This window comes from Streptomyces sp. NPDC088915 (assembly GCF_044749825.1).
Classification (GTDB): Bacteria; Actinomycetota; Actinomycetes; order Streptomycetales; family Streptomycetaceae; genus Streptomyces.
This window is the reverse complement of record NZ_JBIVIR010000024.1, coordinates 54,153-109,803: the sequence shown is the minus strand read 5'-3', so window position 1 is coordinate 109,803 and position 55,651 is coordinate 54,153. Positions and strand designations below refer to the sequence as shown.

Below are 55,651 nucleotides of genomic sequence, written 5' to 3'. Positions count from 1 at the left end.
CCCACATCGAGGGCCACGGGTACGCGGTGCGGCTGGAGTCCACCGGCCGCGCGGACGGGTACACCGACCCCAAGACCCGCGTAGTCGGCATCCAGGCCAGCGACCCCGAGGCGCACCGCGTGATCACGCTCGCCCACGAAGCCGCGCACATCGAGTGCGGCCACGTCGCAGACCTGAACGAGTACCGCCGTCACCGGGGACGCATGGAGTGCGAAGCCGAATCCGTCGCGTACATCGTCGCCGGGGTGGCCGGTCTGGACGCCGCCCTTACGTCCGTCCCGTACATCGCGAACTGGGCAGGCCAGACCGCCGAGGAGGTCCGCGAGACGCTCGCAGCCGCAAGCGCAACGGTCGTCCGCGCCGCCCGCGCGATCCTGGCCACCACCACGGCCACGCCGGATGAAGTGACGGAGACGGACGAGGCGGAGCGCGTGGTGGAGGAAGCCGCCCACGCCGCCTACCAGGAGGCGCGCGCCGAGATGATCGAGACCGCCCAGCAGCGCGAGCAGCTCCAGCCGCTCGATATCGCCACGGCACCCGCTCAGGGGTGACGCGAGGTGGGGGGAGGGGAAACCCTCCCCCCACCGGCACGGCGGGGACGCGCCGACCGGCCATCGTGGTGCGGCGGTCGACGACGGCCGCACCGCCCATTCCACCGGGCGACGGCCGCGCCCACGGTTCAGCGGCCCAGTGCGCACGCTGGGAGGCACACCGCCGGAGCGTGACCGCGTGCGCGGTGGGCGACGGCTGGCCGTGGACGGCCGGGCCGGACGCGGAACGCCGTGGTGGTGCCCGGTCGTGGGCGCCGGCCCCGCCGCTGGACGTGTGGCCGGCGCGCAGCTCCTCCCGTACGGCACCCGTCCTCCGGCCGGGTACTGGGGGCTCCTCGCCCCCAGGCCCCCCGCCAGCGCCCAGGGCGCGCTGGACCGCCCAGGTGAAAAGGCGACAGGCCCCGGGCATCGCGGGGTCATCCCGCGGCCTGCGGGTCGGTGGAGAAGGTGCGGGCGGCCGACCGCGGCGTGACCGTCGGTGGAGGGTCTCATCGTCCCTTCGGGCCGATCCGGCCGTGCGCCGCAGTCGTCGGGCGTGGCCGCCCTCCTTTTTGCGGCCCTCCGGTCGCTTCGCTCCCTGCGGGCTGCGGTCGCTTCGCTCCCTTGCGCGGGGCCCCGGGGGGCTCCTCCGGACGCCCGCCCCCCGGGGACCGGGGGACGGGCTGGAGTCCGTCGTGGCCGAGGCGGGGGCAGAGCGCCGTCGTCGTCCGCCGGCGCCGTCGTGGCGGGGGAGAGGGGCTGAGGTCGAGGAGGGCCTGGAGGAGCTGGACGCCGGAGTCCGAGTGCGGGCCGGCCGGGGGCCCGGGAGGGAAAAGCGGCTGGCAAGGAGGGGGGTCGGCGGGGGCCCGGACGCCCGCTAAAAGATCATGGAACTTCCGGGAAAAACCCTGGTCAGATGCCCTTTCCGGCTATGCGATCCGGCCCAGTGCTGGTAATATAGAGCTTGTTGGAAGGGGGTGGCACCCCGACCGGCACCACTCGAAACCCGCACCACACCGGAGGCAGACGACATGACCGCGACTGCGACGCGCACCCGCCACTTCTACAAGTGCAACTGCGACGTGGAGCCGGGGCCGCACACGGTGCCGATCCAGCGCGTGGCCGTTGAGCCCGACGCCAGCGCCAACGCCCGCCAGCTCTGCGCTGTCCTGGATGGGGTCTGGCATGACGCCAGCCTGTTCTACGGTCCCGGCGTCCGTATGGCGATCGTCTGCGAGGAGGGCGACAGGAGCGCCGCCGCCAATGCCGCCAGGTACTGGGCCGCCACCCGTGGATTCCCTGTCGAGCCGAACGACGGGTTCACCACCCTGCGTGTGGTGCCCGAGTCGTTCGCGGTGCCCGCCGATGAACGGCGACCGGTCTACCGCTACACCGCGTAAGCGGAAGGGGGCGGCGGGGGTCTTTGGACGCCCCGCCTCCCCGCCGCGCAGAACCGGGCCGTTCCTGGCCGACGAACTCACCGCACGTGATGAGAGCGGCGGCCGCGCCGACCTCCCCCCGACCGGCCCCGCCGCGCGCCCGTCCGTCCACCAGTCGGCCGCCGGGCGACGGCCGCACGTCTTGACCGCCCTCCGGCGCGCATCCCGCACTCCGGCGCCTGCCCCGGGCCAAGCCCGCAGCGGCATCCCACCTTCTCCACGACGAGGAACCCGATGAACACCACCATGTCCGAAGCCAGTTCCACCAGCCTGCGCATGGCCGTCGAGGCCGCGCGCGCGGCCGCCAAGGCCGCCGCACACACTGCCGCCCTGATCCTGATCGAGGCGGACGGCGGTCAGGGCCGCATCCACCAAGCGTGGCGAGGAGAAGGCCCCGCCGACGCCTGGTGCGTGGTCACCTCCGCGCACTTCACCGCGCACATCCTCTCCGAGTCGCACGGCGACCGCGCGCACGTCACGCTGACCGGCATCACCCCGGCCGCGTACGAGCGGATGCGGACCTGGGCCGAGGATCGTGACGACTGCGACCACGATTACGGCTGCGTCTGCCTTGAGGACCCGTGGCCCACGCTCGCCTTCCTCTCCACGTCCACCGAGGAATGCCGGATCGACTACCGCCGCGCCGACGAGGACGAGCGTGGCCGCGCCCGCCTGGCGTTCGATCGCGTCACCGTCACGCTCTTCGACGAGCCGGTGACCGTCGTGGACACCCTGCTCCGCATCGCGCGCGGCCGCCTGATGCACGGCAGTGACCGCAGCGCCCCGCCCCCCGGGGTGCTGCGGCCCGCTCCGAACTGACCAGCGCGGAGCGCGGCCGCGCCGACGGGCCCCGGCCCCGGCGCGGCCGCGCCCCACGGTGGTCACCAACCACCACGGGCGACGACCGGTCGCCCTGTGGCCGGCCCCGTGCGCCGCCACGTCCCGGTACCACCCGCCGGTGGTGCCCCACCCTGAGAGAGGACCCCATGACCGACTTGATCAAGCTGCCCCACACCGGACTTCACGTCCCCCACGACCGCTACACCCTCGCCGGCCTCCAGCAGATGACGACGCGCTGCGGCATCGCCTACAACGCCACCGTCCACGAGGGAGAGCGCTGCGTGGGCGTCATCGAGAACGAGGGCAATGGCGGGGGCACCTGGTTCTTCCCGGCCACCGCCGCCGACCACCACGCCGTTCACGAGTTCGCGGCCGCTTGCCGCATGGACGGGGAACCGCTGTCCGAGGAGGAGGTGCTGGACCACCTCATCACTGAGCACGAGACCGCCCGGGACGTCGCGAAGTGCGCGCGGCACCGCGCAAGCCTGCTCCGCGGCCTCGACGAGGACGGCCTGCCCGCCGTCATCACCTCCGTGAGCGCCCCGCCGGTCTGGCTGGACCGTGCCGACTCCCCGTTCCTGCCCCGGATCGCCCGCGGCTTGAGGGCAAGCGATCCCGACGTGGCTGTCTGGGAGTTCTGGACCGGCGACCAGTGGAAGCGGCTCAGCCTCCCCGCCGCCATCGACTGAAACCCCTGCTCAGCCCCCCTTTTTGCTAGGCGGTCCGGCTCGAAACTGGTAATATAGAGCTTGTTGGAAGGGGGTGGCACCCCGACCGGCACCACCACTCGGAACCTGGACCGGAAGGCCTGACATGCCTGCGTACATCGGTGATCTCGAAGAGTCCTGCATCGAATGCGGCGCGGACGAGGGGGAGCCCTGCGACCCCGAGTGCGAGCACTACGACGAGGAGCTCCACGACGGGTACACCCGCGAGATCGAAGCCCCCTCACAGTACGAGGAGCCGGTACCGCCCGGCTGGTAGACAGCACTCCCGCCGGGGCGGCGGATGGCACCGCCGCCCCGGCACCACTCGAAACCCGACACCACCCCAGGAGGACCCGATCCCTACCCGCTCGATGATCGAAACCCGAGTCTGCATCGACGACACGCTCGGCCCGTTCGACTGCAAGCTCGACCCGGCCAACCGGTGGAACGGCTGGCTGAGCCCCCACTTCCCGCTCGACTCCGCACGGCGGCTCTCCGCGCAGACGCTCCGCATGGCCGAGGAGTACGGCTACGACTGCACCGACACCATCCACGTGATCGAGGGCCGCGAGGACAGCCCCGACACGGTGCACATCATCGAGGGCGGCCCCAGCCGACACGGTGAAGAGGACGAGGTCCTGGCGGTCGCCGTACGCGTCAACTGGCGGCACGTCGACCGGGACGCGGGCCGCGCCGCCACGGTCACCGAGGCCACCCCGCAGGCCCGGAAGGCGGCCCGGCGACGTAAGCCCGGCGGTCGCGGAGCCCGCCGCGTGGTCATCGTCCACATCCGGTGGATGTACCTCGACGAGGGCAGCGACACGGCCGCCAGCATCGTGGCGCCCGACGACGAGGGGCTCTACTCGATCGGCGGCTGGGAGTGGACGTGGCACTTCGCGAGTTGGTGGTGCCTGTGCGGCTCCGACCAGGACTGGCACGTGCTCGACTGCCTCTGCGGCGTCACCCGGGGCCAGGCACTGGCTCTCAAGGAGGCCGCGCCCCGGGTCGGCGCGATCCTCCGCAGGGACGCCCCCGGGGCCACCGCAGCTCTCTTCGAGACCACCACCGCGCCCCGGATCGTCACGGTGGTCGACGGCGCCACCGAGCTGGACCTTGGCGAGGGCGGCCCGTACGACACGGAGACGCTCGGAGAAGCGGACGCGGTACTGCGCGCCGCGCTGGGCAGCGGCCCGATCGAAGGCGGCCCCCACTGGCTCAGGTTCGAGCCCGCCGCCCGCTGACCGCGACGCAGCCCTGATCCGGCCGGGGCGGCGGACGGCACCGCCGCCCCGGCACCACTCGAAACCCACCCGGTGGGGCGGCGAAACGCCGCCCCACGGAGAGGAGCGCGATGCCGCGCGTCACCCGCCAGCACACCGTCGCCCACCACCTGGTCCAAGGCGGCTTCACCGACCTGAAGCTCACCGAGGCCGCGCAGAAGAAGGACCGTCCCGGCCTCTACCGCGAGGACGGGTTTTCCGTCCGCAGCTACTACACGCCGGACGGCACCCTGCTCACGGTGGCCGGCGCCTACGGGCCGGACTGGGTGATGACCCGGGCCCAGATCCGTTACCGGCTCGAACGGCCCTACATCCGGTACACCGTGATCGACGACGCCCCCGGCCTGGCCGCCCACGAGCAGCTCGTCCGCTGGGCCACCGGCGAGGAGCTCCGGGTCCGCAAGCGGGCCGCGGCCGTCCGCCAGGCCCCGCTCGTCGCCCAGCTCCGGCGTCAGCAGAGCGAACAGGCCGCCGAGGACGCCGGGCAGTCCGCCCTGTTCTGAACCCCCGGGCCGGGCCCGCGCCGCACCCGGCGCCGGCCCGGCCCCCTCCGCTCCCGGTACCGACGGACGCGACCCCGTACCGGAGGAGAAGCCACAGCTAAAACCCCTGCTCACAGGCCCCATTCCACTAGGTGATCAGGTGCAAGGCTGGTAATATTGAATGCGTTGGAAGGGGATGGCACCCCGACCGGCACCACCACTCGAAACCCGTACGAACGAAAGGCGTTACCCCGTGACCGAAACCCCTGCGAAGGGTCCCATCACCATCACCCACACCCGGGCGGAGGGCACGATCCTCACCGGCTCCAGCAAGGGTGACGGCATCTTCGAGATCGTCCGGCACCACAACTTCTGGTTCTCCCGGAACGTCGACGGCCTGTTCCTCAAGCACTCCCGCGACAAGGAAGCCCAGACCTGGCGGATCAACGCGGCGGTCGACGCTCTCCGCGCGGCTGGCTGGGAGGTGACCGTCACGATCGACGAGGACACCCGGCGGTCCTTCGGCGAGGCCGAGGCCGAGCGCGAGGAACGCGCGGCGGAGCGGGCCGAGCGGTTCAACGACCGCGCGGACCGGGCCATCGCCTCGGCGGACACCCGGCGGGCGACCGCCGACCAGCTCTCGAAGCGGTTCGAGTTCGGACAGCCGATCCTGATCGGCCACCACAGCGAGGGCCGCGCCCGCCGCGACGCCGCCCGGATCGACAACAACATGCGGGCCTCCTTCAAGGACCGGGACCGCGCGGGGCACTGGTCCAACCGGGCCCAGGCGGCGGAGAACTACGCCCAGCACCGGAAAGACCCCTACCGCACGCTGCGACGCCTGGAGAAGCTGGGCGCCGACCTGCGCGCCCAGAAGCGGCACCTCGCGGCCGAGAACGCAGCGGGCCGGGACGGAGCGCGGCACGCCCGGCTCATCGAGGACATCACCGACGAGATCACCCACTGGGAGGGCATCGTCGAGAAGGCCAAGGCTGAAGGCGTGAAGGTCTGGACGCCGGACGACTTCGCCCCGGGCGACTTCGTCCGAATGCGCGGCTCCTGGCACGAGGTGATCCGCGTCAACCCCAAGACCCTGTCGATCGCGTGGAACCTGCGCCTGGCCCCGAAGCCGGTGATGACCCGGGAGGACGCCACCCCGCCCGGCTACCGCCTCGGCACCTTCACCATCGACTACACGAACGTGCGGGCCCGCTGCCCCGGCGAGGTGATGCGCGCCTATCTCGCCGACGGGAAGGTCCCCGGCACCAAGACCGCGCACGAGGCGTCCGAGCGGCTGCCGGCGAGCGCAGTCCGGGCGGCCGAGGCCGCGAAGCCGAAGGCGAAGAAGCGCAGCGACCCGAAGATCCCCAAGCGCGTCAGGGTCGAGTGCGCCCCGGACCGCACCACGGCCACCCTGACCTTCCTGACCGGCCGCAGCCAGCCGCACAAGGACTTCGAGCCGGTGACCCTCACGCCCCCGGAGGGTGAGAAGTTCGCTGAGACCATCTGGAAGAACACCCTGCGGACCGCGGCGGTCGAGTACCTGGCCGGGCGCGGCTTCCGGCTCCGGGAGTCGGGGTACGGCGGCGGGTCGATCCAGGGCGCCAGCCGTGCCATCGAGGAGATCCCGGCGGCCGACTCCGAGCCCGAAGCCGCCGAGGACGAGAAGCCGGAGGAGCAGGCCCCGGCCATCGAAGACCGGCCCGTCGCGGTGGAGACGTGCCCGATGTGCCACTCCGGCCAGTGGGACCCGCAGGCCCGCGTCTGCGGGCACTGCCACCACAACCCGACGGCGACGCCGGCACCCGCGCCGGTCCCCGCCCCGGCCGCGCAGGACTGGCGGGAAGGTATGGCCATGGTGTTCATCGTCTCGAAGAACACCCGCAGGGCGCGCAAGCGGGCCCTGTGGGCGATGACCCGGAGGGAAGCGCAAGCCGTGTGCGGGGACCCCCGCACGTCGGGCCGCTCCTACATGCTCACCTGGTCCGACCATCCCGGCGACGAGGGCACCGCCTGGGAGTGGGTGCCGGACAACGGGAGTCTCAACCCGGTCCTCGAAGACCTCGGCATCACCCCGCGCCGCGAGTGGACCGTGACCCGGGAGGCCGTGGCCACCGCCACGACGTAGCGGACACGGACGGGCCCCAGCCGCCGAAACCGGCGGCCGGAGCCCGGCAATCCGTCCAGACCCAGACCCCTCAACCCTTGGGGATCAGGCTCAGAGCTGGTAATATAGAGCTTGTTGGAAGGGGGTGGCACCCCGACCGGCACCACCACTCGAAACCCGTCACCCACCGGAGGCATCCGTGAGCACCTCGACCGAGCAGACGACCGACCGCCCCACCGGCATCGCACAGCGATTCGCCGATGTCGTGATCAACCTGTTCCGCTTCCTCGGCCCCGACCCGGCCGCCATCGTCCGCAAGGACCGCGCGAAGAACTGACCCGCCCGCCCGGGGGCGGCGGTTGGCACCGCCGCCCCCGACCCGGCTCGAAACCCGAACCCGAACGAAGGGAACCCGTGCCCACCCTCGACTCCCAGACCGCCGCCGCCGTCTTCGCCGCCGCAGCCACCAGCACCGACTGGCGGCGCACCAACCGAGGCCAGCAGGTCCGCGTGTCCCACGGCAGTGACACCTACTACGTCGAAATCGACTCCAGCGGCCGCTACTTCGCCCAGATCACCGCATGGGAAGGCTACGGCGGCACCGAGTACGTCCAGGACGCCAACGCCGACCTGGACCAGCACCGCGCCCTGGCCGCCCAGGCGAACACCCACGCCCCGTAGACCACCCCTCCGGGGGCGGCGGTTGGCACCGCCGCCCCCGACCCGGCTCGAAACCCGAACCCGAACGAGGAGGACACCACCCCATGACCCACACCGCTCCGTACATTCTCGACTCCAGCGCCCTGATCCAGGCCGTCGACGAGGCCCGCGACCGAGTCCGCCGCGCCGAGGCGCGTATGACCCGCGTCGCCTGCGCCCTGATCGCCGCATCGGTCCGGGACATCCTCACCGACTACGACCCGGACCCCGCCGCACCGTTCGACGCCGTGGCCTTCCGGCTCACGGTGAACCCGTACCGGCGGGTGGTCACCGATGGCACCTACTGGACCGCGTCCGGCGAGGAGCGCCGCATCACCGACCACCTCGACCTCTTCGGCCTGGGCGAGTGGGTCTCCGAGCTCGACGGCCACAACCGCGACGTGTGGGAGCCCCTGTGCCAGGACGACGGCAGGGAAGACGGCTTGAAGCGCTACCGGCTCGACCTCGCCCAGGCCGCCGCCCTCCCCGCCGAGATCCAGAACAGCGACCGCCTCGCCGAGATCCGCGACCGGCTGACCTCCTCGACCCGCAGGCCCTGGACCAGCGAGGAGTTCGTCTACGACCGCAACGGCGGACTCGTCAGCGCCGGTGACCCCGAGGCCGTACACACCGACTTCGTCGTCTCGGACGCCGACGGCTTCAAGGTGGCCGAGATCGCCGTCAACCACGACGGACCCGAGGACACGCAGACCCCCGAGGAGGACATCATCGCCTCCCGGGCCAACGCCGAGCTGATCGCCCGCGCGCCCGAGGACCTGGCGTTCCTGGTCGCCTACCTGACCCACGCCTGCGGAGGCGAGGACGCCGAGGCCGCCCACCTGCGCGGGTACTGCGGCCACTGCGGCGCCGCCCTCTACACCTCCGCCCTGGACCAGACCCCGGCACCGCTGGACAACACCGAGTGCCTGAGCCGCCGTCTCCCCGGCGGCCGCACCCTCCAGCTCCACCACGTCCTGCGCACCTGATCCGCCCTCCGGGGGCGGCGGTTGGCACCGCCGCCCCCGGCCCGCTCGAACCCCGACCGCACGAGGAGGAACCGTGAACGGCACCCGCTACGCGCCCGACAGCGTCCTGATCCCCACCACCCCCGGGGCCCTCCTGGAGTGGGCCGCCGCGCACATCACGCGCGTGGGGCTCTACCAGAGCCGATACAGCCTGTACTCCGGCCCCGGCCGACTGATCAACCGACGGTGCTCCGTCGGCGGCGCCGTCGACGTCGCCGCCGGCCGCGACCGCATGGCCCCCGGCCGCACGTACGACCTGGACGCCATCGGCACCGTCCTCGAAGAGGCGTACCGAGTCCTGGCCGACCACCTGAACGGCGCCCCCGTCCAGATCCCCGACGGCACCGATCCGACGCAGTGGCGCCGAAGGGTCGTGCACCTGTGGAGCCTGGCACCCGGCCGCACCGCCCAGGAGGCGGCCGCCGCGCTCCGCGAAGCGGCCGAGCTCGCCGACGCCGCGCACCGTCTGTTCTGAAGGCCCCGCCCGGGGCGGCGGTTGGCACCGCCGCCCCGGGCCCGCTCGAAACCCGAACCCATCAGGAGAAGAACCCGGCCATGCCCACCAGTACCCCGCCCGCCGCGAATCCGGCGGAGGAGAACCGCACCGTTCGATGCCCCTGCTGCGGGCTGCCCAAGCCGATCGTCTCCGGCGCCGTCGTCGACCACCGCCCCACCCGCACCGCGACCGACCACCGCCCCACCCGCACCGCGACCGACGACTGCCCCGGCAGCGGCGCCCGCCCCTGGGGGCTGACCCGCGGAGCCCTCCAGCCGAACGCGGAAGCCGACGCCCACCACCCGCCGGCCCCGCCGGAGCTCACCCCGGCACCGCCGAAACCCGAGGCCCGTGACGCGCAGGACGTCGCCGCCCGCACCATCGCCGCCATCCACGCGTCGTGCGACCAGCAGCTCAGCCTCTTCGACCGGACCGCCGCCGTCCGACCCGCAGAGCGGCCCGAGCGCCAGGCCCGGCGGCAGCGCCGCACCCCGGCGGAGCTCCTCGGCACGGATGCGAAGTGGGTGGTCGTGCACTTCCGGCCGGGCGCCAACCCGTTCGCGATCCCCGACCACCTGCTTCCCCGGCCCACCCCCGAGCAACTGGCCACCGCGCAGAAGGAGGGCGTCATCCAATTCGACCTCACCCAGCCCCGCACCGATGTGCACGAGGTCCTCGCACCGCCCGCCGTCGGCCGTCCCGTGGTGGTCATCCCGTGCAGTGCCCGCAAGAGGCTCCTGCCCGAGGGAGTCGAGGAGCTCCCCGCCGCCCACCTCTACACCGGTTCGTATTTCACGAAGTGCCTCGCGGCCGCCCAGGCCATTCCTGGCGGAAGGGTCGTCATCGTCAGCGCCGAGTACGGGCTGATCACCCCGTACACCCCGATCCGCCCGTACGAGAAGCGACTGGACCCGCGCACCGTCGACCACGCCAAACACCGCGCCCAGGCGGACACCATGGGCCGCGCCCTGCGCTACGCCCCCGAAGTGATCGCGCTCGCCGGCAAGGACTACGCCGACGCCGCGGCGGCCGTCTGGCCCCACCTCCTGCGCCCCCTTGCCGGGGCCGGCATCGGCATCCAGCTCCAGCGACTCACCCGTATCGCCGAGGCCCACGATCCGCGGGCCACCGCCCTGGCCTACGCCACCCAGACCGCCGGGCGGTAACCGGCGGCCGCGCCGACGCCCGGCAGGTCGCTCACCGCCGTACGACCGCCCGGCGTCCCGCGGGCCGCTGGCGACGGCCGCACCCGATGTCCCTCCCCCGGCGCGCGGCGATCCCTCCCCGTGCGCCGGACCCCCTCGAAGCAAGGCAACCAACTGATCTCGACGACAAGGACTGACCGATGACCGATACCGAACCGGGGGAGCCGACTCCACAGACCTGCCTCCAAGTGGCGCGCGAGGCCGGCGCCCTCGCCGCCGCCGCTGACGACCAGGCGCTGAACGCCGTGTGCCGCAGCAGCTCCGGCAACGCCGCCCGCCTGGAGAAGGTCATGCACGCGGTCCACGCGGAGGCCGTTGAAGCCGAGCGGTACGCCGTCCTGGCGGAGCAGTGGGCGGCCGATCCGGAGATGCCGGACAGGTCGCTGCGCCACTGCGCCCGCAGCGCCGTCGACCACGCCGTGCGCGCCCAGGAAGCGGCCGGGGTCGAGGCGACGGCCGCCGCGCTGCGCACCGAGCTGGAGCGCAGGCTCACGCCCGAGGAGTACGCCGAGCGGGAGAGCGAGCGGCGCCGCGCCGAGGCCGAGCAGGAGGCCATCGAGCGGACCGCCACCGGCATGGACAGCGACAACCGCCACCTGGCCCGGATGAACACCTACCTCGCCGAGAGCACGGTCCCCATGCTCGGGTGGACCGCCGGGCACGTACGCGTTCTGGATGCCGCCGAGACCGGACGCCTCTACCAGCGCGGCGGAGAGATCCGGCAGGCCGCCGAACACGGTGTGTGGAGCGGCGGCCGCCGGGTGAGCCGGGAGCGGACACAGGACCTGGGCGCTGCCGGGTTCCTCGTCGTCGGCGCGGCCGCCGACGACGCCCGCACGCTCGCGCTCACCCCGATGGGCCAGGTCGCCCTGGAGCTCGCGCGGCTGTACCCGGCGGGCCTGTACGAGAGCGACAAGGCAGCGTACGAGGCCCGCTACGCCCGCGTCGCGAAGCGGCATCGGCGCATGGACGACAAGAAGGCGGCCGCCCGTCGCCTGCCCGCCCTGGAGTACGGCGTGGTCGGTCGCTACCGACGTCCGGTGACGCTCGTCGAGCAGGAGGCCCGCGCCGAGCGCGCGGCCACCGAGCAGTGGGAGGACGAGGGCGGCTACTGCCCCGGCGTCGAGACGCCCCGCCCAGCGGCCGGCGTGTACCTGGCACCCGCCCGCGCGGCGGCGGCCCCCGTGAGCCTGCCCCCGGAGTCACCGCATGGCCAGACCCCGCGGTGGCCGTTCACCCCGGGCGCCGGCCGCACGCCGCAGAACGCTGCCGGAGCGACATCGCCGAAGCGGAACGAAGTCACCTCGGCACGGGCGCGTCCCAGGGACTGCCCGCGGAGCAGGACGACGGCCAGCGCCGCCCCCCGACGTGCTCGCGGAACGAGTGCTGGCTGGGAGCAGGAGACCTTGTTCTGACCTGCACGGCGTTCAGGGCCCGGAGGGCGCCCCCTCCGGGCCCTGAACGCTTTTCCGGCACTCGACTTCCCACGCATGGCCTAAGTGCGGTATTTTTTTCAATGTTGGTTAGGGTGGCACCTGGCCGGCATCAACCGAGCACCTCGAAACCCTTACCTACAGGAGCACCACACTCATGATCCCCAACGGCGTCACCCCTGCCGGCGACCAGACCGCAGCCGACATCTTCGGCCTCAGCGTCGGCTACTGGCAGGACACCAAGCACTGGGAGAAGATCCGCGGCCTGAAGCTGCTCAACCGCCCCGGGAGCCGGCGGCGCGTCTACTCCAAGGAGCAGCTCCTGGCCGCCCGCGCGGAGGAGGAGCGTGCCAAGGCCGTCAACGAGACGCCGCGGTACGACCTCCCTCAGGTGCCGGCCGGCGAGCACCCCGACGACTTGCTCGACCTGGAGGAGTCCCTCTACGCCCTCCCCGAGGACAAGCGCGTCACGCTGTCCACGTGGAAGACCTACCGGTACGGCACTAAGACCCGCCTTCCTGCCCCCGACTTCAACCTCGGCGGCAAAGAGGTGGACGGCGAAGTCGTCGGCGGTGAGGACTTCTGGCGCCGGCGGACCATCCTCGACTGGGCGGCCAACCGCCGTGGTCGCGGCAACCCCAAGGGACGGCCGGTCGGACGGAAGGAATCGCAGGCCCGTCCGTCGAACCCGCAGGCCGAAGAGCGCCGTAAGCGGGCCCGCCTGTTGCTCGACGAGATCCCCACCGTCCTCACCGCGAAGATGCTCGGCGAGCACCTCGGAGTGCATCCGGTCCACGCCGAGCGCATCCTGCGCGCGGCCCGTCTGGACAAGGTCAGGGAGATGCTCGACGGCAACCCGGACCTGCTCGTCGAGGAGGTGCGGGAAACCCTCGGCCTCGACGTGCACACCCACGCCAAGAAGCTGCTCTACAAGGCCCGCCAGGCCAGCGCCGACGCGCAGTGAACCCCGCCCGTCCAGCCCTGGCAGGATGAAGATCGCCGGAGCAGGACGAGCGGGGGAGCGGCAGCGTGGGCAAGGACGCCGAGCGAGCACTGGACTACGTCGCCAAACGCGGCATCCTTGTGCCGCACGGCTGCCGACTGTGGGCCCGAAGCCTCACCACGGACGGCTACGCGAAGGCTGTCGTCACCGAGGCCGGACGGGAACGGACCGTACGGGTGCACCGGTGGCTGATGGAGCAGGTGCACGGTCCGCTTCCCGTACGGGCGGTCATCGCGCACAGCTGTAACGAAACGCTGTGCGTGCACATCGATCATCTGTCGAGTGCGACCCAGCGTACGAACATGAGGCAGATGGCGGACCAGGGCCGTGCCGCCGGCCGGGCCCACCTCGGATACGCCGACACCCGCGGTTCACTGGGCCGCGCACAGGCTCTCCAGGCCGCCCTCCGCGACGGGCTCGACCTGGAGGCGCTGGCCGCCGCCATGCGGGAGGGCGAGGCACGTCCGCTCGTCCGCAAGGCGCTGGCCGGAGGGTACGACGCGAAGGCGTATCTCGCCGCGGTTCGCGCGTCCGACCCGAGCGCCGCGATGGTGCCGCTGTTCTCCGCAGAGCACGGCTTGGCCGCTCCGGCCGCCGAGGACGGCGGACAGATGTCGTTGTTCTGACCGGGCCGGTACGACCAACGCGTAGGGCCCCGGCCCGGAGACGGTTTCCTGTCTCCGGGCCGGGGCCCTACGCGCGCGTTGACGTGTCTTCAGCCCGTCGGTCCTGGCGGAAGGGTTGCGTCCTGAAGATTCTCCGGCGAACCTTCCTGAGCCGGCACCGCGGGTGATCCGCCGGGCGGCGGGAAGTCGTAGGTTTCCGCTGCCGGACTCGGCTGTGCCGCGGAGGTCTCCGTGCCTGTCTCATCGGTGGGCGGCTCTGGCGAAGCTGTCACGTCGTCCGCCGACGCGTCTGCGGTAGGAGCGGAGGCCGCCGCGGCGGCGGCGTCAGCAGGCTTTTCGGCGAGTGCCGCCACGGTCCGCTCGAACGACTTCTTCGCCGCGCGTACCTGACCGACCAACATGCCCAGCCGCTCGGAAGCCTCCTGCGCGGAAATCTCGGTGTCGAGCATCTCCACCACGAGCGCGTCGAGCTTCTGCCGCTTCTCGACCAGTTGGCTGTTCCGCTCCTGACGGAGCTTGGCGACGCGACGCTCCGTCTCCTTGTCGAAGTCGTCGATCTCCGTCTGGACCAGGATCGCTTCCTCGGCGATGCGAAGACGATCCTTCTCCTGCTCTAGGAACCGTGCAGCCTTCTGCCGTGCGGTCTCCTTCGCCAGCACGGCCATCGACTTGCGCTGTGGCTTCTCTGCCATGTGCTGCTGAACCTCCGTGTCGTGTGACTGCCCCGCTCATTCTGCCTGCTGTGGTCCAGCCCCTGTGGTCGCCCGCCCGGGTGCCCTCGGCGTGGCGGAGCCCAGGGTCGTTGTGGGACGGTGCGGCCGGAGGTGCATCTGCACTTCAGGTGACGAGCCAGGCGGATGCGAGGCCGTGGTCTGGAGCGAACCTGATGACACCGCACGTGGTCGTGCGCCGATCCTGGCGGAAGGGTGCACGGCGCGCCGTAGGCGCGAGGGTCGTTGTGGCGCTGGCCGCGTACGCCGGCGCGGTGCAGCGAGCCGTGCGGCAGCATCGCTCGTGTCGATGCCCGGTACTGATGCGGGCGGGTGCACGCGCCGCCGCACCGGCAGAGCCGGGCGGCGGCGCCGGGGTGCGGCGGGCGGGTGCACCAGCGAGGCTGGAGGTACCGCATGTGAAGGAGGCCGGGCCGATGCGGAGCAACTGCACTGTGGTCGCACCGGCATCGCCGGTGCGACCACAGTGCAGTGCACGAAGCGAGCGCATCGGTCCGACCGCCGGTAGTGCACCTGTGACGCACCACCGCGAAGGCCGCGATCGACGAGGCGCTGCGGCAGTGATACGCCACGTCATCGCGGCTCAGCACCAGACGCGTCCACAGGTGACGCGCAGATGCGCCTTTCCACAGCCATGTCCGGAGGACCTGACTATGGAAAGCCGCCAGACGAAGTCTGTGACCGTATCGCTCTCTCAGCACGCCGCCGTTCAGTCTCACCGTGATCGTCGCAAGCTCCTCCACGGCTCGACTGAACGCGCAACGCGCTTCAAGATCAATACGGTCACAGCTCTTGCATTATGAATGTACTAGGGTTTGTATTAGGCCCTAAACGGGGTCGGGCCGGGTAAGATCCACCGCATGATGACCGTCCACAAGCTGAGCGCTGGGGACGGGTATGCCTACTACATCAACGAGACCGTGAGCGCCGATCAGCAGCGCGAACGCGGTCAGGAGTTGGGCGACTACTACACCGCGAGCGGAAACCCTCCGGGCTTGTGGATGGGCTCCGGCATCGACGCCCTGGGCGTCTCGGGAACTGTGACCGAAGCCCAGATGAAGGCCTTGTACGGCGAGGGCCTCCACCCGGATGCAGACCGCATCATCGCCGAGCGCATCGCCGTCGGCGACAGCGCGAAGAAGGCGATGCGGGCGGCCAAGCTGGGCCGCAAGTACATGACCTTCGCCGACAAGAACACGCCGTTCGGGCGCCGACTCGCCGAGGAGCTGGAGACCTTCGAGCGGCTGCACCGCCGCGAACCGGACGCGAAAGAGCGCACCGAGATCCGGGGCAAGGTCGGCGCCGTGCAGTTCCGTGCAGAGCACGGGCGCGGCCCGGAGTCGAAGGAGGAGCTGGGGCGGTTCATCAAGGAACAGGAGGGCGGCAAGCAGCGCAATGCGGTCGCCGGATTCGACCTCGTCTTCCGTGCCCCCAAGTCCGTCTCCGTGCTCTGGGGCCTGGGTGACAACGACGTGCGCACGGCGGTCGAGCGGGCCCATGTGCGGGCCATGACGGAGACGCTGGAGTGGCTGGAGCAGAAGGCCACGATGACCCGCACCGGGGTCAACGGGATCGCCCAGGAAGAGGTCTCCGGCGGGCTCATCGCCACCCGCTTCCGGCACTACGACAGCCGCACGGGTGACCCCCTGCTCCACGACCACGTCGTGGTCGCCAACAAGGTGCAGGGGCGCGACGGCAAGTGGCGCTCTCTCGACGGCCAGCTCCTCTACATGCAAGGGGTCGCCGCCAGCGAGCTCTACAACCAGCGGGTGGTCGAGGAGGTCTGTAGCGAGCTGGGCCTGCGCGCCGAGGCCCGGGAGGTGACCCCCGGAAAGCGGCCTGTCATGGAGATCGCGGGCGTCGGAACGGACATGATCGAAGTCCACTCGACCCGCTCGAAGAGCATCAAAGAGCGTACGGCCGAGCTGGTCGCGGACTACCGTGAGCGGCATGGATACGAGCCGTCGAGCAAGACCCTGACGGCGCTCATGCAGCAGGCCACGCTGGAGACCCGGCCGGACAAGAAGACCGCTCGACCCCTCTCCGAACTGCGCTCCGACTGGCGCCGAGCGGCCATCGACACGTTCGGCATCGAGCGCGTCGACGGCCTGCTCGAAGCGGCCCGCCACGCTGCCGGACAGGCCCACCCCGGCCCCGAAGCCGTGGCTCACCTCGACATCGACAAGGCCGCCCGCGAGGTCCTGGACACCGTCTCGGACCACCGCAGCGTGTGGGGCCGGCGACAGGTCTTGGCCGAGGCGAGGCGATGGGTCCTCCAGGCCACCACGGGTGCCGCACCGGGCCGCGATCTGGCCGCCCGGATCACCGACCGGGCCCTCAACGGGCACACGATCGACATCACGCCGCCGGACCTGAACCCCGCCTTCAAGCCCCTCACCCGCGACGACGGAAGTAGCATCTACCGGCGCCGTGAGAGCGAGCTCTACACCAGCGCCGCCGTCCTCGCCGCCGAAGACCGCATCGTGGCGGCCGCGCGTACCCGCGTCATCCCCGCCGCCTCCGGCCAGGTCTACGACCGGATCGAAGCCGCCTACCAGGAGGCCAATCCGAACCGCCGCCTGGACGCCGGACAGCGCGCCCTCGCCCGGACCTTCGCCACCTCCGAGCAGCTCGTGGCCGCCGGGATCGGACCTGCCGGTGCGGGCAAGACGACGGCGATGAAGGTAGCCGCCGACGCGGTCCGTGCCGACGGCGGACGAGTGATCGGACTCGGCCCGTCAGCACGCGCGGCCGCCGAACTCTCCAACGGTCTGGACGCACCGGCTTTCGTCCTGCACGACTGGCTTGGTGCGCGCGAACGCGCACTGGAAGGCAAGCCGCTCCGCCCCGAGTACGCCCTGGGTGCGGGGGACCTCATCATCGTCGACGAAGCCGGGATGGCAGGCAGCAAGCGCCTGGCCGCAGTCGTCGCCGAGGCCGAACGGGCGGGCGCCGTCGTGCGCCTGATCGGCGATCCCTTCCAGCTCAGCGCCGTGGAAAGCGGCGGCGCGCTGCGCCTGCTGGCGAACGTCACCGAGGTCGTCGAGCTGGAGAGCGTGCACCGTTTCCGCACACCCGGCGAGGCGGCCGCGTCGCTCGCCCTGCGCAACGGCGAGCCCGACACCGCATGGTCCTGGTACCTGAACAACTCCCGGGTGGTCGCCGGCACCCGGGAGCAGATGATCCACCGGATCTTCGCCGACTGGCAGAGCGACATCGAGGCCGGCCGTACGGCCCTGATGATGGCCGACGACAACACCAGCGTCGCCGAACTCAACCAGCTCGCCCAGGCGTACCGGATGGGCTCCGGACAGCTCGACACGACCCACACGGTCACCATCCGCGAAGGCGCCGAAGCGCACCGAGGCGACCTGATCGTCACCCGTAAGAACGCCCGTACCAACGTGCTCCGGTCGGGGAAAGACTTCGTCAAGAACGGTGACCAGTGGCAGTTGCTCCGGGTCATGGACAACGGTGACGTCGAGGTCCGGCACACCGACCACGGCGGCCGGACCGTGCTGCCCGCCGAGTACGTTGCCAAGCACGTCGAGCTGGGCTACGCCAGTACCGGCCACCGCGGCCAGGGCGCCACCGTCGACACCGGCAGCGGTCTCCTCACCCACCGCACCGCCCGGGAATCCGCGTACGTCCAGACCACCCGCGGACGCCAGGAGAACCGTCTCTACGTCGTGCTCGATGAGGGCATGACGATGCGCGACGTCCTGGACACCATCGCCCGGAACTCGCAGGCATCCGTCTCCGCCACCGAGGCCATCCGGACCGAACAGGACCGCGCTTGGGGCATCGGCCAGTTGGCCGCCGAGTACACCGACGTGCACGCCCGCGCCCTGTCCCTGCGCTACCAGAGCATGGCCCGCGACGTCCTCGGATACGGGGCCGAGGCGATCATCGCTGAAGACGCCTGGCCCGCGGTCGAGGGCGCGCTGCGCGACGCCGAGCGGGCTGGATTCGCGCCCGAACGCCTCCTCTCCACCGCCTTCTACGAGCGGGATTTCACGGACGCCGAGGACAACGCCGCCGTACTGAGCTGGCGCATCGACAACCACGTGGCGGAGGCCCGCGACACCCTGCGCCGCCTGGAGGAGCAGGGCGTCAGCCGCCCGCTGAAGGACCTCACCGACACGCAGTTGGACAGCCTCGCGGAACGCGCCGGCGAACGCCGCGCCCAGGCCCTGGACGAGCTGCGCCGCGCGGACGCCCGGGTGGACAGCCAGCCCCGGCCGGTCGTCGTCGACGGCCTTCCCGTTCCGGCCTGGCCCGGCCGCGAGCACGGCGATCTCACCCGCCCCCAGCTCTCCCAGGCCATCGCCCAGGCCCGGCGCGACGGCCGGACGGCGAACCGAGGAGGAGACCGTGAGGAAGCCCGCGCGGCCGCACTTCGACTCGGCGCGCTGAAGGAAGAGCAGCGCCTTCGCTCCTCGATGGCCTGGCGCGACCGCGCCCGCGAGGAATGGCAGCGCGAGCCCGGTGTCGGCCACGCCCACACCGTCGGCATGAACGGCGAAACCGTCGCCGCCGAGATGCGCGCCAACCTCCACGACCAGGACGAGGCGCGCCAGAAGCTGGACCGCGCCGCAGTCGTGGACCAGCGCGTACAGGCCGAACAGCGCCTGCGCCGACTCCTGCCCGACGGCCCCGCCCCGACGCCGGACAACACCGGCCGGTTGCCGGAGTGGCTGGCCCCACGCGACGTCGAGCGCGACCAGCACGCCCCCATGGCCTGGCGGGAGCACCTGGACGCCCGCCGCCAGGTCATCGACGCCCGCCTGACGCAGACCGGCCAGGCCCTGGCCGCCGATCCGCCCGCCTGGGCCAAGCCCCTGGGGCCGGTTCCGTCGCCCGGCACCGAACTGCGCGAACAATGGGAGAGGACTGCCGCTCTCGCGGACGCGTGGAGGACTCAGCGTCAGCTGCGCGACTCCGAGAACGGCATCGGCGGCCAGCCCGTCGGCGGCCGGGACGCGGACGCCTGGCAGATCCTGCACGATCAGGTGGCCGAGGTCGGACGCCGCGCCCGCGCCACCGAGGTCGCCGCCCGCCGAGGCGACGCGCTCGCCAACACCTGGAGCACCCCGGACGCCACGACCTCCCGGGACACAAGCACCGCGCCCGTGCCCGTCGCGGTCGCCGAGGAAAGCGTCGAGCCGACGGAGACGGTCATGGAGGAAGGGGAGGACCTGACCCTCGCGCCCGAGCCGGAGCAGGCCATCGAGCCGGAAGCCGTGCCCGCCGTCGAGGAGGAGCCGGTGGAGGCGGTCCGCGAGGACGAGCAGCTTGCCGAGCCTTCCGTCCAGGCGGTCCGCGAGGACGTCGACGAAGAGGTGGCCGTGCCCGCCGTCGAGGACGAGCCGGTGGAGGCGGTCCGCGAGGACGAGCAGCTTGCCGAGCCTTCCGTCCAGGCGGTCCGCGAGGACGTCGACGAAGAGGTGGCCGTGCCCGCCATCGAGGACGAGGCAGTCGATACGGCTGCCGACATCGAGCTGCCTGTGAGCGAGAAGCGGTCCGAGGAGGTCGAGCGGCCCGAGGACACGCACATCGAGCAGCCCGCGCCGGAGCTCACTGTCCCGGAGGAGGAGCCGCAGCAGTCCGTTCCTGCGGCCGACGTGGAGGAGATCCGTACCGGCGACGACCAGGCGGCCACCGAGGGTCCGCAGCGCCGGGACGAGGAGGACCAGGAGGAAGCCGTGCCGGCCGTCTCCACGTGGGAGACACGACCGTACGGCACGCTGTCCGACTCCGCGCTCTCCGACGCCCTGGCCCAGACCGTGGAAGCGGCGGAAGCCGCCCAGGAACAGGCCACTGCCCAGGAGGCGCGGGCCGCCGAGCTCCTCGCGGCCGTCGCCCCCGGCGGGCCGGTGGAGCAGAACGTCCACGAGCGCGCGGAACGCGTCCAGGCCATCCAGGACCTGCGGGCCGCGCCGGGCCGTCTGGAGCAGCTCAGCCGCCAGGTAGAGCAGCAGCGTGACGAGGTGCGCCACATCGAGGCCCGGCTGGAGGAGAAGAGGCTGGGCCGACACACGGTGCGCGGTGCCGAGCGGCAGCAGGTGGAGACGAGCCTGAGCCGTCTGCGTACGGCGGTCGAGGACACCAGTACGGCGATCGAGAGCACCCGGCGCCAGGAGGAGGAGAGCCGCCGGGCGGCCGGCAACCCTGCTGAGCATGACCGGGTTCTTACCGACTGGGAGAAGGCGGGCGGGTCGCGGGAGGCCGTGCTGGAGCGCACCGTGGCCTCGCGTCAGCGCCGTGCGGAGAACGCCCTCGCGGAGGCCGGCGCGGCCCGGAACCGGGTGGGCCAGCTCGACGGCGCCGCCGCACAGCTCCGGCAGGAGATGAACCTGCGCGATGCCCAGCCGTACGCGCAGCGCATCGCGGAGGACGCCCAGCGCCTCCAGGTGCAGCAGCAGGCCATGGCGGCCGAGCAGCAGCGTCAACAGCAGCAGGGACCGCAGATGCCCGGACCGGACCAGGGACCGAGCCGGGGCACCCCGAAGGCGTAGCCGGACGTAGAGCGGCGCCCCACCGAACCTCGGTGGGGCGCCGCTCTACATGCAGGGGGTCGATCAGCCCTGGGCCTTGGCCGCCTCCGCGGCCCGAGCCGCCGCCACCATCCGGGACACCTCCGCCTGCGCCGGGTGGTGGGCCGGGGCCGTGAGGAACTCGGGGTCGTCGTCCATCCACTGCTCCAGGAGCTCGCCGTCGGGCTTGGGGCGCGGCGGCGGGTCCTGGTGGGTGCCGTTGGCCTGGCAGCCGGGGCTTCCCAGGTGAGGGGTGAGCGCGTGGAGCGAGGTGAGCCACTCGGCCTCGGCGCGGAGAGAGAGCTTGGCCGGGTCGCCCGCGTACGTGCGGACCCACCCCAGGAACAGAGCGGTGAGGTGCTCGATGATGTCCTCGTGCCGGTGCCAGCACTTCGCCGGCATCTTCGAGTGCAGCTTGGGGTGGGTCGTCAGAAGCCAGTCGACCCAACCGGTCAGCTCCAGCAGTCGCTTCTCGCGCTCTTCCGGCTCCATGGCCCGCCACACCCAGCGGGTAATCGGCTCCGGCTTGCTCTCCTCGCCGTTCACGGCGGCCGGGGCCGTGGCCGGCGGCACCACGGTTGTGGGATTAGACATCGGACGCCTCCAGGGCAGCCGGAGCGGACTTCGTCAACGACGGGCCCGGGGCGGGCCGCGTCAGCCACTTCATCAGGTCGTCGTCCCGCCAGGTCAGCCGCATTCTCACCTTCACCGGCGGCAGATTGCTGTACTGCGCGATGGCCGTGAACCTGGGCAACTGCATCAGCTCGTGGATCGGGGCCAGGTCCGTCTCGACCTGGGTGGTCGATGAGGAATTCTGTCCGCGCCCCGTCGACTTCGTGGTGCGCTCCACATACGTACGGCCGTAGATGCCGGAGAAGTGGCGCAGGGTCTCGGGGTCGCCGCAGCCCGGCAGAAGCATCCGCAGTCCGGAGGCGGAGAGCACGGTGTTGGCGGCGTCGTGCCCGAACCGGGTCCGTAGCTGCGACAGGTCGTGCCAGACGGTCAGCACGGTGATGCCCATGCCCCGGCCCGTGGTGAGGACGCCCGGAAGACCGGGGTAGCGCAGCATGTTGCCGGCCTCGTCGACCATGACGCCCAGGCCGGGGGAGAGGGGGACACCGGTCTTGAGGTAGCGCTGCTCGGCGCCGTGGATGATCGACGCGATGATGGCGGTCAGCAGCGGTGCGTACCGCTCGGCGTCCGAAGGGGCGGCGACCAGGCAGACGGTGGCTTTTTCATCGAGCAGCTCCTCCACCGTGAAGTCGGTGCCGGCCGCGGTGGCCCGCACCTCCTCGTCCCTGTACACCGAGGCGATCACGTTCAAAGTGAACTGGATGGAGCCGATTCCATCGTCATGGAGCGTGACCCAGGGCCGGGAATAGTCCAGGGCGACCTCGGGGTACTCCGGTTCGAGGACCGCCTTGACGTGCTCGACTGCGTCCTTGCCCAGGGCCAGCCACTCCCGGAAGGAGTTGATGCCGCCGTTCGTGATGTTGGCGGCGAGCAGCAGACCCTTGAGGATGCCCCGGGCCTGGTCGATCCAGGGGGCGGCCCGTTTGTCGTGCCCGGAGGTCGAGGCGTTGGCCAGCCACTCCGCCATCCGGTCAGCCGACTTGGGGTCCTTGGCGTAGTCGACGGGAGACCACCGGGCGGTCCTGCGGCCGGGGATTCCGGCCGGGGCGACGACGTACACCGGCCCGAGGTGGCGCCGGCTCTCGTAGATCACATCGAGGTCGGCGGCCTTGACGGTGGTCACGACCAGCGGACCCTGCCACTCGGCGGCGTTGCCGAGGACCAGGCCGGTCGTCTTCGTTGAGCCGGGGACGCCGAACACGGTCGCGGAGATGTTGGGCTCCGCGGCGAGGATCTTCTTCGTGAGCTGTCCTCGCCCGGCCGTGATCTGGTTCGGCCGGTTGACCGGGTCGGGGTCGACGGCGAGTTCCTTCTCCGTCTTCACCCCGCCCCACTGAGCGCCGCCCAGGTTCTTCTTTCCGCCGAAGGCCTTCAACAGGAGGGCCACGATGACGATCAGCAGGACCAGGAGGACGGCGACCACGAGCCAGAACGCCCAGGTGGGGGGAGCCGGTTCGTAAACCGATCCGGGTCCCTGGCTGATGGTGAGCAGGATGGTTTCGGGCAGGCTCTTGCTGGACGACGCCCACCCGCGGCCGGTCACCAGTCCGGCCACCGGCGCGGCCGTGAGCACGATCGCGCTGGCGCCGACGAGGAAGCCGACGCCGATGGCGGCCAGGAGCGTGCTGTCGTCCATGCTCTTGTCGTCGGCCACTCAGACCACCATCCTCTCGTCCGTCTCGAACAGCGCCTTCTCCGTGTGGGACAGCATCAACTGGACCGCGTGGCTGCCGCCGCCCCGGCCGACCTTCCACAACGCGCGGCCTCGCTGGCCGGCGCCCCAGCTCCCGATCAGCTCGCACTCGGCGTCGGTCAGGCCGATCGCTTCGCGCGTGATCTGGAGCGGCTTGGTGTCCTGGGCGAGCTGGATGCGGGTCTCGCAGGACGCGATCAGGTCTTTGGCGATGGCCACCGCTTCCGAGCCGGCGGCGCCGACGGACTCGAAGTCGCTCAGGCGGTGTGTGGCCAGGAGCTGGATGGTGCCGGTCGCGCGGGACAGGCGCAGGTCCGCGTCGATCTTGCGGACCATCGCGGCGCCGCCGGATCGCATCTGCCGCCACAGCTCATCGCGTACGACGATCCACGGGCGCTCGCCGGGGCGGTCGATCGCCGACTGCGCCCAGGAGGAGACACAGGTCAGGACCATCGCCACGGTCTCGTCGCCGTACTGCTCCAGGGCGGAGATGTCGACGCTCTGGATCGGGGCGTCCCAGTCCAGGCCGATCGAGGTCTGCTCGTCGAACAGGCCGCCCAGGTGGCCGGTGATCATCCCGCCGAGCGCGGAGCGCAGGGACGCCATGTGCTCCCGGGCGAGCTGGATGTCGTCGTTCCGTACGCGCAGCTCCCGTGCCATGGCCTCGCTCGGGTCGCGGAGCTTCGCGTAGACCAGGGGGAGGGTCGGCACGCTCAGGTTGCTCTGCCCGCGCAGCTCGCCGGTGACCTCGCGGACCGCGACGTCCAGGCACTCCTCCTCCTGCGGGCGGAGGTTCCGCTTCAACTGGAGCTCCAGCAGCGCCTTCAACAAGGTCAGCCGCCTGCGGTGGATCTCCTGGAGACGGGCCTGGAGCACGGCCCGGTCCCGGATCTTCTCCAGCTCGTACCCCAGGGGGCCCGCATCGAGCGGGTTGAGCCTGCCCGCCAGGCCGGGGCCGAGCCGGACCGGCTCGACTCCGAGGTGCTCGCACAGTCCCTTGTACTCGCCCTTGACGTCCCCCGCGATCAGCGTTCGGTGCCCCAGGGCCATCAGCCGGAAGCACAAGGCCTTGATGTGTGCCGACTTTCCCGAGCCCGGGATGCCGGTGATCATGACATTCGGGTTGGTGGCGAGCCCGGCCTTGACCCAGGCCGCCGGATGGGCACTGAAAGCCTGCATGGTCAGGGTGTTCCATCCCATGTAGACCCCGATGGCAGGCAACGACGCCGCGTGCAGGAAGGGATAGATCCCGCTGGCCCGCTCGGTGTCCGCCCGGAAGACCTCGGCCTTCGCGAACGAGGCGGCCCGGCCCGCGAAGGGCTGAGCCCAGCCCTTGCGCGGGGCGATCCGCATGGCCGCCTCGGGGCTCTCCAGCAGACGCGACCGGCGCAGCTCCCGCGCGGAGAGCTGCCGGGGGACCGGCACCTCCTCCATCTCGCCGAGGAAGTCCCCGAGACGGGACGCCTTCAGCTTCGTGTCGCCGTCACCACGGCGGAAGGGGAAGCTCATCAGATGCCCACCCTTCGGTCGGGCAGGCCCTGGCCGAGCGGCAGGGCGGCGACGGTGAACGCGTCGTCCTGGGCACCCCACACGCGCCGGATCTCCAGGCCGGCGGACGAGGCGTCCGCCTGGAGTTCAGCGCAGGCCGTTTCCAGTTGCTCCAGGTCGGTGACCGTGACGGCGATCAGGGCCGTGAGCCGAACGACACCGTGACCGCTGGCACGGGCCGCGTCCTGGGCGCGCGCGGTCTCCGCCTCGCGGCGCTCGTCCTCGCTTTCCGCCCGGCCGGTCTTCGCCCGCAGCTTCCGTGCCGCGTCGCGCTTGGTCTTCTCTCGGGCCAGTTCCTGCCGCGCCTTCGCCGGGCCGATCGGCTCATACACCAGGGTCAAGGACCGTCGTGCGTTGCTGCGGGGACGAAGCAGCGGCTGGAGGAAGGTGGCGTAGACCTCGGACTGCGGGAAGCCGCGGACCTGGTAGCTGACGGTCCATGCGCCGTCGTGCCGGTAGAGGCCCCAGATGGTTTCCGTCGCGGCCGGCCCGGCGAGCTCCGGGTCGACGCCCTTTGCGGCGCCCTCCCATTGCGGGTCGTCCGCCGCGGTGTTGCGGGCGGACAGCGCCAACTGCGCCTCGGGGTCGAAGGCCGTACGGATCGTCTGGGCGACGCCCCGGGGCGGCAGCCACTCGACGACCTGGAGGCCGGCGCTCGACAGCGAGCCCGCCATCGCGTTGATCTCGCGGACCAGGACGGCGGCCGCGCCGATCTGCCCGCCGCCGGCGCCCTTGACGGCGAGCCGTGCACGCGAGGCCGACAGGGTGATGGAGAGGTAGGTTTCGCGGATCGTGGCGGCCGGTCCCGCTCCTTCCATCAGTTCGTCGAGCGCTTGGACGGCGGCGGCCGGAGCGTCCGGCGAGGTGTGCCGCTCGGTCCACGAGCGCAGGGCCGCCCCGTCGTCGGGGAGGCTGCGCTGGTGGACGGAGATGCGGGTGATCGCGCCGTCCTCCTTGCACTGCGAACGCAGGAAAGCGGCCCAGCCCTTGACGCGGATGTTCTGCCTCTCCGTGTCGATCAAGGCCAAGCCGGGGAAGGTGATCCGGCATACGGCCGTGTAGGTGTTGTCGACCGGGTTGTGCATGATCCCGATCTGGCCGCCGAGCCCGTCGGACGCCTCCAGCAGGTGGAGCCGGGCGAGGCGTCCCGGCAGGTCCATCGGCTGGGTGCCGTCCTTGGTCCGCGGGGCGAAGGCCCCGGAGAAGAAGAGGTTGCGGTTCGTTGCCACTGCGATCTGATGCCTTACTGCGAGGATGATCCATTCGTCTGCCGACAGGCCGAGCACGCGGCCGTACGCGAGCAAGAGCAGTACGGCGGCCAGGGGCAGGGCGAAGAACGCCGAACCCCACGAGCGCGTGTAGATGGGAATGAGGGCGATGACCGCGGCGGCCGCGACCAGGGCGAAGCCGAGGCCGCTCAGGTTCCCCATGAAGCCGCTGCGTTCCGACTGCCATCCGCCGTAGAGGGCCGGTTCGGTGTGGGACACAGGGCATCAGCTCCCGTCGGTCGAGGTGGGCGGAGACGCGGCCGAGACCCCGCCGCTCGCGGAGTCCGATGGCCGGGGCGGTGGCGGTGCAGGCGTCTCCTGGGGGATCGGCCGCATGTCCGGCTCCGTCGGCGCCGAGGTCGCGGTGGGCGGGGGGCTCTCGCCGCCGCCCCGGGGCGGGACGACCACGTGGCGGCCGCCCTGGGCAGGTGTCCCCAGGCCCGCGTTGGCGGCGGTGTTCTGGAATGACGTCTCCGCCATGTCCTTGCCCACGGCGGCGACCTGAAGGCCGACCCCGACGACGCCGCCGGCCTTGCTCATGAAGCTGCCGCTCTTGCTGCCCTTCATGGCCTTGGACCAGAAGCCGCCTCCGCCTCCGCCGTCGGCGGAGGTGGAGTTTTCGCCCTCCAGGGCCTTGGTGTAGCTGGCTCCGCCGCCGGAGGTGCCGGCGCCGCTGAGCGCGGGCTGGTTCCCGCCGAACATGGAGCTGACGGAGCTGCCGACGCTGCTGATCATCCCGGAAGCCGTGCTGTTCCCCTCGCCGTTGCTGCTCACGACGATGAACTTCGCCAGCATGGGCCAGCTAGTACCGGCCACGATGAAGATGATCAGGCCGACGATCACGTTCCGTACGCCCTGGGCGCTCGACATCGCGGAGAACCCGATGCTGAAGACGATGACGATCGTCGGCTTCATCAAGATCAGCGCGATGAGCGCGTTCCGCGTCTTCGGCCACCAGTCCTTGGTGGAGTCGGACATGGAACCGGCGAGGGTGATCGGGGTCATCACCAGCAGGATCATGATTCCGGCCTGGCGGACCAGCATCTCGATCCACAGGGCGCCGATGGCCAGGATGCACAGGATCGAGATGATGATCACGAAGCCGACCGCCGTCGGGGCGATACCGCTGCCGGTGATCAGCGCGCCGCCCGCCGCCGTGGCGCCACCGCCGCCGACCAGGCCGGCGAAGAGCGTGCCGAGCTGCTTCTCCATCGCCTTGGACGCGTCACCGTTCGGGCTTCCGCTGTCGAACGTGTAGTTGATCAACGCCGTCGACAGGGTGTCGCTCCAGTTCAGGGCGACCTGCGTGGCGAAGAGGTACACGCCGAGGATGGCCCCGTACTTCGCGAGGCCGACGACGGCGGTGACCAGGGGCCCGCCCGACTGCGAGATGGACAGCTTCGAGAACTGTACGAGCAGCAAGAAGGTCGCGATGATCAGCGACAGTCCCGTGGTGATGCCCAGTACCGGGCCGATGCCGGTCTCCGACAGTTTGATGGTGCTGACCTCGTTGAAGGCCTCGGCGAACTGCTTCAGCACCCACACCACGGAGTGGCCGAGCATCGAAGCGGCCTCTTCGAGCGCGTTCGCCGCCATCTCGGAAATCTTGCCCGCCACCCAGTCCAGCGGAGTCTTCGCGGGCGGGGGGTACTTCGCGGCGGCTTCGGCGTTGCACTGCTGGAAGGGCTTCTTGTCCGTCTTGACGCACTTGACGAGGTAGTCGTGGTATTTCTCGTAATTGGGTGCGTTCTTGTCCGCCTTCTTCTCCCAGCGGCCGAGTTCCCGGAGCTCGAACTCGGCGGCATCCTCGGGGTCGGATGACCCTTCGCCGATGCAGACCGTCATGCCTTCGGGGAAGTCCTCGCAGTCCACGGGAGCCCGGCAGTTCAGCCGGTCCTTCTCGCTGGCTGCGTCCATGTCGCAGTATTCGCCGGTCTGCTTGTTGATGCCGATCCGCTCGCCGTGGCTCAGCTCCTTCGGATACGGCTCCGGAGGCTTGGCGCCGGCGAGGGCTATCGACGTGCTCGACGTCAGCACGATCAGGACGGCGGCCAGCAGGGTGACCAGCCGTGCGAGGTGTCTAGCCATCGGCTACCGCCCTCCAGCCCTCTGCCCACGCGTACTTGCTGGCCGGATCGTAGGTGTGGGGGTACTTCACCTTGGCCGTGTGCTTCGGGTCGGTGGTGACCTTCCAGTCGCTGTTTTCCCACTTCAAGACCAGGTTGGTGACCTCGTCCTTCAGCGGGTTGTCGTCGGCTCCCTTGTCGCGGATGGTGGCGTAGCGGTCGAAGACCATCCACACGTTGATGACGTCCCCGCTGGTGTCGAGCGAGCGGGTGAGGGCCGCCTTCACGTGGGTGCTGAAGGTGATGCCGTCGGGGGTGCCGCCGGACGGCGGCAGGCCGACGCCCTCGCGGACCTTGCGGACCTCGGTGACGCCCTGGTCGATGGTGCCGGGGGAGTCCTTGGCGGCGATGGCCGTCCACTGCTTCCGTGCGATCACGTCGTCCAGGAGGTCGAGGTCCTCCCAGTAGGAGATCGCGGCCGACGTCGCGCCGAGCGAGGAGTGCTCGAAGCCCGTGCCGATTCCTTCGGCGCTGGACTTCGCCTTGAGCCGCGGAATGCTGGGCGCGGTGGCCGGGGTGAACTCCTTGACGGCCGACGGCGCCGGGGAGCTGCTGCTGGTCGAGGAGGCGCTGGGCGATGCCTTCGGGTCCTGCTTGAGGTCGTCGTCGTTGGCGTTGAGCGTCATGACGCCGAGAATGCCGCCGGCGGTGAGAGTGGCCACGACCGCGACCCCCGCCAGGGTCAACCGCAGCCGGGCCCTTCGGGCCTTGCTGTCGTAGGCCGCCATTACTGCCCCTGGGTCATCGAGTAGAAGCCCCACACGAGGCCGGAGGTGACGCCGATGCCGATGCCGGCGATGAGCGACCAGACGATGGCGGACTTGCCCCGCGAGGCGAGCTGCGCGCGCTCGCTGTTGTGGCCGATCGCGACGCAGGCCCAGCCGGTGAGGCCGCCCAGCACCGCCAGGGAGAGGCCGATACCCGCAGTCCAGCCGAGGATCTTGCCCGTCGGGTTCTGGAGCGTGCCGGGCAGGGAGGGAGTGAAGCCGGGAATGACCGGGGTGTCAGCGGCGAGCGTGACGAGGTCGCGAGTGGTCTGGAGCATCTGGCTCATGGCGTGAGGACCCCTTCAGGAGCAGGTTGGGCAGGTCGAGCTGGAACGGATGGAGTGGACAGACCGGCCGGACTGACGGCCGGAGGCAGTGGATCGCCCCATGAGCGGTGCGCCGAGGCGAGCACGGCCGCCACCAGGGCGTCACCCGCGTCCGTCGTACGGCGGCCCAGGCGGTTGGCCTGGGCCATTCCGTAGGTGCGGATGTGCGGATCGAAGGGCACGGTGACCACGGCCGACACCTGGGACTGGAGCATCGTCGCGGCCGCCCGTACCGCCGCCGGAAGACGCCCCTCGCCCGGGGAGGTCAGGGCCACGACCGCGCGCTTGAGCGGCAGCCCTTCGGCGGACGCCGCCTTGACGGCGGTCTGGAGCGCGGCCACCCCGGGCCCGGTCGTCGGTGCGCACAGGACAGGGACCGCGAAGGGCAGCGAGCACCAGGCCGCCGTCAGGCCGGGCAGGTGCTGTGTCCGCGCGGTGACGATGTCGTGGGCCATCGGGTGGGAGGTATCGGCGACGACGGCCCGCCAGCCGCCCCCGGCCGCGAGCTGGTACCAGGCGGCCGGCTCGGTGGGCAGGGGGAGGGCACCGTGGTGCCACTCCCGGTGGTCGGTGAGCACGGCCCACTCGCCGCCCGGCCCGGTCGACCGCGAGGCGGCCGCGCGGACCTGGGCACGAGTGAACGGCTGGTCCGGAGGTACGGACGCCAGCCCCGAGCCAGGCGTGTCGGGCCAGGACGGCCACGGCGACGTCAGGCGCGGGACGGTGTCCAGCACGACGGTTCCCAGGGAGGACAGTGAACAGGCCAGTAGGCCCGAGACAGTGGAGCGGCCGCTTCCGCCGACCGAAGCCAACACCGGTACAACCAAACGGCTTTGGTCGGGCAACGTCACGGCTGCCTGTGATTTCTTAGCCAACGCTCCCCCGCATTGCAAATGTAACGATCACGGCGGTCACTGGATGTGAACACGTGTCCGGAAGTCTATGCCGGGCAGCCGCACCACTAGTGGTGCCCTTGGGGCGGACTGCCTGTCAATTCCTTTATGCGGCACCTGACTTGTCTTTGTTTGTAATCTTTAACGCCCTTTGCCCCGATCTGTTGCGCCTCGTGAGGGTGATTCCTCGGCCACCCGTCTTACTTGCTTTGGGGGTGGAAATGCGATGTGGCAGGGTGACGTTGATGCCGCTGCGGGGGGTCCGCCGGACGGGCGGACGGAGTGCTGCCGGTCCGCACCTCCCTCTGCGCGGCGCCACAGAACGGCCCACGGTGTACGCAAGGGGGAGTGGCTTGGAGGCCAAACGGGGGATCGCGCTGCTGGCTGCGGCATTCGTCGTCAGCCCGCTGGCACTGGGACTCGGCATCATCCTTCTCATCGCAGCATCCGACGATGACGACGGGGGCGGCGGCGGTGGCGACTTCGAGTTGAGCGCCGGCACGCTGCGTGTGGGAAAGGGATACGTTCCCGCCGAGTACGCGGCACTCATCGAGAAGGCCGCAGCGTCCTGCGACCAGGGCCTGCCGGCGGGAATCCTGGCCGCACAGCTTCAGGCGGAGTCGAATTTCAATCCCAAGGCGCAGTCCAAGGACCCCGTGACGGGAAAGCCGATCGCGGACGGGATAGCGCAGTTCATACCGACCACTTGGGCCTCGTCGGGAATTGACGGAAACGGCGACGGAAAAAGAGACGTTTGGGACCCCGAGGACGCTATTCCGTCCCAGGGGAAGATGATGTGCGAGCTTCTGAAGACCGCCAAGAAGCATCCGGAATACAACGGCTCCCCGATCGAGCTCGCCCTGGCCGGATACAACGCGGGATGGGGCCGGGTGCAGCAGCACAAGGGGGTCCCGCCCGCGTCCTTCGCGGAGGGCCAGACCTACAACTACGTCAAGTTCATCATGGCGGCCCAGGCCAGGCTGACCGCCCCTGACACATCCGGGGACCCCGAGATGTCGGGGGAGTGGACGAAGCCCGTCAGCGCCCCGCTGGGGACGCCCTACCACCAGTCCGGCGGCATGTGGTCCAGCGGCTACCACACGGGGATCGACTTCGCCGCCGGAGTTGGAACACCGATAAGGGCCGCCGGACCCGGGAAAGTCGTCTCGGCCTCCCGGGTCAACGCCTACGGGCGGCAGGTGATCATCCGTCACGCCGACGGCATGTACACCCAGTACGCCCACATGTCGGAGCTGAGGGTCTCGGCCGGAGACACCGTCAAGGGAGGACAGGTCATCGGCCTGTCCGGCGCCGACGGCAACGTGTCCGGTCCGCACCTGCACTTCGAGGTCCGCACCGGTCCCGACTACGGGACGGACATCGCCCCGCTGCCCTACCTGCGCAAGAAGGGCGTGAACATCTAGACCGCCGGCCATCCCCGAGCACACAGCAGACCCGAGCACCTACCCCAAGGACCCGCCGTGCACGACGATCACCAGCAGCTCCGGCCGTGGGGCGCCGTCACACCCGCTTTCTGGGAGAGCGGCCAGGCTCCCGATTCGGCTCCCGACCTGGAGGAGCCCGCGCAGCCGGTAAAGCCCGCCGTCCCCCGGCAGGTCCCGTCGGCCGAAGACGTCCAACGTTCTCCCGCCGCTCCGGCCGAGGCCGAAACGGCGGAAGGAGTCCAGGCCGAGGCTGCGCCGGCGGCGGCTGCCGGGCCCGACTCCGCCCAGCAGGCGGCCGCCGTGTCGTCGTCTCCCTCTCCCGAGGGCGGGCCGCCCACGGCCTACCAGGACCGGATCAACGCCGTCGTCGCCGCCTTCGGCCGACCCGACGACCGCGAGGGCCTGGCGGCCGCGGCCATCGAGGCCGAGAAGCTCGACCAGGAGTTCACCGCGCAGTACGGCCAGCAGCACGCCCACACCGTCCGCCTCCGCGAGATCCGCGGCTGGCTCGCCCTCCTCGCGGGCCAGCCGGCCGTGGCCGCCCGCTGGTACCTGCACACCACCGGACTCCAGATCGCCCTGTACGGCGCGGCCCACGCGGAGACCGAAGGCTCCGTACGCCGAGCCGTCCACACCTGGCAGCAGGTCAAGGACCCCGCCGAGGTCGTCCAGATCGGGAGCGATCTGGCCAAGGTTGTCTCCGCCGCGCTCGGCGAGAACAGCGACGCCGCGCGCTTCGTCCAGGCCCGTATCGCCCGGTACCAGCAGGTCCCGCAGTAGACCAGCACCGTCCACCGTGAGCCCCCGGCCCCGCCGGGGGCTCACGTGCTTCCTGGCCGGATCGGGCCCCCTCCCGTCGTCGGCGGTCCTGAGCGCTTGACGCCTGTCGGTATATGCCGACAAGATTCGTCGGTAAACACCGACAAAGTTACGGAGGGTATCTGTGGCCACGTACAGCCGTAGCTACACGGGTACGCAGTGGAAGATCGCGCAGGTCGAACTGGACCCGGAAACCTGGACTCCGGTGACGACCGTGATGGAGCCGGAGGAGCTCGCCGGTCCCAGCGTCTACTGGCCCGACGGCACCACGTCCTACATCCTCCATTTCAAGGGAGGCCCCGAAACCAGTTGGGCCGTCGCCGACGAGGCCGACAGCGCTCTGCGTGCCCTGGAGGCTCTGCGCGGGGGAGAGGAGATCACCCCGGGCGCGCTGAGCACGTACCTCTGCGACGTGCGGCGGTTGGAAACGCGCATGACCGCCCTGAAGGAGGAACTGCTGCTGTACGCCCGCGAGCCCGGTCCGAACGGCCGGGCCCGGCTTTCCTTCCGGGACATCGGCCACGAGCTGGGGCAGCACCATACCTCCGTGGCCGGACGGCACCAGCGCATCCTCGACGGCGACACCGCCCAGTGGCGCCACTGGCTGACCCAGTCAACGGAGCGCGCGGCCATGTACACCAACGGCGGCGAGCTCCCCCGCCCCCCTCGGCCGCAGCGCGAGCACGAGACCGGCGTCTACGACAGCCGAGAAAAGCCGGGGAAGGTGATGGCCCACTGCCGCTGCGGCTGGTCCGGCCCCGTCGGCACCAACATCGTGACCGCCTCGCGGCAGGGCAAAGTCCATGAAGACAACCCGGAGGCGTGAACCCCGAGGCTGCCGACTGCTTGGAGGCGTCACGGCAGCCCCGGGGGCCCTCAGTTCCGAAACGACGAAACGAGGAACACCCATGATGACCGAGCGAACCACCCCCGCGCAGGCCCTGGCCTTAACCGGTGCTCTCCTGGCGACCTGGGACGCGCTGCACCCGCTGTTCGACCAGTGGTTCCAGAGCGGTAAGGACGCGGCGAACAAGGGAGCCTGCGGGCACCACCTGGTCTACCGCGACGGCACGCGCGTCGGCGAGGAAGTCGAGGGCGACGACCGCGCGGGCGAGCCCACCATGACCGCCACCCGCCTGGGCTGGATCAGCGCGGCCCGGCACGTTGCCAGCTACACCGCAGGTCAGCTGACCGGAACGGTCCTCCTCACCCGCGTGCTCGGCTACCGCGTGCCGGCCCCGGCACTGCTTGCCGGCGCGGCGATCAACGGCCTCACGCACCTGGTGATCGACAAGCGCCAGCCGCTGCTCTGGCTGGCCGCCAAGGCGGGAAAGGGCGGGTACGTCGACCACTGCACCGTCGTGCGCCGCGTCGACCAGGACGGGGCCGCCCAGGTCGAGGCGACCGGTCCCGGTTCGGCGGCCTTCGAGCTCGACCAGTCGCTCCACCGCGCCATCGGCGCCTTCGCCGCCGTCACCACGGCCTGGCTCACCATCCGCTCGACGAAGAAGGGACGTACCCGATGACCGAGGACCTGTGGGACCTCCTGCGCTCGACACACAAGGTGCAGCGCATGGTGGAGGACCTCCGGCTCAGTGACGCTGCCGGCACCACCACCGCCGAGCAGGAACGGGAGTATTACCTGCACCGCGCTGCGCTCGCTCAGCGCCACCTCGCCGCGGCCGCCGACACCGGCAGTGACCCCGAGGAAGGACGCCAGGAGGCGGGGGAGGCCGCGCTTCTGCTGTGGAAGCACGACAGCCTCCACGGCAGCCACCGCGGCCTGCTCCCGGCGAGGCATCCGAACTGGAAGGCGTCGAACCTCGGCGACTACGTCCGCCAGGAGACGGAAGCGGCCGGCCTGGACCCCAACTGATCAGTGCCCGCACGCGGAACGCCCCCCGCCGATCGCCGGGGGCGTTCCGCGTTGTGGTGCTGGCCCGTGTCCGTCGAGGAGCGGCAGAAACGAACCCGGCCCCGGCAGGAGGATCTCCTGCCGGGGCCGGTCACGCCGAGGGCGCTCAGGTGGACGGCTCGCCCACCTCGGTCGCGAAGGCGACGAAGCTCGTCCACGCGGTGCGGCCGAACTCGAAAGTGCCGCCGTCGGGGTCCTTGGAATCCCGTACCGCCATCTTGCCGGCGGGGCCGGTGGCCAGGCGCCGGGCCTGGACGCACTGGCCACCTTGATTGTCGCTGTAGCTGGAGGTGAACCAGTCCCCGGTCTGCTGCGGGTCGGCGTCCAGGTGGGCCATGTCAGAACTCCTTGATTGCCTTGCGGATCATGCTCACGGACTCCGTATGACCCGGAGCGGCCGCTTGCAGGTCGGTGAAACTCTCGTCGTAACGATCGGTGTGGGCGGGCTTGCGCAGGACCCAGGCGTCAGCGCGGTTCTCCAGGTAGACGATCGGCCGGAACGGTGAACGGTCACCGAAGCGCAGGATGGTGAACGCGCCGTTCATGCCGGGGTGCACGCCGAGGTCGAACGGCACGACCTGCACGCGGACGTTGGGAAGGGAGGTCGCGAGGTCGGCTATGTGGCCCAACTGCTCGCGCATCACGTCGGCGCTGCCGACGCGTCGCTTGAGTACGGCCTCGTTGAGGATGGCGGTCAGCCTGAGCGGGGAGTCCTCGCGGTGCAGGGCTTCTTGGCGCGTCATCCGTACGGCTACGAGCTTGTCGATCTCGGCGGGGGTGAGCCCCTGCGTCGGGAGCGGCAGCGACCTCACGTACGCCTCGGTCTGGAGCAGGCCGGGGATGAACTCGTTCTCGTAATTGTGTACGGCGCTCGCGACGGCTTCCTGTGCCAGATAAGCCTTGAAGCCGGGGCTGATGACCGGGGCCAGCTCGCGCTTCTGCCACCAGTCCCTCTTCGTCTTGGTCACGGTGGCGTAGCCGACCAGGGTGTCGCGGTGCTCGGCATCCGCGCCGTAGATGTCGCACAGCGCCATCACGTCCGCCGGCTCCACGAGGCCGTTCTCGGCGGCTTCGAGCCGATTGATCTTCGACGGGCTGACCACCAGGCGCTTCGCGACCGCTGCGGCGGTCAGGCCCTTCGCCTCCCGTAGGCCCCGCAGCTCGATCGCCAGTTGGAGACGGCACAGCGCAGGCGCTGCCGATCCTGCCTCTTCACTCATCTCGCATCCCTTCGTCGAGCAAGGGCCAGTGTGTCGGTCGCCCTTCTGCCACGGCAAGAAATCTTCTGCGCCGACGCGATGAATTCTGCCAGTTCGTGAGCATCCGTCAGGACCACCTCTGTGTATGGGTGTTCGAGCGACAATGCTTCTCGCAGAATTCTGCGGGAAGGGTGTTCACGGTATCGAATCTGGTGGCATCCTGTGTCGAGTCAGCACAGAACGCGTCTACCTCGCGACTCCAAGTGATCTTGGTGCTGGGGCTGCCGCGTACGTACCGACCGGGAGGGACCCCGGATGTCGAAGCCCAGCCAGGTCGCCGAGCGACGGTTCGAAATTCCCGTCAGCTCCGATCTCTTACGCCAGCTCCAGGGCGCGCTGTGCATCAGGTGCGGAATCCAGGGCGGGCAACTCTTCCCTGACGGACGCGCGTTCACCACCTCCCCGGGCGGAGGCGACCCCCTCCCGTGGGACGTGCGTGCCCACGCGAAGTGCCCCGGGGGTACCCGGTGAGCGCCTCGGACATCGGCAAGGCCTGCTGTCTCGGCGCCCTGAGCGCCCGACTCCCCGCCGGCCTGCCGGGCGATGCCGTGGCCATACCGGCCCGCCTCGGCGACGGTGTGCTCCACACGCTCGAAGCTCTCCACCCCCACCTGCGTCCCGCCGTCCTGCTCGACCTGACCCGGGCACGCACGTACCTCTTCACCGAGCCCGGACAGGGGGGCGTCTGGAGTGAGGACGTCTGGACGCTCGACGCCGGTACCTGGCTCGCCAGCCCCCACCAGACGAACGGCCCCTGCGGAGACCTGAAGGTCTGGCACCACTGGCCGCAGTCCGGGGGGCGCGCACTCCCCGTTACCGACCTGCGCCGAGCGCTGCGCCTGGCCTACCCCGCCCTCCGGCGGCGCGCTGTCGGGCCCCTCGTCCAGCACCCGCAATCCCGGAGGCACCCCGTGACGTCAGTGTCTGCATCCACCGCGAACGGCCCCGACAGCCAGGTGTACGTATTCGACCGCGCTCCCACCATGCCCGCCCTCGCCCGGCGCCGAGTCCGCGCCGCCCTCACCGCCTGGCAGGTCTCCCCGAACGACATCGACACGGCGGAACAGGTGATCGCCGAGATCGCGGCGAACGCGATCGAGCACACGGAGTCCCGCCGCATCCGCCTGGAGATCGAGCGCCACCCGGACGAGATCCAGATCGCCGTACGCGACAGCGGTCCCCGGCCGCAGGCCTCCCTCACCGCGCGGACCGACTCCAACGCCGGCCTCGAAGAAGGCGGTCGCGGCTTGCTCCTGGTCCACGCCCTCGCGGCGCGATGGGGCGCTGACCCCACTTCGGGAAACGGGCTGCGGGTCTGGGCCGCCATCCGGCCGGGAGCCCCGAAGTGACCGTCGTCGACGGATACCACCCCGCTCACCTCCTCTACTTACCGGAGTCCTCGATGTCCCGCCCGCTCATGCCCGTGCCACCCGCCTACGTCCGGCGGTCGCCGGGCCCGCCGGCCGACCTGCTCGCCCGCGTGGCCCAGCGCCTCCGAGAGGTGAAGCCGCTGGACGAGATCCTGGACGACATCGGCGACGTGCTCGGGAACCAGGCACCCCCGGCCGGCGAGTGCGAAGACCTCGACCAGCGGCTGCGCGCCGACCTCATCAGGCTCGCCCAGATCGCCCTGGCCGCGAACAACCGGGACCCCGAGGTGTCCGCCCTGCTTCAGCACGCCGACCGGCTGATGGCCGAGGACCTGCCGACCGACTACCAGCCGAGGATCGGGACGCTGCGCCGGATGGCCAGCACGGCCAACGGCCTCCTGGAGCGACTCACGGAGACCGGCAGCATAAAGGAGGCCGTGTGAGCGCCCCGCGGCAAATCACCTGGAACGGATGGCACGTTCCCTTCATCGCCCCCTGGAGCCATGAAACCCCTCGGGCCGGCACGATTGTCCGAGCCTCCCGGGGAGCCGGGATCGCCTACGCCGACGAACTCGACGTCGTCGACCGCAGGAACGGCACCCTGTGGGTCCGCTGGTCGGCGCTGCGCGGCGCCGGACGGCCCCACCTGGGCGGAGTTCACCCGCTGCGCCAGCGGCAGGCGATGAGCCACATGCTGTGCCAGGTCTGCGCGGCGTCGACGTACGGCGATGCGTTCAGCCGCTGGGGCGGCCGGCATCTCTTCCTCGTGCGAGCCGATCAAGGGCAGGAGATCCGCGATGGAGAAACAACCGCGACACCGCCCATCTGCGAACCCTGCGCCGCCGAATCCGTCCGCGCCTGCCCCGAACTGGGCAAGGGCTACACGGCGGCCCTCGTCGAACGTCCTCAGCCCTGGGGAGTGGCCGGCATCCCCTACAACCCCCGCACGCTCGCGCCTGCGCCTGCGCCCAAGACCCGCGACGGCCTGACCTTCGTGAACTACGAAGACCCGCGACTGCCCTGGACCCTCGCGGCCCGCGACGTCGTGACGCTCCTCGGCTGTACCCCCGTCGACCTGGACCGCCTCGCCGCCCACGGCGTCACCGTCTAGGCCTCCCGCACCCGAACACCTCAAGGAGAGGCACCTCCATGTCGGAGACCACCGCGCATACCGCCGCTGCCCAGTTCGGCATCCCGCGCCAGACGACCGCGCCCACGGAGGGGCGGGCCGAGGCCGAGCAGCTCGCCGGCACCCCCGCCAGGTGGGAGCTGAGGAAGGACCGAGGCAGCACGACCGTGTGGAAGGTGACCGGCCCGGCGGGCCAGTGGGCCCTGAAGATCGGCCGCAGCGAGGACGCAGCCGTGGTCGCCAGGGAGTCGGGGGTTCTCCGGCACATCGCTTCCGTCCCCCCGGTGTCGTACGGCGCACGCTCCAAGAGCGGCAGGACCTCCGAGAGTGCTTGGCAGCTCACCCCCTGGCTGGACGGCCCCTCGACCTGGGACGTCTTCCGCCCGGTCCGAGACGGTGACACGGACCGGGCGCAGGCACTCGCGGCCGCCGTGGACCTGGCGACCGCTGTCGGCGCGCTGCACCAGAGCGGATGGGTGCACGGTGATGTCCAGCCCCACCACTCCATCCACGCCCGGGGCGGAGTACGGCTGATCGGCTGCTCCTGGGCCTGGCACCTGGAGCTCCCGCCCTCCTACGCCTCCCACAGCGGGCTGCTGCACCTCATGTCCCCCGAGCTGATCCGCCGCGTGGAATCCGAACAGAGGCCGATCGCGCCCAGCCAGCCGGACGAGACCTACGCCCTGGCCGCCGGCCTGTGGTGGGCGGCCACCAACTCGTGGCCGCTGGACTACACCCAGCTGGGGATCGACCCGGCCACCTTCACGGCGAAGGGACTCCGCGGAGTCCTCGTGCGCCGGTGGCCTCCGCTCGGACGGATCGTCGCGTGGCCTCGGCTGGAGGAGGTCCTGCGCTCCGTGCTCACGGCGCGGCCGAGCGAACGGCCCTCGGCGCTGCACCTGGCTCAGTGGCTCCGGTCCTTGCCCTCGTAGCCGCACGAGCCATCGAGCACGACTGAGGGGCCCGACGATCCGTCGGGCCCCTCAGTCGTGTCGAACCACTTCGTCACGCCAGCGCGGTCTCCCTCACCGCCTCGCTCGCATCAGCCGATCGCTGCTGTCCGATGGCGGGCTCGTCGTCCTCCTGGCGCTCGCGGGGTGCATCCGAGCCAGGCGTCTGCTCCGCGGCATGGTGCTGCGGCGCGGGCTCGGGAGTCGCAGCGGCCGCTTCTCGGCGGTCGCGTTCGGCCTGCGCCTCCGCCGCTACACGTCGCAGCTCCGGCAGGAGCTGCTTGACGGCCGTACGTACCGCCCCCGCCTTCATGAGGCCCTCCTGCTTCCCGTCGCTGTCGAGACCCATCCCGGCGGCCTGCCCCAGAGCCATGTTGGCCCGGTAGGCCGCCCCGTTGGCCACCTGCGAGTTGACGTCCAACACCCTCAGGTCACCGGCGAGGATCTGAGCCACCAGGGCATCCCGGAGCTGGTGACTCTTCGGCTTACTGCTGGAAGCTCCCACGGGCTGAACCGGCGTCGACCGGACAGGGGCCAGGTCCGCGGCCGGGGCGGGGGCGGGAGCAGGTGCGGGGGTGGGAGCCGGTGCGGGCACCAGCGCAGGGGCCGGCGCAGGAAGACCGATCGGCCTGGCAGCCGCACCACTGGGTTCCGCTGCGGCCGGGGGGGCCGGTACGTGCCGGGCCGGGGTGGGACGGGGCTCGTGCGGTTCGAGGGTGCCGGGCACCGTGCGGGGCGTCTCCTGCTGAGCGGGTCGGGGCTCCACTCGCGGCGGCGCCTCTACCTTGACCGGCTCCGGGCTCGCTTCTGCGACCGGCGCGGGGAGCGGGGTGCGGGAGCCGGGGGCGCGGACATACTGCAAGGTGTCGTGCAGGTCCTTGCGCCACTGCTTCCACATCTGCCGGGGGTAGCCGACGAACGGCACCCACAGCAGCAGGCTGTAGCCCCGCTCCGCGTTCTTCTTTTTCTTCTTCGGGTACTTCCCCAGGACTAGCTGCTCGACCTTCTTGAGCAGGGACTCCAGGAAGATGGCGTACACCAGGGGCGGGATGACCGCGACGAGGCGGCCACCGAGGGTAGGCGGCTCTCCGGGAGCGTGCGGGGTGTGCAGCAGGTTCATCACGGCCGAGGCCACGATGAATCCGACCAGATAGAAGCGGGTCAGCTGACTGGACCGAGCGGTCAGCGCCTCGAACAGCCGCAGCAGCGACAGGCCGAGCGCGCCGGCGTCCAGTAGGAGTGCGAAGCCCGTGGCTGCGGTCCACGAACCGCCGTTGCGGTCGAACGCGTAGGCTTTCTGCGCGCCGAAGCTGAGCCAGGCCGCGATGCCCGCGATGCAGAAGATGATGATGAAGGAGACCGAGAGGCTGATGACCGCGAGGCGTCGCCTCCAGGTCTTGCGCCGCTCCTCCGCCAGCTTCTCGCGGTCCTCCGCGGACAGCTTGTCCTGCTCGCGCGTACGGCGGGAGCGGAGGACCAGGGCCACGGTGCCGAAGACGCAGAGCGCCGCGAAGCCGATGCCGGCGGGCAGCAGGTAGTTCTCGCCCATCATCGTCGGGCACCCTTCTCCCTGTTCGCGGCCGCGACCTCGGGCGGGACGGGCCTGCGGCTGATGTCCGCCGCCTGGTGACGCATGGACACTCCGATCATCGGTTCTGGGGCTCGGGCGTCATAACCCTAGGACGCCGCACCGTCAGCCCCGGATACCGCAGCATCCTCCTCCAGTCCCGGGCGTCCCGTCGGCCTCTTTTCCGTCAGACCCCCGCCGCCCTCGGCGGTTGTTGACCCGAGTGCGGCAAGGATGTTCGTCTTGGAGGGTGGTCGTACTAAAAACCGGCGTCCGCTCCCTCCTGAATGCCCGGTTGTCGGTACCCTCCGGCCCATGACCAATTGGACTTGGAAGAACCCCCTCCCGAAGAAGGGGCGGACGATTTCGTTCGTCGGCAAGGGAGGGAGTGCGAAGTCCACCAACCTCGCGCACCTCCTGCGGTACTGGAAGGAAATGGGTATCCCCGCCGTCGCTCACGACGCCGACGACAGCGACGGCCAGGAGGAGCCCGGCTCCCTGCTCGCGTGGGCCGAGATGCTTCCCCTGGACGGCGAGGGCCTCGGCGCCCCCGTCTACCGCGCCCCGGCCGCGCCTTCGCTCAAGGCCGAAGTGGACCGGCTCCGGCCGCCGCACGGCCTGTCCCTGATCGACACCAAAGCCTGGGATCGCGGCAAGCACAACTCCCATCTCGCCGCCATCCGATCCTCGGACCTCCTCGTGCTGAGCCTCTACCCGAGCGGCATGGAGAAGTTCCGCGGCGCATCGATCCTGGGCGCGATGGACGAGGTCGAGACCATGTCCGGCCACCGGCCCCGTGTCGTCTGCCTGCTCACCCGCTTCAACTCCAGCGCGGGCGCGGCCGACGGGGTCCGTGAGGAGCTGGAGCGGGAAGGGCTGCACGTCCTCAAGTCCGACATCCCCGCGTCCGAGTCCAAAACGGGGTACGCCCAGAGCTTCGGCACGGTTCCCCGGCTGAAGGCGGACTCCGACATGCACAATCTCGCCAAGGAGCTTCTTGTGGAGGTCACCCGATGAGCGCCCAGGCGCCGGCCCGACCGAGCATGGCCGCAGGCCGGCTCCGGAAGGGCGCCCAGCCCGTGAAGACGGTGCCCGGCCTTGAGGCCGACCGTTTCACCGGCACCAACGTCATCGACCCCGCGCGCGTCATCAAGGGAACTCCCCAGGAGCAGCTAGAGCAGGTGACGGCCCTGCTCCGCGACGCCCAGGAGAGCGGAGAGGAAGCCGTCGCCGACGTCCTGGCCGTCGGTGCGGTCAACAAGGGCCTGCTCCTGGCCTACGCCAAGGAGCAGGACCTATGGCAGCACTCCGACCGCGCGAGCTTCGAGCTGTGGGGCGCCGAGGTGCTGGAGATCAGCACGAAGTACGTCCACCGGCTCGTCCGGGAGGCCGCAGCGTTGGTCAAGGTGGTGGCGCTGAACGACCGGTGTAAAAAAGTGCACCGCATCACCAGGCCCGCCCACGCCGTCGTCATCGCCGCGGTGATCGACCAGCACGGCGAGGACGCCGCCCTCGCGGTCATCCCCAAGGCGTGGGAGCTGGCGGCGGCGGAGAACCGCCGGCGCCCCACGGCGGCCCAGTTCGAGCGGGCGGCCGCAGAGCTCAAGTACCCCATCAAGCTGATCACGGACGAGAGCGACGACGCGGCGCCCGCGCTCACCGCCCCCCCTGCGGTCCTGCGGACCCAGAAGACCCTGACCCGCGCCACCGCGGCGATCGGCAGCGTCAAGGAACGGCACATCGCCGCCATGGAGCGCAAGGACGCCGACGCGGTCCGGCTCCAGGCGGAGGAAGCCCGCACCCGCCTGGCCGAGTACATCGAGACGATCGACAAGGTGTACCCGAAGAAGGTCGTCCCCGCCGCGCGCCCCGAGCTGGAAGCCGACGGGCAGCAGGGCGAGGAGCGCGTCGCCGTCGCCTGACCGCGCCGTCATGACGAAGGCCCCCGCCGTCGGCGGGGGCCTTCGTCATGACCTGAGGAAGCGGGTGGCGGCGACGTCGTCGAGTCGATCGGACCACCGGGCGGCCCCTCGGCGGAGTGAACGGGTCAACTTGACCAGGTAATCCTCCGGGGTGCCTCTCGCGTTTCCTTACGGCAGCGCCTCGGTCTCGATGTCCGGGTACAGAGCGCGTAGCCGCTCCGGATCGCCGGTGATCACCGGCCACTGCCGGGCGGCCGCCAGGTAGGCGACGTGACCGGCGGTGGTGCTTGCTTCACCGTCGATGTTCGCGCGCAGTATGCCCGCCCCCCGCGCGTCCGCCTCATCGAGCGGGGCGACGGTCAGGAGGGGGAACTGGACGATGGTCGACAGCGCGTGCGCCGCGTCGCTCTTGAGGTCGGCGTATGCGTCGGACAGGGCGGTCGCCGGGACGAGGAGCGGGATGACTCGCTGGTGCGCGACCGACAGGAGGGCCTGCATGTAGAGGCTTCCGCGGGCGGCGGCGGTCAGCGCCGTGGTGTCGAGGATGCGGCCGCCGATCACGCGGCGCTGCTCTGCCCGGCATTGACGCTGACGCCGAGAGCCTTCGCAGCCCACTCCAGGTGTTCAGCGGTGGGGCGCTCGCCGGGGAAGAGCCGCGCGAGTACGGCGTCCACCTCGGCGGCCTCCTGCTCGCGCTGGAGCAGAGACGTGATGTGCCCCGATACGCTGCTGATCTGTCCTGCGGCCTCCCGCTCCTTGAGGTGATCGAGGACCTCTTGTGGAATTGTGATCGCCGTTTTCGCCTTAGGCGGGTTCTTCGGATTGGTCATACCTGAGTCATACCACCCCGTGGCGCGCGGGGGGAGGGATTCGCGGAACTCGTTGGCTGGAGCCAGCAGAACTCGATACGCTCGTCCGCGTCGTTGGCTACAACCAACAAGAGGGGGTCCCGTTGGCGACGTACGACGTCGACATGTTCGCCGCCGAAGTCGAGCAGCTCGTCCACCAGGCCGACCAGGTCCAGGGCGCCGACCGCGTCGAGCTCCTGGCCCGCGCGGCCAGCCGCGCCATGGACCCCCTGCTCCGCATCGAGCTGCTGATGCTCGTAGCGGACGCCGCAGGCCGCGCCGCCCACGAAGCCGCCGACGCCGCCCGGCAGGGTGCAGGCAGGCCGGAGAACGCTCGGGCCACCTACGAGCAGATCGGTGCGGCGGCGGGCCTGGCCCGTGACGTCGTCTATCGGCAGCACACCCACGGGGCGGCTCTGTCCTGGCCGGCCGCGCGACGCGGAGTGCACAACGGGCGAACCGGCTCCAGCCGGAAGGCGTCACCAGCCGCGACGGAAGAACAAGGAGGGGGGACCGCATGACCGAGGACGAGATCGCGCGGGGGGTAGTACGGGGACTTCGGGCGCACGAACACCGCCGTGCGGAAGGGCAGGCCCGTTCCCTGCTCGCCGGCCTGGCCATCCTGGCGGCGGTGGCCGTCACCTTCATCGTGCTGGTGACGTACGGATGACCCAAGGCTTCGAGGTGCACCTCTTCCTCGTCAACGGTCAACCCGATCCGATCGAGTGCCCTTGCCCGCGTGCCACGTGCGGTGGCCTCGTCGAGGTGCTGGACGAGTGCGGTACGCACCGTCCGCGGTCCGGAGACGCGCCGATCATGGGCTTCCAGCAGGTTGCCCGGTGCTGCTCGGCGGAGCAGTCAGCGACGGCATAGGCCGCACGATGCGAAGGCCCGGACCGAGGAATCGGTCCGGGCCCTCACTGTTCCGGGCACGCCGGAGATCAGCCGTCTGCGTCGAGGTCGACCAGCCCGGCCGCCACGTCCAGAGCGCTCCCCGCCTCCTCTGTGGCCGCCGGGGGGCGCCCCGTCCTCTTCGCGTACGCCCGTGCCTCGCGCACGACGCCGCGCACATACACCAGGAGGTTGGCGCGCTCGGAGGCGTTGTGCCGGTCGTCCACGGCTTCGGTGAGCTGCTCCCACCAGAACTCGTCATCGTCGGGGTCGACTCGGATCTCCCCGGCCTCGTGGTGCTTCAGCAGGGCCCGCGCGACCGCGTCCAGCTCCGCGTAACGCGCTTCCCCGGCGGCGATGAACTGGGCCTCGGCGATCCGAGCCTCCATGGCCCGCCGGTCAATGAGGTGCGCGACCTGCGGCTGTCGCCGGTCGCCGGGGCGGCCGTTGACGGCGACGTACAGCCGCTTGCGGAGATTCATCGCACTTCCGGGGTTCGGTTCCCCGAGCCGGTCGAGGTACCGGAGCTTGAGGGCCATCTCCTTCCACGAGGTACCGCTGGCGCGAGCGTCGTCGATCGCAGCGAGCTGGAAGGGGTCTGCGGCGAGGCGCAGCCACTCGGCCAGCTGCATCCTCAGCACCGCCGCCTCCTGGTACGCCTCCCCCGTGAGCCGGGCGGCGTGCTCCTGGGCGAACTGGAGCACGCCGAACAGCTCGTGATCACCGGGCCAGCGCTCCAGGTACAGCTCGTCCTTGCCGGTCTCGCGGTGCAGCTCGTACAGGCGGGCGGCCAGGACGCGGGGCTGCTTCTCGGGGGCCTGCCGCGCCGGGCGCGTTTCGCGGACGGTCGGCGGCGGGGTCCTGCGAGGGCGTCGCATCGTCGTCTCGTCCCGGATCAGAGGTGCTTGGGCGCGAGGGCCAGGCGGTGGCTGTCCTCCAGGGCAGCGACGGCCTGCGGGGGGACGACGAGGATGCCGTCGAGGAGCTTGCGGGCCTTCGCGTACGCGCTCCGCCGCTCGTGCTCGCTGCCGGAACCGGTGTCCAGTGCCGTGGCGAGGAGCTTGCGGGCCTGCTCGGCAGCGCTCCGTTCGGCAGGAGGGAGCTGTCGCAGGCCGGTGCGGCGGGCATGGTCGTCCGCCGCCTGCCACGCGGTCCGCAGCTCCGCGACGGCCCGCTGGTAGCGGTCGAGGTCGTCGCCGAGCCTGGCGTCGTCCGCCGCGGCGAGGGCCTGCACCAGGGTGGCCGTCTCAGGCACGCTCACATCGCCCAAGGACGGCCGGTCCAGCCACTCCAGGACGTCGCCAAGGTAGTCCCCGTACGCGACGGCCACCGTGTCGTGCGAGCGCTCCAGGGTCTGCCGCCGGCGCCGCTTCGTGATGTGGCGCCGCCGCACGCTCCAGACCCCCCACCCGGCCAGCGCCGCCACCGCCAGGCCGCCGAGGGTCAGGGCACCCCACATCAATACGTCGACCAGGCCGCCGTCGCCGCCGGACTCGGCAGGCTCCGAAGCGGGGGAGGGCTCACGGTCCGTCCCGCCGACCAGAAGAGGGAGGAGCCCCCTCAAGACGCCGCACCCGAGGCTGAGGGCAGCTCCCCGAAGGACCAGCCCTCCGGCATTGCGGGCCACATAGGAGTTCTGCGACTGCCGCGCCAGGACGGTGCCGACACAACCGACCACGGCAGTGAGCACCCCGGCACCCACTCCGAGCCAGAGCGCCCACTCGAACCAGGTCGTGATGGTGTCGATGACTCCGAAGAGATCCTTGCTGGTGTGCACTCGCGTGTCCTTCGGGTTGGATCGGTGACGGTTTGTTCCGCGCGCCGCAGTTCTCCTGAGAAGTTGCTCTGACCTGCGGTTTATCGAATGAGCGCCCCATCCGGATGGTGGTCGCCGCCCGTAGCGTACCGCCTTCAGCGCGTTTTTTTCCTACTAGGAAATAGCATGCACATGATCAAATAGTGGATCACCAGGCTTCGCGCATAACCGGAATTATGCGCGGGTTAAATGATCTTGAAACGGATGTCAACAAAACGGTGACAACGCCTCGATGTCATCAATATGATGACGCCATGACTCAAGATTCCGACCCGTACCCCCGGGAGGCGGCCGCCCTGGAACGGCTCACCCGCCGCCACGGCGACGAGCGCTACCGCCGCCTCAACTCCCACGGCGGCCCCTACCTCACAGCCGCTCCACTGGAGGCAGTGATGCTGGTCGCCAGGGCAATGGAGGGTGATGGCGGGAACTCCGTCACCGGCCAGGACCTGGAGGATGCGATCCTGCTGCTCGACCGCGCCCGCGGCGACCTCGACCTCCACGAGCTGGAGCTGGTCGACCGCGCTCGCCTCCACCACGGTCGCACCTGGGAGCACATCGCCCAGGCCGCAGGAGGGAAAGACCGCCGCACCGCCCAGACCCGCTACAGCCGCCTGCGGGAACGCACGCCCGGCTACACGCCGCCGGTCGCCTCCCAGGAAGCCGCCGGCGCATGAGGGCCGCGAGCGACCATCCCCTCAGCGCAGTCCCGCAGGACGAGGACCCGGTACCACCGGTGGCGAACCCGGAGACGGGGGAGATCCGGCTCCTGGAAGACCGCTGCACGACCTGTGTCCTGAATCCCGCCGCGTCGGCCGCCCCTCTGCGCCCGGGACGGCGCCAGCAGCTCATCCGCGAGGCCCGGGACTGCGGCGGACAGATCGTATGCCACTCCACGATGTGGCCCGCCGTACCGGAAGACTTCCCCGCCGCCATGTGCAGGGGGTTCATCGACGCCTACGGGCTTCCCCAGGCGGCCCAGGAAGCCATCGAACTCGGAATCGGGCACATCGTGGAAGTCCCCGACCCCAAGCGGATCGGCATCGGCACACACGGAAAGGCGCAGCAGTGAGCGGACCGAAGCCGGGCCTCGGGAGCTTCGGGCGGCTGGTACTTCGTCCCGGCTACTGATCCGGTGTAAAAATTCACACCGATCCGCGAGGTCGTCGGTGGCGCGCGGTCTGCCGGTCACCGTCTGTGCTCGCGTCTATGCCGCCGTACGGAGGTCCAGGGAGAATCGCCCAAATGGGGGGGTGCGTGCGGGCCCGGAAGAGGCGGGCCGGGTGCGTGCCCTCGGAACGCGAAGCGCCGCCGACACTTTCCCTGCCGGGGGCGCTTCGCGTGGCCGGACGGACGGTCAGGGGCTGGCGATCAGCCAGAGGGCGAGGACGGCGTCCAGGTCCGGGGAGTAGCGGTAGACGATCGAGATGCCGCGTCCTCTGGTCTGCTCGGGCAGGAGGTCGATTACGTACGATTCCGAGCGCGGATCGGCATCCGGGAGGCCGCGCGCGGCGTCGGGGTCGGGCTCGTCCTCCAGGTGCTGGCGGACGAGCTCGACGGCGGCCTGCTCGGTCGCGGTCAGCTCGGCGAGAATCTTCTCCGCGCTGTCGGACAGAAAGGCTCGGGTCACTGGCCCCCCTCGGTGGCGAGCTTGCGGCGGAGCTCCGCCTCGACGTCGTCGGTGGACCGGGACAGGGCCGTCATCGCCTCCGGGGTGGAGTGCAGGGTGACGCGGCGCCGGTACGCCTGGACGATGCCGCGTACGGCTGCCGGGTCGTCGAGGTCGGCGGCCGCGAGCTCGCGCTCGAAGGCGGCGGCGTCGCCGTCGAAGCCGCCGTGGCGCAGGGCGGTGCGCAGCTCGGCGAGCGTGTGCATCGGCGGGAGGGCATGGTCGTGATGCTCGGGCTGGATAGTCACAACGTCTCCTTCGGTCGGTGCGTCGAGTGTCCTACTGGCCGCGCCCACCCCAGGGGCCCGTTGACCGGTTGAGGCTGGCCGGCGGTGCGGACGGTGAGGATCTCCTCGCGGACGGCGGCGAGGTTCTCGGCATGGAGCTGGTTGCGCTGGTGGACGATGTGGTGGCAGGCCCGCGCGACGCACCGCACCTGCGTGCCCTGGTCGATTCCACCGGGCATGGCGCGGCCGAGGAGCTGCATGGCCTTGATCTCGTCGGCGCTGAGAAGGGTCTCGTAGGGGCCTTGGGTCAGCCGGAAGAGCGCCATCCCCAGGTGCCCGTGGACGGGCGGGGGTGTCTCGTCGGGCAGGGGCCACAGGGTGGCGACGGCGGCCGCGAGGGGTTCGAGCCCGTGGGGGCCGTGCTCGCCGGCGAGCTGCTGGTAGAGGTAGCGGGCGGCGATCTCGCCGCCGAGCATCACCGCGCCGACATGCAGGGACGGGGTGCTCTCCTCGTCCCGTCGGTGGACCCGGCCGGTGGCGTGGATGACGCGCAGGAGCCGAGTCTCGTCCAGGTCCCAGAGGCCCGGTCCCCAGGTGAGGGCGATGCCGACGGCGGCGCGGTCCTGCGCGAGCATGTGCGCGGTCGGCCCGTGGTCCGGGACCGTGAAGAGCAGGCCGGTGACGCCGTCCTCGGTCCGGTTCAGCTTCGCGGCCTTCGCGTCGGCGATCTCGGCGTCCTGCGCGGTGACGCGAGCGGTCATGAGAGGGGTCACAGCGTCTCCAGGGTCGGGTTGAGCTGGTCGGCGGTGCGGGCGGTGAGGACTTCCTCGCGGACGGCGGCGAGGTCCTCGCGGCGGAAGCGGATGTGGCCGCGGGCGAAGGTCGAGCAGATCTGAGCGGCGCACCGCAGCCGCTGCTCCTGGTCGCCGCCGCCGGGCAGGGTGCGGGCGACCAGGCGCATGGCCTGGATCTCGGTGACGGTGAAGAGGCCCCGGTCCGGGCCGTTCGCCAGGCGCAGGAGCGCCATCGCGGGGTGCTGGGGGCCGTCCGGGCGCCCTTCCTCGGGCAGGGGCCACTGGAGGGCGATGACCGTCTTGAGGGGCTTGAGGAAGAAGGGGGGATACCTGCGGGCGAGCTGCTGGTAGAGGTAGCGGGCGGCGATCTCGCCGCCGAGCATGACCGTGCCGACCTGCATCAACTGCCTGACGCCGTAGGAGTGGCACCGGCCGACGGCGTGGAGGACGGGCAGGAGCCGGTCCTGGTCCGGGGCGCCGGGGTGGCGGTAGGTCAGGGTCACGCCGACGGCGGCCTGGTCGTTCGGGTTGAGCCACGCGGTCGGCCCGTGGGCGGGGGGATCGAAGAGCAGATCGGCGAAGCCGGTCGGCCGCTCGTCCAGCTTCTCCCTGAACGCGGCGGCGGCCTCGATGTCGGTCTCGGTGACGCGGGCGATACCGGGGAGGCTCACGACGCCTCCAGGAGGGCGGGCGGGACCTGGCCGGTGGTACGCAGGTGCAGGATCGCGTCCGCGAGCTCGCCGAACGCGGCCTGTACCGCCTCCCCGGCGGCGATCTCCTCCGGTGTCTCCTCGAACGGGAGCCGCTCGCGGGCGGCCTCGCGGCGGAAGACGAGGTAGGTGGCGGCGAGGTAGCCGTCGTGGCTGAGCACCGCGAGGCGGGACGGCTCCCGCTCGTCCTCGGCCTTCTCCTCCTCGCTCGGCTCCCGGGTGCTGAGGGCTTCCGCGAACTCCTCGGCGGTGTCGAAGTCCTCGACGTGGATGCCGGGGTCGGGCATGAGCGCGTACGGGGCGACGTTCGTCACGATCGCCCGGGCCGCGTGCTGCCAGATGCTCGCGGACCTGTGCTCGGCCTTGGTGGCGGCCGCGGCCCGCAGGGCGGCGGCGCGGGCGTGGACCGCACGGGCGAAGTCCTCGATCTCCGGGCCGTACTCGTTGAGCCGGGAGACGGTGATGTTCCCGCCGGGCCGGATCCGGCGCAGCGTGGCGAGAGGGACGCCGCTGAGCTCGGAGATGGTGACCGGGTCGGCGCCGGCGGCGAGGGCGCCCAGGAGCAGGACGTCGAGCTGGTCGGTGACCTCCTGCTGGTCCAGCGCCCAGTCGCGCAGCGCGTCCTCGGCCTCCTGCGGGCTGTTGAAGTGCCGGGCGGGCTGGACCTGCTCGGCGGCGGCCGCGCCGGCGCCGCCGCCCGTCTTCTCCCGCTTGTCGCGCATGTAGAGGGCCTGCCGGGTCAGGCCGAGTTCCCGGGCGGCGGCGGCCACGTTGCCGCCGTGCTGCGCGATCAGGTCCTCCACCGCCTCATCGGCGACCCGCTCGTAGGGGGCGGCGGCGGCCTCGGCGGCGGCCTTGGCCGCGTGGTAGCGGCGGGCCGGGTCGGTCTCGGCCAGCACCCGGGCCGCATGGTCCAGGGGGTTGTTCTGCACGTGGGTACTCCAGAGGTAAGGGGCGGGCCCGGCCGGACGGCCGGGCCCGAGAGCGGAGGGAAGATCAGTCGCCGTCGACGTGCTCGGCGTAGAACGCGTCCACCTCGGCGTAGAACGCGTCCACCTCGGCGTAGTACGCGGCCTCCTCGGCCGCGTACTCGGCCTCCCGCGCGGCGTCCACCTCGCCCAGGAGGCGACGGTGCTTCTCGATCTCCTCCTCGGTGGGCGTCTGCGTGGGGACGGCGCGCTCCTCGGTGTGGGTCTCCTCGCCGTCGGCGCCCACACCGGTCACGGTGACGCGGACCGCCTCCGCGCTCTCGTCCACGAAGCTCGCGCCCACGGCGCGCATCAGCGCCGCGTCGTAGTTGGCGTCGGCCTGCTGGGAGGCGATGCCGTTCATGATCTCCAGGGCGGCGCCCGCGAGGTCCGTCGCCGTGGAGTGGTCATCCGTCGAGTACAGGTACGGCAGGGACGGGAAGCGGCCCAGGTACCCCTGCACCTCCTCACCCTCCCACTCGCCGTCCCGCTTGCGCTCGACGAGGAGGGTGTAGGCGGCGTGCGGGACACCGGAGACGTCGCTGTACCCCCACAAGGGAGCGTCGTCCTCGCCCCCGGACTCGGCGACGTTGCGCACTTCCTCCTCGTAGGCGGCGTCCGCCTCGGCCTCGTCGGCGGTGTCGGAGACATCCCGGTAGTCGTGGCCGCTGCTGATGACGGCCCACCGCTCCTGGCCGTCCTCGGTGGTGTAGCCGCGCAGCCGGACCTCGGCGCCCTCCTGGCCGTAGGTGTCGGTCGCGCGGGTGGCGCGCATCACGACGCCGGCGCCCGCGAGAGCCGCGAGGGCCTCGCGCTCCTCGTCGTCGAGGTCGGGGGTGACGGATTCGTAGGTGGAAAGCAGGACACGCATGGTCTACTCCCTGATGGTGGCCGCAGCCCTGCATGGCGGCGGCGCCGAAGGTCCGGGCGGGTGGCGACCCGCCCGGACACCAGAAAGGTAACACCCGCTTACCTTCGAAGGTAAGTGGGTGTTACCCGAAGGGGTGAGATCTTCTTCGGGCCCCGGCCCTGGCCTCTTTGCCGGGGTGATCTTTATTGCCAGAAAAGCGACGGGCCCTAGCCCCCTTCGCGTGAGAGGGGGCCAAGGCCCGCTTTGTGTGCGGCCGCGCTGCTGCGCCGGTAAAGCTTGGAGGCTGCAATCGGGGATCAGGATGTTCGGTAGTTCCGGGCTGGCTCTCTGGGCTGTGCCGTTCAGGCGGTTCAGGTCCCGTCGAAGGTCTCGCCGTCCAGCTCAGACCCGTCCGGCTCGCGCTGGAGCCCGCTCGTGCCGTCAGCGGAGATGTCGATGTAGTCAGGGCGTTCCCGGCGGCGGGGGAGGAACCTGTCCAACCAGCCCCGCGGCTCGACATCGGCCGGGTACATGTCCACGGCCGCGAGGACGTCGAGCTGCTCCTTCGACAGCAGTTCCGCCCAGTCCGATGGGTAGATGGCGCTGCACCACAGCTGGAGCTCACCCTGCTCGATCACAACGCTGAAGGGGCTGTTGCGTACGCCGGGCCGGTAGCGGATGCGGTCCTGCAACCCCGTGGCGGTGTCCCGGTTGAGGTAGACCCGGGCAACGCGAGGGCCCGCCACCCAGGGGTACGCCTCCGGCTGGTTCAGGATCTCGCTGACCCAGGTGCGGAGCCCGAGAGGGTCGCCGGCGGGGGTGGTCCGGCCGACGGGGGCCCAGGGGCGGCCGTGGCGCAGGCGTGCAACGAGGTGTCCACCGGTGTATTCCAGGTTCCCCCCGCAGTGGTGCAGGCTCTCCTCACTCGTCCGGACGACACCCTGCTTCTTGTCGAACTCGACGAACCGGTAGTGCATGACCTGGCGGGCGATCTCCTTGTCCCAGCCGAGTTCTTCCAGCAGCCGGACGCTGTTGCTCGGCCCTGTGCCGCCGTACCCGGCCAGGCACTCCTCCACCCCCAGCAGCTCACCCTCCGCGTTGCGCAGCAGCATGTTCGGTGCCGCGATCCGCGTGCCGTCGGCGAACGCCTTCGGGTGCCGTCCGGACTCCAGCAGGATGTCGGTCTCCGTGAAGGCTACGGTCGCGCCCGTGACCTGACCGAAGGCGCCGCTCTTGACGTACTGCGCCGCCTCGTAGGCGGAGAAGACCGGAACGAGGCGAGTCGGGTCCACGGGGTAGGGGTCCCTCCCCGCTCGCTCGATCATGCTCGTGATCACCGGATGGGTCACGCCCAGTTCGCGGGCGACCGTGCGCCGACTTGCCTCGACGCGCGCCTCCTTGTGGGCCTGCGCGAACTTGTCGAGCTCAGCCACGTCGCGATCCCGCTGCCTCTCGGCCGCGTGCAACTCCCGCTTGAGGGTCTGTACCTGACGGTGGCTGGTTCGAACATTGGTCAATCTGCGGCCCAGCTCTCCTTTATCCATGATCGGAAAGGTAGGGCCTCGGATAGTGGAAAGCAAGGTATCCATCAATGGAAAGCCTTGAAAGTTGGAAGTGGGGAAGGTGCAGGACCTCACCCGGCCCTGGGGGAGAGCACGGCACCCTTGCAGCGTTCACCCTCACCGAACACGAGTACAACGCCTTCGCCGACACGATCGCCGCGACCTGAAGGCCCTACGCTCCCGCCATGACCACCGACGTACCGCAGGAGCTACGGCGCAGCGAACGGGCCGTGCTGAAGGTGTTGCAGGGGCTCGACGGACGGTCCGTGAGCGTGGCGGAACTGGCCAAGGCCACCGGCTACAGCGGTCAGACCGTGACCACGGCCCGGCGCCGCCTGCGCGCCCTGGGCCTGATCTCCTTCACGCCCGGCACCGGGCACGAATCCACCCGCTACGCGATTTCCTCGCCCGTCTCGGCGGCGCCGGCGGTGATCGGTGGCTTCCACGTCGGCCGCACGCTGACCTCCGGGGTGCTGCATCTGCTCGACAGCGGCGGCGAACTGCCGCCCATGCCCTTGGAGTTCCGCGCCGACACGGTGTGCCGGCCCGTTCCGGAGACCGCTCCGGTCATGGAGCTGGCCCGCGGGTGCGTCTCCTGGGACCGGCTGTGCCGAGCCTGTCTGAAAGCGATCGGAGCGGCGCCCGGCGCCGGGGACACCAGCAGTGTGGAAACCTCCTGGAAGATCCAGGTCTGGCACACGGCGACCCGGGCCTGGCTGTCGGTCGGCCGCTCCCTTTCGAGCGAAGAGGAAGCCCGGCAGGAACTTGCGGACCGCCAGGAGCAGCACTTGGGGCTTCTCTTCCGGTTGGTGGTGCGCACCACTACGGAGACCGTGCTCCCTTGAGATCAGGCTGCCACGGCGGTCCTGATCTGGTCGCGGAGTTCGGCGGCTTCGGGGGTGCTGGCGTAGGGCTCGGCTTCGTCATGGAGTTCGCCCAGGCGGTCTCCAACTCGTGTGCTGCCGATGATCCCGAAAAGGTCGAGAGCGGTCTGGGTCTCCTGGCGGGCGCCGGCGACTTCGCCGACGGTGAGGTGGGTGCGGGCGAGGCCGAGGTGGTCGAAGGCCTTGCTGCGGACGCGGTGCTCGGGCCGGAGTTCGAGGGCCCTGCCCAGGAGCAGCAGGGAGCGTTCGGCGTGCCGGGCCCGCCGGGGGCCGTCGTCGTGCTTGGCGGCGATCTGGTGGGCGACGCCGACGGTGGCGCAGAGCTCTGCCTCGTCGAAGAAGGCCATGTGGGCGGGTTCCTGCTCGGGGTCGATCGCGGCGAAGAGCTCTTCGGCACTTCCGGCGGCGCGCTCGCTCTCGCGGGTCTGGCCGAGGATGGCGTGGAAGCGGGCTTCGAGGGCGGCGAGCATCGAGCGCGTGGCGGCGGTGGCCTGGCGGCGGGCGCCGTACTGGGCCAGGGAGACGAGGTCGAGGGCTTCGTCGTAGTGGCCGAGGTGGGACATCTGCCGGGCCATGCACTGGAGGATGTGGGCGCCCAGGGCCTTGTCGCCGGCCTCGCTCGCGGCGTGCAGCGCGGTGACGAAGATGCGCTGGGCCTGCTTGTGCATGCCGGCGTCGAAAGTCATCCAGCCCGCGACGGAGCCGAGGTCGGCGACGGCGGAGAACAGCGCCCGGCCGGTGGCCTCGTCGTACGAGGCGCTGCCCAGGAGGGCGTTGGCGTCGGCCATCTGCGCGATGACGGCCTTGCGGGAGAGGATGCCGCCGTGACGGTTGTCGGCGTCGCGGAACATGCCGGTGACGGCGCGGATGCCCTCGATGTCGCTCGCTCCCAGGCGGCCGCCTTCGCGCGCGATGAGGGTGGAGGGGGTGGCGGTGGCCCACTGCTGGAGGGGGTCGAGGAGGTCCTGGCCGACGTGAACGGACTGGGCTTCGTCACTGTGACGGCTGTGCGGGACCATCATCTCGCTCCGGGTGAGGTGTGCGATTGCGGCAATGGTGGCGGCGGGCTGCCAGGGGAGGCTCAGACCTGCGGCGGCGGGCGTCGTACGGTCGGGCATACCGATGTCGGCGCAGGTGACGGGCAGGCCCGTGCGTTCGGCGAGGTGGTCGGCGATGAGCTGGGGGACGGGGTGGCGGGGGGTCTCGCCGTTCCTCCAGGCCCGTACGCGGCCCTCGCTGGGGCTGATGCCCCGTTCGCCGGCGGCACGAGCGCGGTCGGTGACGGCGCGGGCGAGCGCGGCGTTGGAGAGCCCCGCCCGCACGATCCAGTGGTCTAACAGGACGTTGGGTTCTTTCACCGTGCGGGGCGGGGGTGTCATCCGTCCATCCTCCTGAGTGCCGTCCAACCTCGCAGCGTAGAAGAGCGGCCGGGGCGCGGACAGGGGGCCGGGGAATTCGGCGGTATTCGGCGGGGGCGCGCGGCGGGCGGGCGGCGGCGGGTTGCGTCGGGAGCGGCGGCACGCGGCGGGTACCGGCCGCCGTCTGCGGGTGGTGATCTGTTCATGCCACGGCGAACACCGCGGCGCACCATCCCGACTTACGTCACGGAGGTACGACCATGCGTTCCACCACGATCAACACCGCCGAGCCCGTCGAGACCGCC

The 55,651-nt window shown here is 70.9% G+C and carries 58 protein-coding genes (2 of these 58 only partly in view); 34 read left to right on the top strand and 24 right to left on the bottom strand.

What is annotated here, in order from left to right:
• The 16 genes from ACIP5O_RS33635 to ACIP5O_RS33560 all read left to right on the top strand — a co-directional run.
• Positions 1–551, top strand: the 3' portion of a protein-coding gene (locus tag ACIP5O_RS33635) for an ArdC-like ssDNA-binding domain-containing protein (protein WP_401300600.1). The gene continues 514 nt to the left of window position 1, outside the view; 551 of the gene's 1,065 nt are visible here — the last part of the coding sequence; the start codon falls outside the window, past its left edge; it ends in the stop codon at positions 549–551.
• Positions 552–1,561: 1,010 nt separating this feature from the next.
• Entirely contained in the window at positions 1,562–1,930 is a 369-nt protein-coding gene (locus ACIP5O_RS33630; protein WP_401300598.1) for a hypothetical protein, read from the top strand.
• Positions 1,931–2,203: 273 nt separating this feature from the next.
• Complete coding sequence (locus tag ACIP5O_RS33625) at positions 2,204–2,788, top strand: hypothetical protein (RefSeq protein ID WP_401300595.1); 585 nt, start codon at positions 2,204–2,206, stop codon at positions 2,786–2,788.
• A gap of 167 nt (positions 2,789–2,955) precedes the next feature.
• Positions 2,956–3,498: a hypothetical protein gene (locus ACIP5O_RS33620; protein WP_401300592.1), complete on the top strand. Its 543-nt coding sequence runs from the start codon at positions 2,956–2,958 to the stop codon at positions 3,496–3,498.
• Between the two features lie 124 nt (positions 3,499–3,622).
• Positions 3,623–3,793 carry a hypothetical protein gene (locus tag ACIP5O_RS33615; RefSeq protein ID WP_401300589.1) on the top strand — a complete coding sequence of 57 codons (171 nt, stop codon included), beginning with the start codon at positions 3,623–3,625 and terminating at the stop codon, positions 3,791–3,793.
• Positions 3,794–3,887: 94 nt separating this feature from the next.
• A complete protein-coding gene (locus tag ACIP5O_RS33610) occupies positions 3,888–4,757 on the top strand; it encodes a hypothetical protein (RefSeq protein ID WP_401300586.1) in 870 nt (289 codons plus the stop codon).
• A 110-nt stretch (positions 4,758–4,867) separates the two neighbouring features.
• Positions 4,868–5,299, top strand: coding sequence for a hypothetical protein (locus tag ACIP5O_RS33605; protein ID WP_401300583.1), 432 nt, complete (start codon positions 4,868–4,870; stop codon positions 5,297–5,299).
• Positions 5,300–5,531: 232 nt separating this feature from the next.
• The gene (locus ACIP5O_RS33600; RefSeq protein ID WP_401300581.1) at positions 5,532–7,406 is read left to right on the top strand and encodes a DUF3560 domain-containing protein; all 1,875 of its coding nucleotides are present in this window, start codon (positions 5,532–5,534) and stop codon (positions 7,404–7,406) included.
• Positions 7,407–7,584: 178 nt separating this feature from the next.
• The gene (locus ACIP5O_RS33595) at positions 7,585–7,722 is read left to right on the top strand and encodes a hypothetical protein (protein ID WP_401300578.1); all 138 of its coding nucleotides are present in this window, start codon (positions 7,585–7,587) and stop codon (positions 7,720–7,722) included.
• Between the two features lie 77 nt (positions 7,723–7,799).
• A complete protein-coding gene (locus ACIP5O_RS33590) occupies positions 7,800–8,066 on the top strand; it encodes a hypothetical protein (protein WP_401300575.1) in 267 nt (88 codons plus the stop codon).
• A gap of 83 nt (positions 8,067–8,149) precedes the next feature.
• Positions 8,150–9,070: a hypothetical protein gene (locus ACIP5O_RS33585; protein WP_401300573.1), complete on the top strand. Its 921-nt coding sequence runs from the start codon at positions 8,150–8,152 to the stop codon at positions 9,068–9,070.
• 73 nt (positions 9,071–9,143) lie between these two features.
• Positions 9,144–9,584, top strand: coding sequence for a DUF6197 family protein (locus ACIP5O_RS33580; protein WP_401300570.1), 441 nt, complete (start codon positions 9,144–9,146; stop codon positions 9,582–9,584).
• 80 nt (positions 9,585–9,664) lie between these two features.
• Positions 9,665–10,771 (top strand): DUF6884 domain-containing protein, encoded by a 1,107-nt coding sequence (locus ACIP5O_RS33575; protein ID WP_401300568.1) that lies wholly within the window; start codon positions 9,665–9,667, stop codon positions 10,769–10,771.
• A 179-nt stretch (positions 10,772–10,950) separates the two neighbouring features.
• A complete protein-coding gene (locus ACIP5O_RS33570) occupies positions 10,951–12,225 on the top strand; it encodes a hypothetical protein (RefSeq protein ID WP_401300565.1) in 1,275 nt (424 codons plus the stop codon).
• A 175-nt stretch (positions 12,226–12,400) separates the two neighbouring features.
• Positions 12,401–13,207 (top strand): hypothetical protein, encoded by an 807-nt coding sequence (locus ACIP5O_RS33565; RefSeq protein WP_401300562.1) that lies wholly within the window; start codon positions 12,401–12,403, stop codon positions 13,205–13,207.
• A gap of 65 nt (positions 13,208–13,272) precedes the next feature.
• Positions 13,273–13,872, top strand: coding sequence for an HNH endonuclease signature motif containing protein (locus ACIP5O_RS33560; protein WP_401300559.1), 600 nt, complete (start codon positions 13,273–13,275; stop codon positions 13,870–13,872).
• 89 nt (positions 13,873–13,961) lie between these two features.
• Here ACIP5O_RS33560 and ACIP5O_RS33555 read toward each other — a convergent pair whose 3' ends face one another.
• On the bottom strand, positions 13,962–14,564 hold the full coding sequence (locus ACIP5O_RS33555) for a hypothetical protein (RefSeq protein WP_401300557.1): 603 nt from the start codon (positions 14,562–14,564) through the stop codon (positions 13,962–13,964).
• Between the two features lie 899 nt (positions 14,565–15,463).
• Between ACIP5O_RS33555 and mobF the strand changes: the two genes are divergently transcribed.
• Positions 15,464–21,121, top strand: a complete 5,658-nt coding sequence (mobF, locus tag ACIP5O_RS33550; protein ID WP_401300555.1) for a MobF family relaxase — start codon at positions 15,464–15,466, stop codon at positions 21,119–21,121.
• Positions 21,122–21,184: 63 nt separating this feature from the next.
• On the opposite strand, the gene ACIP5O_RS33545 is transcribed toward mobF, so the two are convergent.
• Genes ACIP5O_RS33545 through ACIP5O_RS33510 form a run of 8 tightly spaced genes read right to left on the bottom strand, consistent with a single transcriptional unit; the run spans position 21,185 to position 30,234 of the window.
• On the bottom strand, positions 21,185–21,733 hold the full coding sequence (locus tag ACIP5O_RS33545; protein ID WP_401300553.1) for a hypothetical protein: 549 nt from the start codon (positions 21,731–21,733) through the stop codon (positions 21,185–21,187).
• Positions 21,726–23,408 carry a type IV secretory system conjugative DNA transfer family protein gene (locus ACIP5O_RS33540; RefSeq protein WP_401300611.1) on the bottom strand — a complete coding sequence of 561 codons (1,683 nt, stop codon included), beginning with the start codon at positions 23,406–23,408 and terminating at the stop codon, positions 21,726–21,728. Before ACIP5O_RS33540 ends, ACIP5O_RS33545 begins: the two co-directional genes overlap by 8 nt.
• 18 nt (positions 23,409–23,426) lie before the next feature.
• Positions 23,427–24,974 (bottom strand): type VI secretion protein, encoded by a 1,548-nt coding sequence (locus ACIP5O_RS33535; protein ID WP_401300550.1) that lies wholly within the window; start codon positions 24,972–24,974, stop codon positions 23,427–23,429.
• Positions 24,974–26,500 (bottom strand): SCO6880 family protein, encoded by a 1,527-nt coding sequence (locus tag ACIP5O_RS33530; RefSeq protein ID WP_401300547.1) that lies wholly within the window; start codon positions 26,498–26,500, stop codon positions 24,974–24,976. The genes ACIP5O_RS33535 and ACIP5O_RS33530 overlap by 1 nt, the downstream gene beginning before the upstream one ends.
• 6 nt (positions 26,501–26,506) lie before the next feature.
• Complete coding sequence (locus tag ACIP5O_RS33525) at positions 26,507–28,369, bottom strand: hypothetical protein (protein ID WP_401300544.1); 1,863 nt, start codon at positions 28,367–28,369, stop codon at positions 26,507–26,509.
• Positions 28,362–29,135, bottom strand: a complete 774-nt coding sequence (locus ACIP5O_RS33520) for a hypothetical protein (RefSeq protein ID WP_401300542.1) — start codon at positions 29,133–29,135, stop codon at positions 28,362–28,364. Before ACIP5O_RS33520 ends, ACIP5O_RS33525 begins: the two co-directional genes overlap by 8 nt.
• Positions 29,135–29,461, bottom strand: a complete 327-nt coding sequence (locus tag ACIP5O_RS33515; protein ID WP_401300539.1) for a hypothetical protein — start codon at positions 29,459–29,461, stop codon at positions 29,135–29,137. The genes ACIP5O_RS33520 and ACIP5O_RS33515 overlap by 1 nt, the downstream gene beginning before the upstream one ends.
• Complete coding sequence (locus ACIP5O_RS33510; protein WP_401300536.1) at positions 29,458–30,234, bottom strand: hypothetical protein; 777 nt, start codon at positions 30,232–30,234, stop codon at positions 29,458–29,460. The genes ACIP5O_RS33515 and ACIP5O_RS33510 overlap by 4 nt, the downstream gene beginning before the upstream one ends.
• A gap of 512 nt (positions 30,235–30,746) precedes the next feature.
• Here ACIP5O_RS33510 and ACIP5O_RS33505 point away from each other — a divergent pair.
• The 5 genes from ACIP5O_RS33505 (at position 30,747) to ACIP5O_RS33485 (ending at position 34,533) form a co-directional block, all read left to right on the top strand.
• Entirely contained in the window at positions 30,747–31,817 is a 1,071-nt protein-coding gene (locus ACIP5O_RS33505) for a peptidoglycan DD-metalloendopeptidase family protein (RefSeq protein ID WP_401300533.1), read from the top strand.
• 57 nt (positions 31,818–31,874) lie between these two features.
• Positions 31,875–32,618 (top strand): hypothetical protein, encoded by a 744-nt coding sequence (locus ACIP5O_RS33500; protein ID WP_401300530.1) that lies wholly within the window; start codon positions 31,875–31,877, stop codon positions 32,616–32,618.
• A gap of 163 nt (positions 32,619–32,781) precedes the next feature.
• Entirely contained in the window at positions 32,782–33,483 is a 702-nt protein-coding gene (locus ACIP5O_RS33495; RefSeq protein WP_401300528.1) for a hypothetical protein, read from the top strand.
• 82 nt (positions 33,484–33,565) lie between these two features.
• Positions 33,566–34,183 carry a hypothetical protein gene (locus tag ACIP5O_RS33490; RefSeq protein ID WP_401300525.1) on the top strand — a complete coding sequence of 206 codons (618 nt, stop codon included), beginning with the start codon at positions 33,566–33,568 and terminating at the stop codon, positions 34,181–34,183.
• Entirely contained in the window at positions 34,180–34,533 is a 354-nt protein-coding gene (locus tag ACIP5O_RS33485) for a hypothetical protein (protein WP_401300523.1), read from the top strand. The genes ACIP5O_RS33490 and ACIP5O_RS33485 overlap by 4 nt, the downstream gene beginning before the upstream one ends.
• A 145-nt stretch (positions 34,534–34,678) precedes the next feature.
• On the opposite strand, the gene ACIP5O_RS33480 is transcribed toward ACIP5O_RS33485, so the two are convergent.
• Together ACIP5O_RS33480 and ACIP5O_RS33475 are read right to left on the bottom strand one after the other, a co-directional pair.
• Positions 34,679–34,909: a DUF397 domain-containing protein gene (locus tag ACIP5O_RS33480; protein ID WP_401300520.1), complete on the bottom strand. Its 231-nt coding sequence runs from the start codon at positions 34,907–34,909 to the stop codon at positions 34,679–34,681.
• Between the two features lies 1 nt (position 34,910).
• Entirely contained in the window at positions 34,911–35,792 is an 882-nt protein-coding gene (locus ACIP5O_RS33475; RefSeq protein WP_401300517.1) for a helix-turn-helix domain-containing protein, read from the bottom strand.
• A gap of 506 nt (positions 35,793–36,298) precedes the next feature.
• Here ACIP5O_RS33475 and ACIP5O_RS33470 point away from each other — a divergent pair.
• The 4 genes from ACIP5O_RS33470 to ACIP5O_RS33455 are packed head-to-tail and all read left to right on the top strand — an operon-like array spanning position 36,299 to position 39,262.
• Positions 36,299–37,180, top strand: coding sequence for an ATP-binding protein (locus tag ACIP5O_RS33470; protein ID WP_401300514.1), 882 nt, complete (start codon positions 36,299–36,301; stop codon positions 37,178–37,180).
• A 53-nt stretch (positions 37,181–37,233) separates the two neighbouring features.
• On the top strand, positions 37,234–37,644 hold the full coding sequence (locus tag ACIP5O_RS33465) for a DUF6415 family natural product biosynthesis protein (protein ID WP_401300511.1): 411 nt from the start codon (positions 37,234–37,236) through the stop codon (positions 37,642–37,644).
• Positions 37,641–38,312 (top strand): hypothetical protein, encoded by a 672-nt coding sequence (locus tag ACIP5O_RS33460; RefSeq protein WP_401300508.1) that lies wholly within the window; start codon positions 37,641–37,643, stop codon positions 38,310–38,312. Before ACIP5O_RS33465 ends, ACIP5O_RS33460 begins: the two co-directional genes overlap by 4 nt.
• A gap of 38 nt (positions 38,313–38,350) precedes the next feature.
• The gene (locus ACIP5O_RS33455) at positions 38,351–39,262 is read left to right on the top strand and encodes a hypothetical protein (protein WP_401300506.1); all 912 of its coding nucleotides are present in this window, start codon (positions 38,351–38,353) and stop codon (positions 39,260–39,262) included.
• A gap of 73 nt (positions 39,263–39,335) precedes the next feature.
• Here ACIP5O_RS33455 and ACIP5O_RS33450 read toward each other — a convergent pair whose 3' ends face one another.
• Positions 39,336–40,832, bottom strand: coding sequence for a DUF2637 domain-containing protein (locus ACIP5O_RS33450; protein WP_401300503.1), 1,497 nt, complete (start codon positions 40,830–40,832; stop codon positions 39,336–39,338).
• A 330-nt stretch (positions 40,833–41,162) separates the two neighbouring features.
• Here ACIP5O_RS33450 and ACIP5O_RS33445 point away from each other — a divergent pair, with 330 nt between their 5' ends.
• Both ACIP5O_RS33445 and ACIP5O_RS33440 read left to right on the top strand, forming a co-directional pair.
• Complete coding sequence (locus ACIP5O_RS33445) at positions 41,163–41,864, top strand: hypothetical protein (protein ID WP_401300500.1); 702 nt, start codon at positions 41,163–41,165, stop codon at positions 41,862–41,864.
• Complete coding sequence (locus ACIP5O_RS33440) at positions 41,861–42,769, top strand: hypothetical protein (protein ID WP_401300498.1); 909 nt, start codon at positions 41,861–41,863, stop codon at positions 42,767–42,769. The genes ACIP5O_RS33445 and ACIP5O_RS33440 overlap by 4 nt, the downstream gene beginning before the upstream one ends.
• Positions 42,770–42,937: 168 nt before the next feature.
• Here ACIP5O_RS33440 and ACIP5O_RS33435 read toward each other — a convergent pair whose 3' ends face one another.
• Both ACIP5O_RS33435 and ACIP5O_RS33430 read right to left on the bottom strand, forming a co-directional pair.
• On the bottom strand, positions 42,938–43,330 hold the full coding sequence (locus tag ACIP5O_RS33435; protein ID WP_401300495.1) for a hypothetical protein: 393 nt from the start codon (positions 43,328–43,330) through the stop codon (positions 42,938–42,940).
• Positions 43,327–43,599, bottom strand: a complete 273-nt coding sequence (locus ACIP5O_RS33430; protein WP_401300493.1) for a hypothetical protein — start codon at positions 43,597–43,599, stop codon at positions 43,327–43,329. Before ACIP5O_RS33430 ends, ACIP5O_RS33435 begins: the two co-directional genes overlap by 4 nt.
• A gap of 122 nt (positions 43,600–43,721) precedes the next feature.
• Between ACIP5O_RS33430 and ACIP5O_RS33425 the strand changes: the two genes are divergently transcribed.
• Positions 43,722–44,138 carry a hypothetical protein gene (locus tag ACIP5O_RS33425; protein ID WP_401300490.1) on the top strand — a complete coding sequence of 139 codons (417 nt, stop codon included), beginning with the start codon at positions 43,722–43,724 and terminating at the stop codon, positions 44,136–44,138.
• Positions 44,135–44,287, top strand: coding sequence for a hypothetical protein (locus tag ACIP5O_RS33420; protein WP_401300487.1), 153 nt, complete (start codon positions 44,135–44,137; stop codon positions 44,285–44,287). The genes ACIP5O_RS33425 and ACIP5O_RS33420 overlap by 4 nt, the downstream gene beginning before the upstream one ends.
• A 271-nt stretch (positions 44,288–44,558) precedes the next feature.
• On the opposite strand, the gene ACIP5O_RS33415 is transcribed toward ACIP5O_RS33420, so the two are convergent.
• Positions 44,559–45,386, bottom strand: coding sequence for a hypothetical protein (locus ACIP5O_RS33415; protein WP_401300485.1), 828 nt, complete (start codon positions 45,384–45,386; stop codon positions 44,559–44,561).
• A 17-nt stretch (positions 45,387–45,403) separates the two neighbouring features.
• The gene (locus tag ACIP5O_RS33410; RefSeq protein ID WP_401300482.1) at positions 45,404–46,285 is read right to left on the bottom strand and encodes a DUF2786 domain-containing protein; all 882 of its coding nucleotides are present in this window, start codon (positions 46,283–46,285) and stop codon (positions 45,404–45,406) included.
• 293 nt (positions 46,286–46,578) lie between these two features.
• On the opposite strand from ACIP5O_RS33410, the gene ACIP5O_RS33405 reads away from it, so the two are divergent.
• Positions 46,579–47,001, top strand: coding sequence for a hypothetical protein (locus ACIP5O_RS33405; protein ID WP_401300480.1), 423 nt, complete (start codon positions 46,579–46,581; stop codon positions 46,999–47,001).
• Positions 46,998–47,396, top strand: a complete 399-nt coding sequence (locus ACIP5O_RS33400; RefSeq protein WP_401300478.1) for a hypothetical protein — start codon at positions 46,998–47,000, stop codon at positions 47,394–47,396. Before ACIP5O_RS33405 ends, ACIP5O_RS33400 begins: the two co-directional genes overlap by 4 nt.
• A 285-nt stretch (positions 47,397–47,681) precedes the next feature.
• Here the strand turns inward: ACIP5O_RS33400 and ACIP5O_RS33395 are convergent, their stop codons facing one another.
• From ACIP5O_RS33395 to ACIP5O_RS33365, 7 genes are all read right to left on the bottom strand, one after another.
• Entirely contained in the window at positions 47,682–47,954 is a 273-nt protein-coding gene (locus ACIP5O_RS33395) for a hypothetical protein (protein WP_401300475.1), read from the bottom strand.
• Entirely contained in the window at positions 47,951–48,241 is a 291-nt protein-coding gene (locus ACIP5O_RS33390; protein WP_401300472.1) for a hypothetical protein, read from the bottom strand. Before ACIP5O_RS33390 ends, ACIP5O_RS33395 begins: the two co-directional genes overlap by 4 nt.
• Positions 48,238–48,981 (bottom strand): hypothetical protein, encoded by a 744-nt coding sequence (locus ACIP5O_RS33385; RefSeq protein ID WP_401300469.1) that lies wholly within the window; start codon positions 48,979–48,981, stop codon positions 48,238–48,240. The genes ACIP5O_RS33390 and ACIP5O_RS33385 overlap by 4 nt, the downstream gene beginning before the upstream one ends.
• Before the next feature lie 8 nt (positions 48,982–48,989).
• Positions 48,990–49,685: a hypothetical protein gene (locus ACIP5O_RS33380; protein ID WP_401300466.1), complete on the bottom strand. Its 696-nt coding sequence runs from the start codon at positions 49,683–49,685 to the stop codon at positions 48,990–48,992.
• Entirely contained in the window at positions 49,682–50,656 is a 975-nt protein-coding gene (locus ACIP5O_RS33375) for a helix-turn-helix domain-containing protein (protein ID WP_401300464.1), read from the bottom strand. The genes ACIP5O_RS33380 and ACIP5O_RS33375 overlap by 4 nt, the downstream gene beginning before the upstream one ends.
• Positions 50,657–50,720: 64 nt before the next feature.
• Positions 50,721–51,563 (bottom strand): hypothetical protein, encoded by an 843-nt coding sequence (locus tag ACIP5O_RS33370; protein WP_401300461.1) that lies wholly within the window; start codon positions 51,561–51,563, stop codon positions 50,721–50,723.
• Between the two features lie 350 nt (positions 51,564–51,913).
• Positions 51,914–52,975, bottom strand: a complete 1,062-nt coding sequence (locus tag ACIP5O_RS33365; protein WP_401300459.1) for a hypothetical protein — start codon at positions 52,973–52,975, stop codon at positions 51,914–51,916.
• Between the two features lie 314 nt (positions 52,976–53,289).
• Here ACIP5O_RS33365 and ACIP5O_RS33360 point away from each other — a divergent pair, with 314 nt between their 5' ends.
• Positions 53,290–53,949: a MarR family transcriptional regulator gene (locus ACIP5O_RS33360; protein WP_401300456.1), complete on the top strand. Its 660-nt coding sequence runs from the start codon at positions 53,290–53,292 to the stop codon at positions 53,947–53,949.
• 2 nt (positions 53,950–53,951) lie between these two features.
• Here ACIP5O_RS33360 and ACIP5O_RS33355 read toward each other — a convergent pair whose 3' ends face one another.
• Positions 53,952–55,367 (bottom strand): transcriptional regulator, encoded by a 1,416-nt coding sequence (locus ACIP5O_RS33355; protein WP_401300453.1) that lies wholly within the window; start codon positions 55,365–55,367, stop codon positions 53,952–53,954.
• A 239-nt stretch (positions 55,368–55,606) separates the two neighbouring features.
• On the opposite strand from ACIP5O_RS33355, the gene ACIP5O_RS33350 reads away from it, so the two are divergent.
• Positions 55,607–55,651: the 5' portion of a hypothetical protein gene (locus ACIP5O_RS33350; RefSeq protein WP_401300450.1), read on the top strand. It continues 123 nt past the right edge of the window; only the first 45 of its 168 coding nucleotides appear in the window; it begins with the start codon at positions 55,607–55,609; the stop codon falls past the right edge of the window.

Excerpts from the sequence above, each read along its gene's own strand:
- ACIP5O_RS33565 (WP_401300562.1), top strand. The coding sequence starts at position 12,401 with ATGATCCCCAACGGCGTCACCCCTGCCGGCGACCAGACCGCAGCCGAC.
- ACIP5O_RS33445 (WP_401300500.1), top strand. The coding sequence starts at position 41,163 with ATGACCAATTGGACTTGGAAGAACCCCCTCCCGAAGAAGGGGCGGACG.
- ACIP5O_RS33355 (WP_401300453.1), bottom strand. The coding sequence starts at position 55,367 with ATGACACCCCCGCCCCGCACGGTGAAAGAACCCAACGTCCTGTTAGAC.
- ACIP5O_RS33490 (WP_401300525.1), top strand. The coding sequence starts at position 33,566 with ATGATGACCGAGCGAACCACCCCCGCGCAGGCCCTGGCCTTAACCGGT.
- ACIP5O_RS33385 (WP_401300469.1), bottom strand. The coding sequence starts at position 48,981 with ATGACCGCTCGCGTCACCGCGCAGGACGCCGAGATCGCCGACGCGAAG.
- ACIP5O_RS33455 (WP_401300506.1), top strand. The coding sequence starts at position 38,351 with ATGTCGGAGACCACCGCGCATACCGCCGCTGCCCAGTTCGGCATCCCG.
- ACIP5O_RS33430 (WP_401300493.1), bottom strand. The coding sequence starts at position 43,599 with ATGACCAATCCGAAGAACCCGCCTAAGGCGAAAACGGCGATCACAATT.
- ACIP5O_RS33535 (WP_401300550.1), bottom strand. The coding sequence starts at position 24,974 with ATGAGCTTCCCCTTCCGCCGTGGTGACGGCGACACGAAGCTGAAGGCG.
- ACIP5O_RS33610 (WP_401300586.1), top strand. The coding sequence starts at position 3,888 with ATGATCGAAACCCGAGTCTGCATCGACGACACGCTCGGCCCGTTCGAC.
- ACIP5O_RS33515 (WP_401300539.1), bottom strand. The coding sequence starts at position 29,461 with ATGAGCCAGATGCTCCAGACCACTCGCGACCTCGTCACGCTCGCCGCT.
- ACIP5O_RS33545 (WP_401300553.1), bottom strand. The coding sequence starts at position 21,733 with ATGTCTAATCCCACAACCGTGGTGCCGCCGGCCACGGCCCCGGCCGCC.
- ACIP5O_RS33440 (WP_401300498.1), top strand. The coding sequence starts at position 41,861 with ATGAGCGCCCAGGCGCCGGCCCGACCGAGCATGGCCGCAGGCCGGCTC.
- ACIP5O_RS33575 (WP_401300568.1), top strand. The coding sequence starts at position 9,665 with ATGCCCACCAGTACCCCGCCCGCCGCGAATCCGGCGGAGGAGAACCGC.
- ACIP5O_RS33615 (WP_401300589.1), top strand. The coding sequence starts at position 3,623 with ATGCCTGCGTACATCGGTGATCTCGAAGAGTCCTGCATCGAATGCGGC.
- ACIP5O_RS33405 (WP_401300480.1), top strand. The coding sequence starts at position 46,579 with ATGACTCAAGATTCCGACCCGTACCCCCGGGAGGCGGCCGCCCTGGAA.
- ACIP5O_RS33585 (WP_401300573.1), top strand. The coding sequence starts at position 8,150 with ATGACCCACACCGCTCCGTACATTCTCGACTCCAGCGCCCTGATCCAG.
- ACIP5O_RS33630 (WP_401300598.1), top strand. The coding sequence starts at position 1,562 with ATGACCGCGACTGCGACGCGCACCCGCCACTTCTACAAGTGCAACTGC.
- ACIP5O_RS33400 (WP_401300478.1), top strand. The coding sequence starts at position 46,998 with ATGAGGGCCGCGAGCGACCATCCCCTCAGCGCAGTCCCGCAGGACGAG.
- ACIP5O_RS33605 (WP_401300583.1), top strand. The coding sequence starts at position 4,868 with ATGCCGCGCGTCACCCGCCAGCACACCGTCGCCCACCACCTGGTCCAA.
- ACIP5O_RS33625 (WP_401300595.1), top strand. The coding sequence starts at position 2,204 with ATGAACACCACCATGTCCGAAGCCAGTTCCACCAGCCTGCGCATGGCC.
- ACIP5O_RS33620 (WP_401300592.1), top strand. The coding sequence starts at position 2,956 with ATGACCGACTTGATCAAGCTGCCCCACACCGGACTTCACGTCCCCCAC.
- ACIP5O_RS33485 (WP_401300523.1), top strand. The coding sequence starts at position 34,180 with ATGACCGAGGACCTGTGGGACCTCCTGCGCTCGACACACAAGGTGCAG.
- ACIP5O_RS33370 (WP_401300461.1), bottom strand. The coding sequence starts at position 51,563 with ATGCGTGTCCTGCTTTCCACCTACGAATCCGTCACCCCCGACCTCGAC.
- mobF (WP_401300555.1), top strand. The coding sequence starts at position 15,464 with ATGATGACCGTCCACAAGCTGAGCGCTGGGGACGGGTATGCCTACTAC.
- ACIP5O_RS33520 (WP_401300542.1), bottom strand. The coding sequence starts at position 29,135 with ATGGCGGCCTACGACAGCAAGGCCCGAAGGGCCCGGCTGCGGTTGACC.
- ACIP5O_RS33415 (WP_401300485.1), bottom strand. The coding sequence starts at position 45,386 with ATGCGACGCCCTCGCAGGACCCCGCCGCCGACCGTCCGCGAAACGCGC.
- ACIP5O_RS33480 (WP_401300520.1), bottom strand. The coding sequence starts at position 34,909 with ATGGCCCACCTGGACGCCGACCCGCAGCAGACCGGGGACTGGTTCACC.
- ACIP5O_RS33360 (WP_401300456.1), top strand. The coding sequence starts at position 53,290 with ATGACCACCGACGTACCGCAGGAGCTACGGCGCAGCGAACGGGCCGTG.
- ACIP5O_RS33570 (WP_401300565.1), top strand. The coding sequence starts at position 10,951 with ATGACCGATACCGAACCGGGGGAGCCGACTCCACAGACCTGCCTCCAA.
- ACIP5O_RS33420 (WP_401300487.1), top strand. The coding sequence starts at position 44,135 with ATGACCGAGGACGAGATCGCGCGGGGGGTAGTACGGGGACTTCGGGCG.
- ACIP5O_RS33540 (WP_401300611.1), bottom strand. The coding sequence starts at position 23,408 with ATGGACGACAGCACGCTCCTGGCCGCCATCGGCGTCGGCTTCCTCGTC.
- ACIP5O_RS33475 (WP_401300517.1), bottom strand. The coding sequence starts at position 35,792 with ATGAGTGAAGAGGCAGGATCGGCAGCGCCTGCGCTGTGCCGTCTCCAA.
- ACIP5O_RS33465 (WP_401300511.1), top strand. The coding sequence starts at position 37,234 with ATGTCCCGCCCGCTCATGCCCGTGCCACCCGCCTACGTCCGGCGGTCG.
- ACIP5O_RS33525 (WP_401300544.1), bottom strand. The coding sequence starts at position 28,369 with ATGGCTAGACACCTCGCACGGCTGGTCACCCTGCTGGCCGCCGTCCTG.
- ACIP5O_RS33450 (WP_401300503.1), bottom strand. The coding sequence starts at position 40,832 with ATGATGGGCGAGAACTACCTGCTGCCCGCCGGCATCGGCTTCGCGGCG.
- ACIP5O_RS33555 (WP_401300557.1), bottom strand. The coding sequence starts at position 14,564 with ATGGCAGAGAAGCCACAGCGCAAGTCGATGGCCGTGCTGGCGAAGGAG.